Raw genomic sequence first — 57,671 nt, forward strand, 5'->3', positions numbered from 1 at the left:
ATGCAGGCTCAAAATGACCAATTGTTGCAAGTGTCGTTCCAAGTTTCAAACGATGCTCGAACGAAATCGGATATACTGAAACTAACTGCTCCGCTAACGCTTCCACTTGTTTATGCTCTCCAATTGAATATAGGAAAATAAGCGTATTACAAAGCGCATGTATATTACCAGGATTTTTCTCTAAAATCATTTCCGTTAACTTCAGAGCTTTATCTACATTACCAGATTGAAAATGTGCAATGGCTAAATTATTATGACCCGACCAAAATTCCGGATAATCTTTTGTAACAATTTCTAATGTAGCAATTGCTTCTTCCAATTGTCCATTACGAATATAACGATTCGCTTCTTCCTGCATAACAATTAGATCATCTTCATCCTCAATCTCTTCCGCACCCATCGCTTCTTCTTCCATAATTTCAAGTAATTCTAATGTATCTTCTACAAATTCCTTCTCTTCTGCAACTTCTAAATAGCGATCCGCATACTTTTTCGCCTGCTGAAATAGCCCCATATATGCATAATTATTTGCAATAAAATAATAGCACTGTTCCAGTTCTGGATTAGATCTAACAAGCTTAAAGAAGATTTGATTCGACTCTTGATATTCACCAGCCTCAGATAATACTGTTGCTAATTGGCATAAAATAAACGGCTCCTTCTCACTTTGTGCCGCTCTTCGAAAATATTTAATTGCATCTTGTAATTTTTGCCCTTTGTAAGCCCTCATCCCTTTTTTATAAAAGAAGTCCGCTAATTGATTAAAAGAGATAACTTGTCCGTTCTCCTTATATATTCCTTGATTTTTCCCCATATATCCTCCAGTTTTTTGTTTTCTTCGTTCACACATTCTTCTATCTATAAGTATAAACGATTCCGTAAAAAACAAAACAGTATATTATACTCAATTATTTCCTTTTTATTCATTAAAAAAGAAGAGAAATGTTACATTTTTGGCATCAGCCTTCTCTAGCATCCATTTCTTCTTTCGTATAAATAACACGCATTGGATTTCCACCCACGAAAGCACCACTTGGGACATCTCTATGAACAAGTGTGCCTGCTGAAACAATCGCGCCATCCCCGATTTTCACACCTGGTAATATAGTCGTATTTGCTCCAATCATCACTTCATTTCCTATGATGATCTCTCCAAGTCGATATTCCCGAATTAAATATTCATGTGCTAAAAGCGTTGTATTATAGCCGATAATCGAATTTCCTCCCACAGTTATCTTTTCTGGGAACATAATGTCCGGCATTACCATAAGCGCAAATGATGTTTTCTTTCCGACTTTCATCCGTAAAAATGTGCGGTACAACCAATTCTTGACGGATAAAAATGGCGTATAACGCGCAATTTGGATAATAATAAAGTTTTTCATTACCTTCCAAAAAGACACTGTTTTATACACATTCCATAATGAATTTTCTCCCGAAACAGGATAGCGCGTTGTCCGTCGCACTTAACTCGCTCCTCTACTAAAAAGTGAAACTGTAAGTTAATGGGGAAATCCCCCCCTACTAACTTACTTGGACCTTTATGAACGGTTCATATCAGACAAAATCGGTAGCAAATCACTCATTTTATCTAGCATAAAGTCCGGATTGTAAGCCTCTAAATACGCTCTACCTTTCAACGTCCATGAGACAGCAACTGTTTTCGTACCAGCATTTTGTCCGCCAACAATATCATGATGGTTATCCCCGACCATCACTGCTTCTTCCGGCTTCGCATCTAATAGCTCAAGTGCTTTTTGAAGTGGCTCTGGATGTGGTTTCACATGCTCTACATCATCAATTGTCACGACAACATCAAAAAATTCATCAAGCTTTGATAACCTTAATCCCATCTCAACTGTTTGTCTCGCTTTCGTTGTAACAATACCAACTTTATAGCCTTGCTTCTTCAACTCTTGAACTGTTTCATATACAGTTTCATATTCTTCCACTAATTCATCGTGATGATCATGGTTAAATTGACGATAACATGTAATCATCTCTTCAACCTTGTTTTCATCAATCTTGCTGAAAGTATCATGTAAAGAAGGGCCGATAAATGGCAATACATCTTCACGCTTATATTGATTTGGATAATATGTATGTAACGTATGTAAAAAAGAAGAAATAATAAGTTCGTTTGTATTAATTAAAGTCCCATCTAAATCAAATAACACTGTATTTATTCTCATTGCCTTAGTCCCTTCTCTTTCCTGAATATGAAAGAAGCAGCACCTTATAATAAGATGCTACTTTTCTCTAATTTTCCGAATATCTTTTATCAGCTTGCCCCATTTTTCGTCTCACAATAATGAAAATAATAGAAATAACAACAAGTCCAATTGACATTACTTGTGCGATACGAAGTGGTCCTAGCATTAAACTATCTGTACGTAAGCCTTCTACGAAGAAGCGCCCTACTGAATACCAAATTAAATATGTGAAGAATAATTCCCCGCGTCGTAAATTCACTTTTCGTAATGCAAGTAATAAAATGACACCTGCAAAATTCCATAATGATTCATATAAAAACGTCGGATGATAGTATACACCATCAATGTACATTTGATTAATAATGAAATCTGGTAAATGAAGGCCTTCTAAAAACTGTCTCGTTACTTCATCACCATGTGCCTCTTGGTTCATAAAGTTTCCCCATCGGCCAATTGCTTGTCCTAGTAAAATACTTGGCGCAGCAATATCAGCCAACTTCCAGAATGAAACCCCGCGGCGTTTCGCAAAAAGAATCCCTGTAATAACAGCCCCGATTAAACCACCATGAATCGCCAAGCCACCTTGACGAATATTAATAATTTGACTCGGATTTTGCGCGTAATATTCCCATTCAAAAATAACATAGTACATTCTCGCAAATAGAATAGCAATCGGTACTGCAATTAATACAAGGTCAACAAATGTATCTTTTGGAATACCTAGCCTTTCCCCCTCGCGAGTTGCTAGCCAAAGACCTAATAGCACACCTGTACCGATAATAATCCCGTACCAATAAACAGGAAACGGTCCAAGTTGGATCGCTACACGGTCAAGCTGTGGTACAGAACCTAACAGCATATGTATGACCTCCCTCTCCAAAGTTTACTCCTGATTTCCTAACTCAATCGCACTCATTAATCGTTCAGAGAACTGCTGTGCTGCATTGACTCCCATACGTTTTAAACGGAAGTTCATCGCTGCTACTTCAATAATAACAGCCAAGTTTCGACCAGGACGAACTGGAAGTGTAATCTTCGTAAGTTCTGTATCAATAATCTTCATCTTCTCTTCATCAAGACCTAAGCGATCATAATTTTTCTTTTGATCCCAAATTTCAAGATTAATAACAAGCGTAATACGCTTATAATTTCGCACTGCCCCTGCACCGAATAACGTCATAACGTTAATGATACCTAGACCACGAATTTCTAATAAATGCTCAATTAAATCTGGTGAGCTTCCTACTAATGTATCTTCATCTTCTTGGCGAATTTCTACACTATCATCCGCAACAAGGCGGTGGCCACGCTTCACAAGTTCAAGAGCTGTCTCACTTTTACCAACACCACTTTGACCTGTAATTAAAACACCAACACCGTAAATATCTACTAATACACCATGAACAGCAGTTGTTGGTGCTAACTTACCTTCTAAATAATTGGTTAAACGACTTGATAATCTCGTTGTCGTTTGAGAAGAACGTAATAAAGGCATGCCTGATTCACGTGATGCTTGTAATAACTCGTCTGGTACATCTTGATTACGAGTTATAATAATACATGGTGTCTCCTCGGTACAAAGCGCTTTCATTCTCTCTTGTTTTTGCTCTGTTGTTAACGTATCAAAGAACGTAAGCTCCGTCTTTCCAAGAAGCTGTACGCGATCAGCTGGATAATATGTAAAAAATCCGGCCATTTCAATTCCAGGTCGTGATAAATCACTTGTATCAATCGGACGATGAATTCCTTCTTCACCACTTATTAACTCCAATTGAAATTGTTCAATTAAATCTTTTGTCCTTACTTTCGGCATATGTATAAACCTCCACTCCGCTGCGGGTTCAGTCTCATTTGATGTAAAATTCCATTCTACCGGATATTGTACCATTTTTTTCTGGAAACAAGAAATACGGTTTCTACTAAATAGAAAAAAACATTTCATACACATCATGAAATGTTTTTCTTTTTGTCATTTTCTCTTTTTTTCATATAAAGGTTCCACAATTGCCTTTTCAATAATCATATTAAAAATTGAAATACAAATTGCCGCAACAATTGCTACACCAAACCCTGATATATTAAATGCATCTCCTAATAATGAATCTGCTATTTTTAGCGTAATCGCATTAATAACAATTAAGAAGAACCCGAAAGTTACAACCGTAATTGGTAGCGTAATTAAAATTAAAAACGGTTTTACGAACACATTTAAAACAGCCAAGATAATACTCGCAATAATTGCAGTTTGTATATTTGCTACGTAAAACGCGTCTGGTGCAATCCCTTTTAAAAGTCCCGATACAGCGATTAACACAACGCTATTTACAAGAAGTGATACAATCCATCTCATTTTCTTACACATCCTTTTGACATATATATTTCATCATACGCTAATAGATAATAAACGCAAGTAGCATGCAAATACTTCTATCAACTTATTCTACTCTTCACGCTTGTATACCTACTAACATCTCCCCGCAAAATAAGGGCCATACCATCCATGTTCATGCGTTTTCACAAAGGTCCAAGTGAAATCTTTGTCTACAAGATAGATATCGCCTTTATATGCATCATCTATTTCACGCAATATATCCTCCATACGTAATAAACTCGCATCCGTTATTAGCAGTACTTCCTCACAATGTTGATAGAATATATAACAATTCTTTTTCACTTCATTATGAAACGCATTCTCCGCTGCTTTACCCTCTAAACAATTCTTTTTCTCATAACTAAATACGTGCCAAAGATACCCACATGCATACTTATCTCCATAAAGGAAAATGTCTTCTTTTTCCTCATAACTTAAATGGTTTGCAAAGTGATCCTCCCAGCGCTTGCGAAAGTATACACCCCAATTTTGAAACTCTCTTACTTTCATATTTTTCTTTCTTAAAACATCTATAAACTCCATTTTCTCCCCCTATAAAGCGAATTTTTAATCAGTAGGGATTTTGTTCATCCCCACTGATTATTAGTTAAATCAATCGGATTGCCCACAAATAGCGGGATAAAATAAAAACCGAGCGTCATTTCCACTCGGTTTTTATGAATACACTTATTGTGATAACTCTACTTCTTTTATTTTTTCTTTCATTCTTGCTTTATCACGAACTAAAATCTCTTTTAAATACTTACCTGTATACGAGCGCTCTTCTTTCACTACTTGCTCTGGCGTTCCTGAAGCAACGATTTGTCCACCTTTGTCTCCGCCCTCTGGTCCAAGGTCAACAATGTAATCGGCTGTTTTAATAACATCCAAATTATGCTCAATTACAAGAACTGTCTCACCACTTTCAACAAGACGCTGCAATACCTCTAGAAGACGCGCGATATCATGTGCATGTAAACCAGTCGTTGGCTCATCTAGAATGTATAACGTACGACCTGTAGAGCGACGGTGTAATTCAGAAGCTAATTTCACGCGCTGTGCTTCTCCTCCAGATAACGTCGTAGCTGGTTGCCCTAATTTCATATAACCAAGCCCAACGTCTACAAGTGTTTGAAGTTTACGCTTAATTTTTGGGATATTAGCGAAGAATTCTACCCCGTCTTCAATTGTCATCCCTAACACTTCAGAAATGTTCTTATCTTTATACTTCACTTCTAACGTTTCGCGGTTATAACGTTTACCATGACAAACTTCACACGGAACGTATACGTCTGGTAAGAAGTGCATTTCGATTTTAATAATTCCATCACCACGGCACGCTTCACAACGTCCACCTTTTACATTAAAGCTGAAACGTCCTTTTTGATATCCACGCACTTTCGCTTCATTCGTTTGTGCAAACACATCACGAATATCATCGAATACACCTGTATACGTCGCTGGATTAGAACGTGGTGTACGCCCGATTGGCGATTGATCGATATCGATTACTTTATCTAAATGCTCAAGACCTTTAATTTCTTTATGGGTACCTGGCTTTGCTTTCGCTTTATATAACTTTTGCGCTAATGATTTATATAGTACTTCATTAATCATCGTACTTTTACCAGAACCAGATACACCTGTTATCGCTACAAACGTACCAAGTGGGAATGACATCTTTGCATTCTTTAAGTTATTCTCTTTTGCACCGACAATCTCTACTTTACGTCCATCACCTTTACGTCTTTCAAGCGGAACTGGGATAAACTCTTTACCACTTAAATACTTCCCTGTTAATGAATTCTCATCTTGCATCACTTCAGCCGGCGTCCCCGCTGAAACGACCTGTCCACCGTGAATACCTGCACCAGGTCCGATATCAAGTAAATAGTCAGCAGCCATCATCGTATCTTCATCATGTTCAACGACAATTAACGTATTACCTAAATCGCGCATTTCTTGCAACGTACGAATAAGACGGTCATTATCGCGCTGATGCAAACCGATAGAAGGCTCATCAAGAATGTAAAGTACGCCAGTCAGACGAGAACCTATTTGCGTCGCTAAACGAATACGTTGCGCCTCACCACCTGATAAAGTTCCTGCGGCACGACTTAACGTTAAATAGTCTAAACCGACGTTTACTAAGAATCCAACGCGCTCCTGAATTTCTCTTAAAATTAAATGAGCAATTTTTTGTTGTTTCTCTGTTAGCTCCACACTTGAGAAGAATTCCTGTACTTCTTGAACAGAATACTTCGTTACATCAGCAATCGTTTTATCACCAACAAAAACAGCTAAACTCTCAGGTTTTAAACGTCCACCTTTACACTTCGGACAAGCTTGTTCTGCCATATACTTTTCCATTTGCTCACGGACATAATCAGAACTCGTCTCACGATAACGACGTTCAATATTTGGAATAACACCTTCAAATAAAATCTCATTTTCCTTTACTTGACCAAATTCATTTACATAGCGGAAATAAACTTTCTCTTCTCCGCTTCCGTACAACACTTTATCAAATAAATCTTTCGGTATATCTTTCACAGGCATATCCATATCAACGCCGTAATGATTACATACAGATTGTAAAAGCTGTGGGTAATATTGTGAACTTGTCGGTTCCCACGGAGCAATCGCATGTTCATTTAATGATAAATCCCAGTTCGGAATAACAAGCTCTAAATCTACCTCTAGCTTTGAACCAAGTCCATCACAAGAAGGACATGCTCCGAATGGACTGTTGAATGAGAACATGCGCGGCTCTAATTCCCCGATTGAAAAACCACAATGCGGACAAGCATGATGTTCACTAAATAGAAGTTCCTCTTCTCCCATTACATCAATTAACACTCGTCCTCCGCCAAGCTTTAATGCACTTTCAAGTGAATCAGCAAGACGGCTTGCGATTCCTTCTTTTACAACAATACGGTCAATTACAACTTCAATGGAATGCTTCTTATTTTTATCTAACGCAATATCTTCAGATACATCAAGCATTTCACCGTTAACACGTACACGAACATACCCTTGCTTCTTAATATCTTCAAGCACTTTTACATGTGCACCTTTACGTCCAGAAACGATAGGAGCTAAAACTTGTAATTTCGTACGTTCAGGATATTCAAGTACACGGTCTACCATCTGCTCTACTGTTTGTGACGTAATTTCAATACCATGATTCGGACAAATCGGCGTACCAATTCGCGCAAATAATAAACGTAAATAATCATAAATCTCCGTTACCGTTCCGACAGTTGAACGTGGATTACGACTCGTCGTTTTTTGATCGATTGAAATCGCTGGTGACAATCCTTCAATCGTATCTACATCCGGCTTATCCATTTGTCCTAAAAACTGACGCGCATACGCAGATAACGATTCTACGTATCTGCGCTGCCCTTCTGCATAAATCGTATCAAATGCTAATGATGATTTCCCTGAACCAGACAATCCCGTTACAACGACAAGCTGATTTCTCGGAATGGTTACATCAATATTTTTTAAGTTATGTGCTCTAGCACCTTTTACAACAATAAAATCCTTGCTCATGCTCACTCTGTTCACCCTTCCGCTTTTAATTCTAATAGTAAATCTCTTAACTCAGCTGCACGCTCAAAGTCTAACGCTTTTGCTGCTTCTTTCATCTCTGCTTCCATCTTCGCAATTGTCTTTTCACGCTCTTTTTTCGTCATCTTCTTAGCCGGCGCTGCTTCATATGTTTCCGTCTCTTCAGCAGCTGTCGTTGCACGGATGACATCACGCACACCTTTTTGAATTGTTTTCGGTGTAATACCATGTTCTTCATTGTAAGCTTCTTGTATAGTACGACGACGCTGCGTTTCTTCAATTGCAATTCCCATTGATCTCGTTATGCGATCTGCGTACATAATAACGCGGCCGTTTTCATTACGTGCTGCACGACCGATTGTTTGAATTAATGAACGTTCTGAACGCAAGAACCCTTCTTTATCAGCATCTAAAATGGCTACAAGTGATACTTCCGGAATATCTAATCCTTCTCGTAATAAGTTAATACCAACAAGAACATCAAACTTACCAAGGCGAAGATCGCGAATAATTTCAATACGTTCTAACGTTTTAATTTCAGAGTGAAGATAGTTCACTTTAATTCCTACATCTTTTAGATAGTCTGTTAGATCCTCTGACATCTTCTTCGTTAAAGTCGTAATTAATACACGTTCATTTTTCGCAATGCGATCTTGAATCTCTCCTAATAAATCGTCAATTTGTCCTTCGATTGGTCGTATATCAATTGGCGGATCTAAAAGCCCTGTTGGACGAATAATTTGTTCTATTACTTCTGGCGACTGTTCTAACTCATACGGCCCTGGCGTTGCCGAGACGTAAATAACTTGATTCGTTTTCTCTTCAAACTCATCAAATGTGAGCGGCCTATTATCTAAAGCTGATGGCAGACGAAATCCATGATCCACAAGCACTTGCTTACGTGCTTGGTCCCCGTTATACATCGCTCTTACTTGCGGCACGGATACGTGTGACTCATCCATAACGATTAAGAAATCTTCCGGGAAATAGTCTAATAACGTATATGGCGTTGCACCCGCTGGGCGAAGTGTTAAATGACGGGAATAGTTTTCAATACCTGAACAAAAACCCATCTCGCGCATCATTTCTAAATCATAACGTGTTCGCTGCTCGATACGCTGCGCTTCTAACAATTTACCGTTATCATTTAATTCTTTTAAACGCACTTCTAATTCTTTTTCAATATTTTCAATAGCGACCTTCATCTTTTCTTCACGTGTAACGAAGTGAGATGCTGGGAAGATTGCTACATGATCACGTTCTGCTAATACTTCACCCGTTAATGCATTTACTTCGCGAATACGATCGATTTCATCGCCGAAAAATTCAATTCGAATACAATGCTCGTCAAGTGATGCTGGGAAAATTTCAACTACATCTCCGCGCACACGGAATGTACCACGTTTGAAATCAATGTCATTACGTCCATATTGCACATCAACAAGTTCACGAAGCAATTGATTGCGGTCCTTCTCCATACCAACTCGAAGTGAAACAACTAACTCGCGGTATTCTTCTGGAGAACCTAAACCATATATACACGAAACACTTGCAACAATAATCACATCATCCCGTTCAAATAATGAAGACGTTGCTGAGTGACGCAATTTATCAATTTCATCATTAATCTGCGCGTCTTTTTCAATAAACGTATCTGTTTGCGGCACATACGCTTCTGGCTGATAATAATCGTAATAACTAACAAAATATTCAACTGCATTATTCGGGAAAAAGTCTTTTAACTCACTATATAACTGTCCCGCTAACGTTTTATTATGAGCCATGACAAGTGTTGGCTTCTGCACTTCTTTAATGACATTTGAAATCGTAAATGTCTTACCCGTTCCTGTCGCTCCAAGCAACACTTGCTTTTTCTTTCCACTATTAATCCCCTCTACAAGCTTCTCTATAGCCGCTGGCTGGTCACCTTGTGGGGAATACGCTGAAATAATTTCAAATTGATGTTCCAAGTAAAATCCGACCTCCTCATAAAAAATCTGTATTATTATTTTACCACGAATGCCCATAAAAAACCTAAAAAAAACGAACAGATATTCGGTAAAATTTTCGACAATATATACATAGAAAAAGGAAGGAGTCAAAACTTCCTTCCTCTACTAACTCTATTTTTCAGGTACATATAATAAATCATATCCATTGCGCCCATTTTCATTCACACAGTCTATTAACCTATAAGCCGTTTGTGATTCACGCTGCTCTTTAACAATCCTTTTACAGCTATCTTTATGTAACCCTTTATCCTCACCAGCAAATTGGTCTTTTCTATTATCTGACACATAAAGTATATCGTTCTCACTATGCTCTAACTTTTGAAAAATCGGATCCCCTTCATGTGTGTAATGTACAATTCTTACTTTATCAACTTTCCCTTGTTCCACATTCAAAACGAACTGTTCGAATTTATCTAGATTAGAAATTTCTGCCCCCTTTGCAATGACATCATTCTTCTTATCAATTGCATTGTTAGGTTGTGAACATGCTACTAAATTAAAGAGAAATAGACATATAAAACTGCTTCTTTTTCCTATTGTCATCCTCTCCTATAAGAATTATTTGTATACTGCAAAAGCTACTTTCCTCTATGAAAGTAGCTTTTCTTTTCCTTTCTCCTTCTTCGGAAAAATCACATATGAAAATGAAATCGCTGTATCAACTAAAAATATAATTGCCCACACTTGGCTCACGCGACTTGCAGCTTTATTTAAAACGATTCCCGATTCTAACCAATTACCCCATTGTTCAAATGGAATAAATCCATACGCGAAGAAAAAGAATATGTGCACACCAACGAATAAAACAAGATGTAATACCCAATTTTTTATTTCCTGCTTCGCATAGGCCATACCTGTTAATTCTATATGTTCTTCAATAATAGGCGCTGGTTCATTCCGCCATTTCGCAACTAGCTTTTGCACAAATATATCAAGCTTCTTCAAATCCTTTTTCCCGTAGAAAACTGCATACAATAAAATAATGACAGTAATGATTTGAAAATTAGAGAACTTTCCTGTTTGATAATAGTCCACTGCCCCTAATGTTAAAATAAACACTTCATTTACGAGGAGTACAATCCCCATAATAAAGCTCGCCTTCTTCAAACGGAATCCGTAACGGAGTAAAAAGAAACCGATAGCCGATAACCAAAATACAATCTCTGCTCCAATTAAAAAATACCAACGATATTCTGCGAGTATACTCATTTATCCCTCTCCTTTTCATCATATATACGAAAAGCTTCATCCATATATAATAAAAGTTCTTCTTCAATTGGATACATGCTCATTTTCTGTGAATCTTCCTTTGATTTTCTAACCTCCCATAACTTATCTAAAAACGCTTCGTCACCATTAGCCATTTCTAAACACTTCTGCATTAATCTCTTCATTGCCCTTTGTACCTCATCACTAGCGGCTTCTTTACCCTCTTTCATAAAAATACGTAATTGCTTTAATAAATCTACCCATTCTAAAACATTCGGATCTTCTTCACTCATATTCGGCAAATTATGAAGCAACTTTTGTTCTTCCTTTGAAAATACTTCATTTTGAAATATTTCACGTATACGAGGAGACTGTTTTGAAAGCTGAATAAGTTCAAACATAACTTTCCAATCAAGTTCTCCCTCTACATCTACCGAATAAACAACCGCTTGTAAAACACGCTCCATTCGATTGAACTTCTTTTGCTCCTCTTGTACAAATCGAAGTTGGTTTTCAAGTGATTTTTTCAAATCCAGCTCACCTTTTACTAACATATTCGCAACTTCTTTTAATGAAAATCCCATTTCTTTTAAAAATAAAATTTGTTGCAAACGAATAACGTCAGCTTCACTATATAACCGATGCCCACCCTCTGTTTTTCCGCTCGGCTTTAATAAATCTATTTGATCATAATAACGTAGTGTACGTACTGTAACCCCTGTTTCTCTCGTCAATTCTTGTATTGAAATCACTACCATCACCTCTTCCATTTCATTATAAAAGATGACGTTACGTAACTTTCAAGTGTTTTGTAAAAAAAATACAAAAAGCTGTTTATACAAAATGTATAAACAGCTTTTATGGAAATAGTCCCTTTTGTACAGCACGCCCGCAAAATAAAATAAGTGCTCCAGCAACAACAGTCGTTGCTGTTTTATGATAATGGGCTGATAGTAATAAATAATACGATAAACCTACAGTACCAATCATAATACAAATACTTGGCACTGGATTACGAGAGAAGTTTTGCATTCCCCAAAACAAAGCAAAAATAGCCGTAGCGACACATAATACCGGTAATCCCATCCCAGTTCCCCTTTTTCTATCTATTCCTTGTTGCTAACACACTCGTCGATGCCATACTTATTAATAAACCAAAAATAGCAATATATAATAACTCATTTACATGTACTGCTTGCCTATCTAAATACTTATTTACACAAAGATACATAATGAACAAGAAAATGAAGCTTGTAATACAAATCGTAAAATACGACTTCATCTTATTCACAACTCGCTCATCAATCGACGGTACTCCCTCTTCTTTCAAACACTTTTGTTCTCTATATTCCGAAATACCATATAAAATAACTAGTACTACATTCGATATGAAGATCGTTCCCCACGACATACTTAAAATCATTAAACTCACATTTAAAACAAGACCCGCTAAAAATAAACTTCCTATGAACCGTATAATATCTTGTTTACTCATACATGATCAGCCTCTTTTTGATTTCTATATTTCCACTTCGGCCAATAGTTCACAAGAAAATACACCCACTGCCCTAGTACAAATAAAACAAACGGCATACCAGCATTTCCATCAACAATTAAATTATATAAACTCCATATCGCTAAACTAATCGTAAAAAATAACCCTACATATTTAAACGCTTTATCTGACTGGAATCTCTCAAACTCATCTTGCATTTTTCATTCCTCCTATCTCTATGCTCGTTTCCCTATCATGACTCCTATGATGAGACTACCCGCAAATAAGGAACTACATATTATAAATATTTCTTGCACTGGTATAACAGCTCTGCCTATTACTTTACTCGCAACAATATAAACAATAAGCAACAGAAATGCGAATATAAATGAGACGTTTACATACTTTTTTATATTTTCATTTATTCGCTCATCTATATCGGGAAGTTCCTCTTTTCTGTACTTACGCTTTTTGTAATACACATACACCATCAAAAATGCAATTGCTAAAACGTTACTCACTACGAGCGGTAAAATTGGTATAGCCGGGTTCATAATATGAACTATAATATCACCCAAAAACAATCCAAAAGTCGCACCGATAAATAACTTTTTAGTATCATCCATTTTTTCTCCCCTTACTCTAGCGTAAATATTTCTTCTACCTTCAACCCAAAATATTTGGCGATTTTTAGGGATAACTCTAGACTCGGGTTATAATGATGGTTTTCAATCGCCACAATCGTCTGCCGCGTCACCTGCATCGCCTTTGCCATTTCAACTTGCGTTATATGATTTTGCTTTCTTAACTCTTTTATTTTATTTTTCACACCCATAGGCTCCACCTTCGAAAGTAAAGATATCTTTACTTTAATTATAAATATTTTCCAGTTGCAAGTAAAGATATCTTTACAAATTTTAGAAAAACGTTTCACTGCATATCTTCTCTAACAAAGTACAAGAGTAATTCAATTTATATCAGCGATTTCCCAAATATATCAGCGCAACTTCATTTATATCAGCGATTCCCCAAATATATCAGTGCAACTCCATTTATATCGGTGATTTTCCAAATATATCGACATCTGTAGCCCTATAAGCATAATAAAAAGCTGTCCCAAAAATACCTTTTGGAACAGCTTTTTCATCCGACTACATAAATCCTAATACATATACAAGAACATACCCAAGAACCGATAGGCAAACCGAGCCGATCAACCCCGCGACGAATGCTTTACTTCCTAACTTACGGAATGTTTTAAATTCTACATTTAAACCAAGCCCCGCCATCGCCATTGCGATAAGCATGTAAGCAAGAATAACGATGTATCCGGCAACAACTTCTGGGATAATCCCAAGCGAATGCACTGCACTCATCGCTAAAAACCCGAAGATGAACCATGGAATTGGAAGATCGCGCCATGATTTTTTTTCCTTGCTTCCTTCACTCTTACCAAACCATAATCCAATTAAAATCGCTACTGGCACAAGCATTGCAACGCGCGTTAGTTTCACGATAACTGCGATATCTACAGCCGTGCTTCCCCCTGGCGCCGCAGCTGCGATGACATGAGCGATTTCATGCAGCGTCGCCCCTGAGAACACTCCGTATCCATATGGAGATAAGCCAAGAACCGGATATAATAACGTATAAATAAGTGTAAATATTGTACCTAAAATAGCAATAATTGCGGCACCAACTGCCGTTTCATCATCCTTCGCTTTCACTTGCGGCGCAATTGCCACGACCGCAGCCGCCCCACAAATTGCTGTCCCGCATGCTGTTAAAATCCCAAGTTTCTTTTCTACTTTAAATACTTTCGTTAGTCCGTATACAACAAAAATAGTAAATGTAATAACAACCGCCGCGATGACCAATACTTTCGGCCCCGCCTTCGCAATATCAACAAGATTTAATCGCATTCCAAGTAAGATGATCCCAAAGCGAAGTAACTTCTTACTCGCGAAATTCGTTCCAGCTATCGCTTCTTGCGGAACTCCGATAGCTGCTCGCCAAACCATCCCAATTAGAATAGCAATTACTAATTGTCCCATAATATTTAAAAATGGAAGCTCTGCTAAATATTTCGCGGCAATCGCGATTAATAACGTAATCCCAATACCTTGCGAAAATCCAAAGCCCTTCTTCTTTTGTATAACAAGTGTTTGTTCCACTTTGTACCACTCCAATAATCGTATTGGAACATGCATGTTCTTTCTACTTACATTATAAGAGAGTTTCTATAATAAGTTTAATATCAATATTGAATCTCTATCATCAGAAATACTTATGATAAGATGATAGAAAAAGAAAGGATCCCATTACATGAACGTAGACATTTTAAAAATTTTTGTTACTGTCGTTGAACAGAAACACTTCTCCCGTGCAGCAGAATTATTAAACCTTTCACAGCCTGGCGTAAGTATGCATATACGCAACTTAGAAAACGAATTTGGCACTACTCTTATTCAGCGCTCCCCAAAGCACGTCCAGGTAACGGAGGCTGGAAACATACTATATATACACGCAAAACAAATGCTCTCTCTTTACGAAGATGCTAAGCAAGAAATTAATGAGCTACATAACGTTGTAACAGGAACTCTTCGCATCGGTGCTAGTTTCACAATTGGCGAATACTTACTTCCAAAAATACTGGCTAACTATGCGAATGAAAATCCACACGTCGAAGTTCATACCTTTATCTCAAATACAGAAGACGTTTTACAAAGCCTTCGCTCTAATCAAATCGATATCGGCTTAGTGGAAGGGCAAGTCGTATACGCCGACGTTGACGTTGAAACGTTTATGCAAGATGAAATGAAGCTCGTTGTTCCGCCAAACCATCCATTGCTCCGTACAAATGAAATAAATGAAAACACACTCCAAGATCAAGTATGGGTATTAAGAGAAAGTGGTTCTGGAACACGCGCTTATAGTGATCGTTTTATTCATCAACACCATTTAAAAATGAAAAGATTCTTTACATTCAGTAGTATTCAAAGCGTGAAGGAAGCAGTTAGTGCCGGGCTTGGCATTGCTATACTTTCTGATTGGACTGTACGGAAAGAGCTACTGGCAAAAGAACTATTCCACGTCGAAGTTCCAAATGAACAACTCATCCGTCCATTCTCCATCGTGCGTGGCAAATACTTTATTCCGTCTAAAGCTATTCAAGTGTTTTTAAATCATGTAGATTCTTTTGTGAAAAAACAGAGTTGACCTTCACATTAGTGTGAAGGTTTACAATACATGTAAAAGGAGTGAAACGCATTGCGAATTGGAGAGTTATCAAAAGAAACCGGGGTTAGCGAAAGGGCATTAAGACATTATGAAGAAAAGGGATTACTCCCTTCTAAGCGCCTCGCAAATGGCTACCGTGATTTTGATGAAAGTGCCATCGAAAAAGTGGAGCTTATTCAAATGTACTTACAAATCGGCTTAAATTTAGAAGAGACGGCAAGGATGCTGCGTTGCCTCGAAATAGAGCCGCACCTGTACGAAAATCCTTGCAGCAGTATCCTTACGCTTTATGAAGATAAACTTAATGAAGTAACAAAGCAAATCTCATTACTTTCTAGCATTCAAACGAATTTGCAAAAACACGTTTCACTCCTAAAACAAGCAAAAGAAAAGGGATGATTACATGTTTGTTATACACGGCAGTTCAAGACAAAACGGAAATACAGAAGCTTTAACACATATGGTGATTGATGGAATTGAAACAGAACAAATTTACTTGCGTGATCATATCGTCCACCCAATCATAGATCAGCGCCATGATGCAGAAGGATTCCAACCTGTAAATGATGACTACGAGCAGTTAATCGAGCGTATGTTAGAGCACAACACAATTATCTTTGCTACACCGCTATACTGGTACGGAATGAGCGGTCATATGAAAAACTTCGTCGATCGCTGGTCACAAAGCTTGCGTGATACATCTCTTCATTTCAAAGAAAAAATGAAAGGTAAAAAAATGTACGTTGTCATCGTTGGCGGAGACAATCCAAAGCTGAAAGCATTACCGCTTATCGCTCAGTTCCAATACATCTTTGATTTTGTTGGTTCATCATTTGAAGGGTATGTTATTGGGGATGCGAATGGATTGGATGAAATCAAAAATGATGCTGAGGCGCTAGCAAAAGCACAAATTTATAATAACGAATTCAAAAATCACAAACAGAAATAAGTTTGACAAACCATTTTGTATACGCATACAATGAAAGTAATATTATGAAAGGAAGGTACTTTGACCAATGAAGTTCTAATTCTCTTATTTATTTCATCCATCACAAATAGTGAACAAAAATGATGAAAACTAGCAGAGGATTAGTCTGTCCATTTGTCGATACTTTCTTTCGAGACGATCATGTAAAAAATCGTTTATTTATGTACGGTTTTTTACATGCAAGGGCGACGTTTATCCTCTCTAGTGAAACTAGGGAGGTTTTTTTATGACTATTTTATTCGCACGTAATATTGAAAAGAGCTTTGGTGATCGCACACTATTTACATTACCATCACTGGAAATTCAAGCACAGGACCGCATAGGAATTGTCGGAGTCAACGGAGCTGGTAAATCTACGCTATTACAAATATTAAGTAAAGAAATAGAAGCTGACAAAGGCATAGTAACTCATCATAGCTCTATCGCCACCATTCCTCAAATTAGCGAGGAATTACCAGAGATCGCTTCTTCTCCTGCAAAAGGAAAATGGAATATTTCAAACGTCTCAAATTCAATGAGCGGCGGTGAACGAATGCGTCTAAAGATTGCCCATGCTCTCGAACAAGATGCAGGCATTTTATTCGCTGATGAACCAACAAGCCACTTAGATATGGTCGGCACAGAGCAATTAGAAAAGGCACTTTTATCTTATAAAGGGGCACTTGTTTTAATATCGCATGATCGTGACTTTTTAGATAATATATGTACCAAAATTATTGAAATTGAAGACGGAATGATTCAAGAATATAAAGGAAACTATTCCAACTATCGAAAGCAAAAAGAGCGTGAGCAAATACAAAAACAAGCAGAATATGAGCAATATGTACAAGAAAAAAATCGGTTAGAGCAGTCCATTTCACAAAAAAAGCAACGTGCTTCTAGCATGACAAAAATCCCAACACGGTTCAGTTCATCTGAATCTAAACTTTACAAGTTAAGTGGCGCTCATGGCCAAGAACAGGTTAGCAAAGCCGCGAAAGCATTAGAGACACGTCTCGAAAAATTAGAAAAGAAAGATAAGCCAAGGGAGCTTTCTCAAGCTCAGTTTGACGTGCAATACCATACTCCTATTCATAGTAAAGTGGCAATACAGTTCAATAAAGCAACAAAGAAAATAGGTAATCGCACACTATTTAAAAATATGAATGGAACTATTGCCCCTGGTGCAAAGCTCGCCGTTTTAGGAACAAACGGAAGCGGCAAAACAACTTTGTTCAACATGCTTCTCGCAAACGAGCGTGGCATTCAGCTTTCGAAAAGTTGTAAAATCGGATATTTCGAACAAACTCTATCTATTTTAAAAACAGATAAAACCATTTTAGAAAACGTTCTAGAAGAAACAAACTATACGGAGGCATTCGTTCGAACAATACTTGCACGGCTCCTATTCCGCCGTGAGGATGTCCATAAAACTGTGCACGTTTTAAGTGGTGGTGAACGAATGAAAGTCGCACTCGCTAAAGTATTTTTAGGAAACTATAATATGCTTCTGCTCGATGAACCGACAAACTATTTGGACTTAGCAACGCAAGAAGAATTAGAAAGCATGTTACAAGAGTATCCTGGTACAATACTTTTCATTAGCCATGACCGTGCCTTTATTCGCTCTGTTGCAGACCATATTCTACAAGTAGATGAGAGTGAACCAAGAATCTTCCATGGTAATTACGAACAATACACAAAAAGAACAACCGGGGATTCTGTAAACGTTACTGAACAAGAATTATTACGATTACAAACAAAATTAACAGAAATCATCGGCCGAATTTCCATACCAAATCATCACGATGACATCACATCTCTCGAACAAGAATACGAAACATTATTAGTTCAAATCCAAGAATGTAAAGAAGCGCTCTAATTTCTTCCCTATATATCGACAGGACCTTCCGCATTTCCCAAGAAATATTGAAACTTCGACATAGAATAGCATCAATAAAAGTGAAAAAGCCGTGCATCAGCACGGCTTTTTCACTTTATATACGGACAGCAGTCCCGCTCACTGCAACCATTAGCATTCCTTCGCGAACTACTTCGTAATCCACGTCGATACCAACAATTGCATTCGCATTTTTTTGTCTTGCGAAAGTTTTCATCTCTTCCATTGCGATGTCGCGTGCTTCTTTTAATTTACTTTCATAAGCGCCCGCACGACCGCCAACAACGTCACGGACAGAAGCGAAAAGATCACGAACGATATTCGCGCCCATAATCGCTTCTCCATTCACGATATCGATATACTCAATAATTTCTTTTCCTTGAATTGTAGAAGTTGTTGTTACAATCATACTTTATAGCCTCCCATATGAGATTTCCACCTACTTATAGTGCACTAATTCAGTACAAATTATATTTACGAACTAAACTGAGCTTCGTATAACCTACTGTATCCTCCGCCTTGCCCAATTAACTCATCATGTGAACCTTGTTCCGCAATACCATCTTTATTTACAACGACGATGCGATCTGCATTTTTAATCGTTGCTAGTCTGTGAGCGATAACTAACGTTGTACGGCCAACAGATAGTTCAGCAAGTGATTTTTGAATCGCTAGTTCCGTCTCTGTATCCAGTGCGGAAGTCGCTTCATCTAATATTAAAATTGGCGGGTTTTTCAAGAACATACGAGCAATTGCTAGACGCTGCTTCTGTCCACCAGAAAGTTTCACACCACGCTCACCGATAACAGTATCTAAACCGTCTGGTTGTGAGTAAATTAAGTCTTCTAACTGCGCACGTTTTACCGCCTGCCAAATTTCAGCTTCTGACGCCTTTAAGTTTCCGTAAGCAATATTTTCACGAATCGTTCCTGAGAATAAGAACACATCTTGCTGCACAATTCCGATTTGCTTACGAAGTGAAGATAACGTCATATCTTTCGTATCAATACCATCAATTTGAATTGATCCAGATGATTGTTCATAGAAACGTGGTAATAGGCTACATAACGTCGTTTTCCCAGCTCCTGATGGTCCAACGAACGCAACAGTTTCACCAGCATGTATTTTCAAACTAATATCATTTAAAATCGGTTCTTTATTTTCATATCCGAATGTAATGTTGTTATATTGAATATCGCCATGTACATGCTTCACTTCCATCGCATCTTTAGAGTCTACAATATCTGGCTCTGTTTCAAGAAGCTCTACATATCTCTTAAAACCAGCAATCCCTTTCGGATAGCTTTCGATTACCGCATTAATTTTTTCAATTGGGCGGAAGAAAATATTCGTTAATAGAACAAATCCGATAAATCCACCGTACGTTAATTCACCTTGCAGAACAAACCATGTACCGCATATTAAGACGAAAAGCGTTACGAGACGCATGAGCATATAACTAACCGATGAATTTAACGCCATAATTTTATACGCCATTAATTTCGTTGTACGGAAACGAGCATTATTTACAGCAAATTGCTCTTTCTCAAACTTTTCATTTCCGAATGCTTGTACCACGCGGATACCACCAACGTTGTTCTCAATACATGCATTAAAATCAGCAACGTCTGAGAATAAACGTCTAAACGTACCTGTCATTTTTTTATTGAAGTAAAGTGCCAACCATAATAGGAATGGAATAACGAAGAACGTTAATAGCGCTAACTTCCAGTTGATCATCATCATAAATGAGAATGCCCCAACTAAAGTCATAACAGCGATAAATAAATCTTCTGGCCCGTGGTGAGCAATTTCCCCAATTTCCATTAAGTCGTTTGTAAGACGTGAAATTAAATGACCTGTTTTATTATTGTCAAAAAATCTGAATGATAGCTTTTGAATGTGATCAAATAACTTCTGCCTCATATCCGTTTCAATGTTAATACCAAGCATATGTCCCCAATATGTAACGACATATTGTAAGCCTGCATTTAATATATACACTGCAAGTAAACCGAAACAAGCCCATAAAATAAGCGTCCAGTTTTGTCCTGGCAATAACTTATCAATAAATTGATTTACGATAAGTGGGAAGCCAAGTTCTAGTAATCCTGCGACAACCGCGCAAGAAAAGTCGAGTATAAATAAACCTTTATACGGTTTATAGTAAGAAAAAAATTTACGTAGCATACCTTCCCTCCATTTTCCAAAATTAAAAACACTCCCTAAATGATAACCATTATCAAATAATTATTCAAGTTATCCGTCTATGAAACTAAAAAGAATGTTTGCGATAGGTGTCGTTTTTTTGCCGGAAAGTCGATATATTTGAATACTCGCCGATATAAACCCCATTTACTACCAATCCCGCCTCCCCCCACAACCAAAAAGGGTATCACCACAAGGTGATACCCTTTCTTCTATTACATCGCTTCTGAATCCCACTCATGCTCCTGCTGAACAAACACAATTCCTAATTCGTGATGTCCTCCGGCGTATAATGCCGTTTGAGCAAGACGAAGCTCTCCATTTGTATCTAATACTTCTAACTTACAAAATGCTCCTGTCGTCTTCGTTTGAAGCGCATCATAAAATTCCTCAGCGCTTCCTGGAATGACTCCATTTACTTTCGTAATTACTTCTCCAGGCAGTAAATTCAGCTCTGCCCCAATTGTATTCGGGATTGTATCTAATACAACAAGTCCATCATTACGTGCAGCGAAGTACGCCGGTCTTGTCTCATCCGCAATTTTTTCTTGCATGGAAATTGTGAAACGCCCAAGCATTGCGACTCCCATTGCGATAATGGCAAGTACGTGCCACCAATAACTTGCGATTCCTAAAACAAGTACAATTCCTGCTAATCCGTAGACACGTCTTCCTGTAAATAATAAAGCTTCCGTTGGCTCATAGCTTCTAATCTTTCTCATAAATCCAATTAAAAATGGAACGAGGAATAGAGAATAGGTATCTGAACCGATTGAAACGACAGGCCACCATGAAATAAACTGCGTTACTGCATCACCTGGTACAAGAATAAAAATAGGCACGATCCACAAACGCTTTGATTCGTGTAAACCAATCTTTAACCCGCGCTTACCCTTCCTAATCTTCGGCGTAGAATATCCTACTGCATTTTTAGAAATCAACAAGCCCTCTACAACAAGCATGACGCCTAGTAAAATAGCAAGAGACACAATCGTACTCTCTTCACCTTCTCCAAGCTGTAAGAAGGAAACTGGTAGCTTAGAAGATAATAGAACGCATACAATTGCGATACTAAATGTATAAGCTGCTGATAAATATCGATACATAGCAGTTAATCCAAATAATAACGTCCAAAATAAGATGATCCATAAGCTCGCTTTGGAAACGACAAGGCCAAGTCCAATTGTAATAATAGATACGATTAATCCGTATCCAACTCCCGCAAATAGAGATGTTCGCAGTTCAAACCAAATATCATAAACTTTAAAGGAAAAATCCTTTCGTTCTCGTAACATACGTAAGTATCCAACGAAGATACTACTTATTAAAAATACATAGACAGCAGGGTGTAAGAAAAAACGTCCAACTGCCCGCATTATTTCAAAAATCCATGCCTCCACGAACCCATTCACCACCATTTATATCATTCTTTCTTTTTATATTATCATAACTGGACAAGCGTTTGTTTAACACAAAAAAATACAGGCAGCAAACTGCCTGTATTTTTTTATTTCGCTATTAATTTTAATGCAGACTGTAATTGTAGATCATTTTCTCCAGAACGGATTTTTTCAATAATTTTAGTTTGAATCGCCTCAGCTGTCTTTTTATCCAGCTGTCCCGTCGCTTCCATCTCATTCGCATTTTGGAATGCTTTCAGCGCTGATTCTGTCTCTTTACTAAAGTATCCATCTTCACGCCCCGGTACATATCCTAAGCTCTTAAGCATTTCTTGCGCATGTTTTACTTGCACATCATTTGAATTGTATGAAAGTGTTTTTTCAATTTGAATTGGTGTCGCATGATAATAATCTGGTTGCTTAACTTCTACTGTTGGCGCGATTCCTTTTTTATGAATCCAGTTTCCATCCGGTGTTAACCATTTAAACATCGTTAATTTAATGTTGCTGCCATCTTTAAATGGAACGGCTTGCTGAACAGTACCTTTACCAAACGTTTTTTCACCAATTAAATCGTATCCTTCTCCCTCTTTTAGCGCACCCGCTAAAATCTCTGAAGCAGAAGCACTTCCGTTATCAATTAATACTGAAATTGGATATGGCTTTTTCTCTTTCAGTTCCGTAGAGAATTTCTTTTTCTCACCATTTCGTTGCTCTACTTGTAGCATCGGCTTTTTATCCGTCATAATTTCCCCTAGTATCTCTTCTACACTATTTAAGTAGCCACCAGGATTACCACGCACATCAATAACTAAGCCTTTGATATTTTTCTTCTCTAACTCTTTTAACTGATCCTTAAATTCTTTCGCCGTATTTTCAGCAAAAGAAGTGATTTGCATATAACCGATATCTTTTCCACTCTCTTGTTTCACAGAACTAAACACTGTGAAGATTGGAATTTTTTCACGCTTAATTTTAAATACAATCGGATCAGCTACTCCTGTACGCTTAATTTCAATCGCGACAGTCGTTCCTTTTTTACCACGAATCTTTAATACTGCTTCTTCACGTGATAAATCTTTCACACTATTTCCATCTACAGATAAAATTTGGTCATTCGGTTTAATTCCAATCTTTTCTGCCGGTGAGCCTTTAATTGGAGATACGATAATAAGCTTACCGTCCGTTTTGTTCACCTCAGCCCCGATCCCCTCTAGCTCAGGATCAAGTGATTCACTAAACTGTTTAGCCGTTTCTTTATCCATATACGTGGAATAAGGGTCCTTCAGCGTAGACAACATGCCTTGTATTGCACCTTCGACTAACTTGTCATCCTTCACGTCTTCCACATAACGTGAATCAATTAGTGCATACGCCTCATTAATTTTTGCCAAATTCCCTTGCGCGGTGCTAGCGTTTCCACTCGAAATTGTTTGCGTTACTTCTGCTGGGTTAACCCCAAATAAAGACATACCTGCAAACATTCCGCCAGCACCAATTAAAAATGCAACAACCATTCCAATAATTGCAACTCTACGTTTCAATGCGGAATTCCCCTTTCCAAAACACACAGGTGGTGTAGCAAAAGGCATCACACAGTGTGTGATGCCTTTACCTATTTCTACTATATGATAAGCTTGTACGAATTATGTTTGCAACTTTTTATACTTTTAAGAAGCGACGAATTGACATTACACTTCCCCACATACCGATTAAAGCCCCGATTAACACTAGTAAACCAGCTAATTGGAATACGAAAGGACTGTATGGTAGAAGTTCGAAAATTGTTCCGCCAAGTTTTTCGTTAAACACACTTTGTAGTGAATTATACGTAACTAGAATTAAGCCAATTGGAATAATTGATCCTAATACTCCTAGGAATAACCCCTCTAATAAGAACGGCCAACGAATAAACCAGTTTGTCGCACCTACCAGTTTCATAATTTCGATTTCTGTACTACGAGCATAAATTGTAATTTTAATTGTATTAGAGATTAAGAACATCGCTGTGAATAAAAGACCTGCAATTAACGCAATCCCGATATTACGTCCTGTTTTTACAGTATCAAATAATTTTTCAACTTGGCCTTTACCATATTGAACATTACTTACAAACTGCATTTTTTCAATCTTTTTCGCGATTGTCGCTGTATCTGTTGGTTCTTTTGCTTTTACAATGAATACGTTTTTAAGTGGGTTATCTTGTTCAAATAACTCAAACGTTTTTCCGCTATCACCTAAGCTTTTAATTAAGCGTTTTAGCTCTTCTTCTTTAGAAGAATATTTAATAGATTCTACTTTCGCAATCTTACTCATATCATCTTCTAATTTCTTTTGATCAGCTTCTTTTGCTGCTGGATCAATGTGTACACGAATTTCTACATCTTGCTCTACTTTCGTCGCAAAATGGTTCATATTCATTATCGCTGTTAAAAAGACACCTACAAGTAATAATGTAACTGTTACTGCACTAACAGAAGCAAATGTCATCCATCCGTTACGTGATAGATTCTTTACACCTTCTCGCAAATGTCGACTAAGGGTCTTAGCCTTCATATCCGTATCCTCCCTCAATCTCATCTCGAACAATTTTTCCGCCTTCAATCGCGATTACACGATGACGAATTGTATTTACGATATCTGAGTTATGTGTCGCCATAACAATCGTTGTACCACGCTCGTTAATACGCGTAAAAATCTTCATAATATCAAGAGCTGTTTCAATATCTAAGTTACCTGTTGGCTCATCGGCAATTACAACCTTTGGTCTATTAACAATTGCTCTCGCAATCGCAACACGTTGTTGCTCTCCGCCCGAAAGTTCACTTGGTAGTGCGTCTGCACGATCCTCAAGACCTACAAGACCTAAAACTTCTGTTACACGCTCACGAATGGCTTCTTTTTCTTCTTCAATTACTTCTAAGGCAAACGCAACATTCTCATATACCGTTAACTTAGGTAGTAATTTAAAATCTTGGAAAATTACGCCTAATTGACGACGGAAATATGGAACATCTCTTTCTGCTAATGTTTCAATAACAAGTCCATTTACATTAATTGATCCTGTAGATGGCTTCTCTTCACGATACATCATTTTAATAAATGTAGATTTCCCGGCTCCACTCGGTCCAACTACGTATACAAACTCACCTTGTTTAATGTTAACTGTGAGACCAGCAATGGCTTTCATACCATTCGGGTACTCCTTATAAACATTCGTCATTTTTATCATTATTTATCACCCAATACTTAATGATTTTTTTCGAAATACTTTTCTGTACATCTGAAAATAAAAACTTTATTCTCACTTAACCACTCTTGTTGAAGGTAGCTTCCATTCATGCTTTTTATTAGCGGCGCTACTCTATGTAATATATTTCAGCAAAATTCTACAAACCCCATTGTAACATCAAACGGTTTCCAGTTCGGATACATTTTTGTTACAGTTATGTTACACTCCAAAAAAAGGAAACGAGTCGTCATAGTTCTTACCCAAAATCATTTTGGGATAAGATTATATAACCAACTCGTCCACTTTACCTTTTTTATTTATGTTCAGCTAACCACTCAGCTACTTTTTTCGCATCCTCACCTTGAATGATTCCTGGTGACATGGAACCGCGACCTTTTTCAATAATCTTTTCAATCTCTGCTGCATCATATTTCTGTCCCACTTTTCGTAAATCCGGTCCAGTTGCTCCCGATAAATCTTTCGCGTGACAGCCTATACAACTTTTTTGGTAAATTTGCTCTGCGCTATCTGTGCTTGCAGATTGTTTCGAAGGCTTACTCTCTTCTTTATTTCCACATGCTCCTAAAGCAAAAACGACTGATGTTCCTAACGCAATAGCCAACAATTTCTTTTTCATTTCTATCGCTCCCCATTGTTGATATTCTTTTCATTCCTAACACACTCATTTTCATTATAAGCATTATCTTTATATAGAAAAACTAAGGTATATTTCATATTTTTCAAAAATACAGTAAGAACCCTGATAATATAAAGCTTTCATAAGTTGTTTCAATTCTGTGAACAACATAAAAACTTCTATAAAGAATTCTTGTTGAACAGAAAATCAGAAAATTTCTGTTCAAGTCTTACTCTATTGCCGCTCTGTTTTACTATTCTCTACTTTTTACAAAACAATATACAACATTGTATGCTACATATAATCTCATCAAAAAGAGAAGTTGTCGTTTCCAACTTCTCTTCCTCTTTACTTCATCTATAGAAATAAAATCAAATTCTTTATCTCCTCGACTATCCTCAGCATACGCCGACAACTTTGTTGGCTTTTTTTCGCTTATTAGATGCGAGAACGTAAGTAAGCATCAATAAATGGATCAATTTCTCCATCCATAACCGCTTGTACGTTACCAACCTCTGTATTTGTACGGTGGTCTTTCACAAGAGAATACGGGTGGAATACGTAAGAACGAATTTGGCTACCCCATCCGATTTCTTTTTGTTCACCGCGAATTTCATCTAACTCCGCTTGTTGCTCTTCTAGTTTCTTTTGATACAATTTCGCTTTTAACATTTTCATCGCGTGCTCACGGTTTTTAATTTGTGAACGCTCTGACTGACATGTTACAACTGTGTTTGTTGGTGTATGTGTAATACGAACTGCTGAGTCTGTCGTATTAATATGCTGTCCACCTGCACCACTTGCACGGTACGTATCAACTTTTAAGTCTTCTGAACGTATTTCGATTTCAACTTCATCATTGAACTCAGGTACAACTTCACAAGATACGAACGATGTATGACGACGGCCTGAAGAATCGAATGGCGAAATACGTACAAGACGATGTACACCTTTCTCTGCCTTTAAATAACCGTAAGCATTATGACCTTTAATTAATAAAGTAACACTCTTAATACCAGCTTCATCACCTGGTAAGTAGTCAACCGTTTCTACTTTAAACCCACGTTTTTCAGCCCAACGTGTGTACATACGTAATAACATAGAACCCCAGTCTTGTGACTCTGTTCCACCAGCACCTGGATGTAATTCTAAAATAGCGTTATTTTTATCATAAGGATCGCTTAGTAGTAACTGAAGCTCATACTCATTCATTTCTTGAATTAAGCCTTTCACTTCAGATTCAAGTTCCTCATGTAAATCTTCATCATACTCTTCTTTTAAAAGCTCATGCGTGATTTCTAAATTTTCGAATGTCTCATCTAACTGACGGAACTTTCCAACCATCTCTTTCAGTGCATTAGCTTCGTTAATTACAGCTTGTGCGCCTTGTTGGTCATCCCAAAATCCTGCACCCATCATTGTCTCTTCTAACTCTGCAATTTGTTTCTCCTTAGTAGGAAGGTCAAAGAGACCCCCTAAAAGCCGCTAATCTCTTAGCCATTTTCTCTAATTCTTGTCTAATTTCTACTAATTCCATTTCCTTCACCTCTATGTAATTGCTGTTACTTTCTTATCAAAACAAGGGAAACTCTCTCCACTTATGACGGAGAGAGTTTAATCTTTCTTAATTATACATTTTTGATGTAAAATTTTGCAAAGCAATCTGGGCTACCGCCCTGTATTACTTCCCGATACCACAGCAGTTTTTATATTTTTTACCGCTACCACATTTACATACATCGTTGCGGCCTACTTGGTCTCCTTTTACAACTGGTTTTTTCTTCGCTTCTTCGCCATCACTAGATGGATGAACAGCTTCACCTTGAACAACTTCTTGACGCTCTAAGTTTTGTTCAATTTCAGCCTTCATAATGTAACGAGAGATTTCCTCTTCAATAGAAGCAATCATCGACTCGAACATTGCGAATCCTTCCATTTGATACTCACGAAGTGGATCAATTTGACCGTAAGCACGTAAATGAATACCTTCACGAAGGTGATCCATCGCATCAATATGCTCTGTCCATTTCGTATCTACTACACGGAATACAACAACTTTTTCAAACTCACGCATTTGCTCTTCTGGCAGAAGCTTTTCTTTGTCGTTGTAACGCTCTATTAATTTCGCGATAATTGGCTCGCTCATTTCCTCTGGAGCAAGACGACGTAACTCTTCTTCTTTTATATCGTCTTCTTGCAGAAGGTTTGTATTTAAGTAGTCAACAAGACCTTTAATATTCCAATCTTCTTCAATTTCCTCTTGTGTATGAAGCGCAACAGCACGTTCTACTGTAGATTTCATCATACCTTCAATAATACTGCGTAAATTCTCAGAATCCATTACTTCTTGACGCTGTTTGTAAATAACTTCACGTTGCTGACGAAGTACATCATCGTACTGCAGTAACTGCTTACGTGCGTCATAGTTATTTCCTTCTACACGTTTTTGTGCAGATTCTACCGCACGAGAAACCATTTTACTTTCAATCGGCTGTGAATCATCCATACCAAGACGATCCATCATCGCTTTCATATTGTCAGAACCGAAGCGGCGCATTAGTTCATCTTCCATAGACAAGTAGAACTGCGTTACACCAGGGTCCCCTTGACGACCAGCACGACCACGTAACTGATTATCAATACGACGGCTTTCGTGACGCTCTGTACCGATAACTGCTAGACCAACGTTTTTAATATCGTCTCCAAGCTTAATATCCGTACCACGACCAGCCATGTTCGTCGCAATCGTTACAGCACCTTTCATACCAGCTTCTGCAATGATATCTGCTTCACGCGCATGGTTTTTCGCGTTTAAAATGTTATGGCGTACACCTTTACGTGTTAACATTTTTGAAATAAGCTCTGACGTTTCAATTGCAACTGTACCAACAAGAATAGGTTGCCCTTGTTTATGACGATTTACAATATCCTCAACAACTGCATTGAATTTGCCTTCCATTGATTTGAAGATTAAATCAGCACGGTCATCACGAATAATATCTTTGTTCGTTGGAATTACGATAACATTCATATTGTAAATACTACGGAACTCTTCTTCTTCCGTTTTCGCTGTACCAGTCATACCAGATAACTTTTCATACATACGGAAATAGTTCTGGAACGTAATTGTTGCGAGTGTCATACTTTCATTTTGAATTTCTACGCCTTCTTTTGCTTCAATAGCTTGGTGTAAACCTTCGCTATAACGACGACCTTTCATAAGACGACCAGTGAATTGGTCTACAATTACGATTTCGCCTTCTTGTACAACATAATCTGTATCAAGATGCATAACAACGTGTGCACGAAGCGCCTGATTAATATGGTGAAGAAGTGCTACATGTTTTAAATCGAATAAGTTTTCAATATGGAAAGCTTTCTCAGCTTTCGTAATACCATCTTCTGTTAACATTACATTTTTCGTTTTCACATCAAATGAATATTCTTTTTCATTTTCTAATGTACGAACGAATGCATTTGCAAACATGTATAACTCTGTTGATTTTTGTGCTTGTCCTGAAATAATAAGCGGCGTACGCGCTTCATCGACTAAGATAGAATCGACTTCATCGATAATAGCAAAATGAAGTGGACGTTGAACGCACTGCTCTCTATATAAAACCATGTTGTCACGTAAGTAATCGAATCCAAGCTCATTATTTGTGCTATACGTAATATCAGCAGCATAAGCCTCTTGTTTCTCTTCGCGTGACATGCTGTTTAAGTTAATTCCTACTGTTAAGCCTAGGAACTCATGAAGTTGTCCCATTTCGCTCGCATCACGTTGTGCTAAGTATTCATTGACTGTAACAACGTGAACACCTTTTCCTGTTAAAGCATTTAAATATACAGGTAATGTAGATGTTAACGTTTTACCTTCACCCGTTTTCATCTCAGAGATATTCCCTTCATGTAAGGCAATACCACCCATTAACTGCACGCCATACGGACGCATTCCAAGAACACGAGTCGCAGCTTCGCGAACAACCGCAAAAGCTTCAGGAAGTAGATCATCTACTGTCTCACCTTTTGTTAGACGTTCTTTAAATTCAAGCGTCTTTCCTTTTAATTGTTCATCTGTTAGTGGCTTAATAGATGATTCTAATGCATCAATTTGCTCAACTGTCTTCTGCATACGTTTAATTTGGCGTTGATTTACATCAAATACCTTTTTTAAAATACCGATCATAGGAAATACGCTCCTCTTTTTTATTAAAATAAAACTTCCGATTGTCTTTTCTTTTTCTATTACAATCAGTCGTTATAAAAATCAAATGTATGTTATGCCAATTTTTCTCCTAATTAAAAAAACTAAAATGTATATACCTAATGATAATTGTAACACTTGTCTTATAACTATGACAACAATCGGCGAAATGTCTCGTTCTAAATTAAGAAAACTTTTTTTCAAAATCTATTTTCAGCAAAAAAAGCGCAGCCATTTCGGCTGCGCTTTTGAATTATTATTTAGTTTCGATTAAACCATATTTCCCATCTTTACGGCCATATACAACATTAGTTTCATTTGTATCAGCATTTGTGAAGACGAAGAAATTATGTCCTAGCATATCCATTTGTAGGATCGCTTCTTCAACGTCCATCGGTTTTAAATCAAATCGTTTTGTACGTACAAGTTCTAATTCATCCTCTTCTACCGCATCCAAAACAGCTACTGCTTCTGGAAGGATAAAGTTCGTTTTCACAGAACCTTTCTCACGTAACTTACGATTTACCTTTGTTTTATGTTTACGAATTTGTCGCTCAAGTTTATCAACTACTAAATCGATAGCAGCGTACATATCGCTATTAGTTTCTTCTGCACGAAGTAATAAATCAGTAAATGGAATTGTTACCTCGACACGTTGCTTGTCAGAGTATACTTTTAAATTAACTTTAATCTCTGGGAATGTATCAAAATAACGCTCTAACTTACTTAGTTTTTTCTCTACATATTCCTTTAATGCTGGAGTTACTTCAATATTTTCACCACGAATGTTGAATTTCATAGATGAATTCCTCCTTTCAAGCCTATGTACTATAATTTCGACACTGGCTTAAAAACTCCTTCTAACTTTTTTAAAAAAATTAGTGGAATTGCGATTTTTTTATCGTTTTTTGTTGAAATGAAAAGATGCATCGTTTCTATCTTTATTTTATCCTATTAACATCGTGAATAACGAATATAACTGTGGACAATTCGTTACAGAAAAGAAACAACTTTTTGACAACTTGATTCATAACAAAAACCCCTTGCAAAAAACAAGAGGTTCTACCACATATATATAACGTTGCCACAAACGCAGCTTTCTCTTCCCAAAAACAATATCCCTACAGTTTTACAACATTAGCTGCTTGTGGTCCACGTGCTCCATCTACAATGTCAAACTTAACTTGTTGCCCTTCTTCTAATGACTTATATCCATCTTGTTGAATAGCAGAAAAATGCACAAATACATCATCACCATCTTCACGCTCAATAAACCCAAATCCCTTTTCTGCATTGAACCATTTCACTCTTCCTTGCATGTTCATTCCATTCCCTTCACTCTAAAAATCAGGGCATTCGCCCTATAATTTGACTATAACGAATGACAACTTACGAAGTCAAAGAAGACTTATCGTCTTTTTATTATCCCTTTCGACAGTTACAGATCAACTTCTACAGAGCGTCAAACTAGAAACTTCTCTTGCTCCTCTATCGTATAAAAGACTTCCAATTTGTCTAACTGTAATTCCTGTCGTATATACATCATCAATGAGTAAAATGTGTTGACCATGAAACATCTCTTCTCCCTGAAAATAAAAAGGATTACTTCCCGAAAGCCTTTCTTTACGTGTCTTCTTACTTTGTTTTTCTGTTTCCTTTCTTCTTAATGATGAATAGAAAGTTTTGACAGGCAAACAAGCTGCTAATAACTCTGCCTGATTAAAACCACGTTCATATTCCCGTTCCCTACTAAGTGGAACAGCAATAACACTTGAAACGTTCGTAAAATGTTTTTGAAATAGCTCCCGAAAGGATCGATGAAAAATATGAACTAACTCTGCATCCCCCCGAAACTTAAACTGCGCTAATATTTTTTTCATCTCATCATCGTACACGTGCAAAGAACGATTTTTAAAAGGACAATACTTCTCCTCATTTATCCACCTTACGCAATCCATACAAATATCATTTTCTTTATATTCGGAAGGAAAGTCCTCTAAAGGTCGCCCACACTCAATGCAAATCTCTCCTATAATATAGGAAAGTTTCCGCTCACATCTGTCACATATATATTTTTTATGAGGCTTTATAAAAAAGGTGTACCAACTAACTGTTTCCAACATATACTCATCACAAAGTAGACAATGCATTAATCGATTAACCCTTGTTCTTTTGCCTTTTTGTTCATACTTTGAATATGTTTTTTCGCGCGTACCATCGCCTCTGTCTTACCGTAATGAAAATAAATAACCTCACCATAAGGTTCTTCAAAACTACGACCTGCTCGACCTGCAATTTGTACGAGCGCGCTTTCTGAAAATATTTCTTCTTCTGCTCCTAACACCGCAACTTGTAAATTCTTCACCGTTACTCCTCTCTCTAAAATTGTCGTTGTAACTAATAACGGAATTTCTCCCTTTCTGAAAGCTGCTACTTTTTCTTTTCTCATCGGATCTTCTGCATGTACACCATCGATTCTATGATCCAACGTTTTCAATATCAGGCTCAATTCTTCTATATATCGCACATGAGGAACAAATAAAAAAATGGGATGTTTTTTGTTTACGTACATTTCTAACCATTGTAGTAAAACTCGAGGGATTTTTTTATGATGAAGGCTTTTCTTCCAATTTCCGCACCAGCAAAATAGAGGAACTGGTAACGGGTGACGATGGTATCGCCCTGAGACAATAATACCTTTTTGTTTCCCGCTTCTGAAATTACGCTTCCACTTTTCATCGGGAGTTGCCGTTAAATAAATACGTGCCGCTTTCTCTTTCATTGCTTGTTGCACTGCATACTGTAACATTTGATCCGCATGATACGGGAAGGCATCTATCTCATCTACAATCATGACATGAAATGCTCTATAGTAACGTAACAATTGATGAGTCGTTGCAACTACTAACGCTGCATCTTTGTCCCTATCTTCACTTCCTCCGTATAAGGAAGCTACATTTACATTTGGAAACACTTTTTGTAATCTCGGCGCTAATTCCAGTACAACGTCTGTTCTGGGCGTTGCGATACAAACTCTTTCTCCTTTTCGCAATGCCTCTTCCATACCGTAAAATAACATTTCTGTCTTTCCAGCCCCGCACACAGCCCAAATAAAAAAAGAGTCTTTCTGCTTAATAGCTTCTATAACACCTTGCGCCGCCAACTCCTGACCGGTAGACAAAGTCCCATTCCACTGTAATGGATTTAAACTTTTTTCTCCTTTTCTTTCAGCAATCCAACGAACGAGTACAGCACATTCACTTACCCTCCCCATCGTTATACACTTCCGGCAATACGTACATACTTTACTGCACCTTTTACATAAAAATGACGCAAATAGCCGCTGCTCTATATTACCGCAGCGCTGACATATATATTTAGAAGCCTTCTTTATTACACCTTGTACACATACGACCTCCCTCTTCTTTTTCAACTCTTGTAATGTATCCCGTAAATCTGAAGAGAGTTCCTCTAATAGTAACTGTTTCCCTGCTAACATCAGCAACCACCTCCAGCACTACTATAAACCCTTCTCATAATCTCGTAAAAACTCAAAAAAGCCGATAACCTACTTATAAAATAGTAAGCTATCGACTTTATACACATGTTTTATTCGTTTATAAATCCTAGAATCGACCGTATCCTAAGAAATGTTTTTGGTTGTAGCTACTGCTTAAGCTAGCGTAAGCAATCCCTTTATCACCAGCATGAATCATTTGGCCATTCCCAACGTAAATACCGATGTGAGATGGACCTGGTTTATAAGTACCTTGGAAGAATACTAAATCTCCAGGTTGTGGGCTACTTACTTTAGAAACTGAATTCCAGTAACCTGCAACGTCTTGACGTCCTACACCGAAGATGTAAGAAATGAATCCACTACAGTCAAAACCACCGTTTGATGGAGATGCACTTCCCCAAACATATGGTAAACCTAAGTAGCTCTGCGCTTTACCAATTACACCACCCGCATTTGAAGCTGGTGCTGGCTCTGCTTGTTTCTTTTCTTGCTTAGGTGCTTCTGTTTTAGGTTCCTCTTTTTGAGCTTGTCCACCGTTGTTTGCTGGCGCAGCTTGCTGAGCAGGTGCAGCTTGTGCTGTAGGCGCTTGCGCATCTTTAGCAGCTTGTTCTGCTTGTTTTTGAGCAGCAGCTTCTTGTGCAGCTTTTTCTTGTGCTTCTTGTTCAGCAATACGTTGTAATTGCAATGCTTGTTTTTCAAGATCTTTCAATTGACTTTCCGTACTTGTCATTGAAGTTACAACTGTATCCATTTTGCCGCTTAAATCATTTACTGCTGTTGATTTTTTCGCTTTTTCAGCGTCAAGTTCTTTCTTAGCAGTTTCAATTTGAGCTTGTGCTTCTTTTAATTCTTTTTGCTTTGTTTTTACCGTTTCAACATCTTTTTTCACGTTCGCTTGATCTTCTTGTTGTGTTTTCATGATATCTTCGTCAGACTCAAGAATTTTAGAAACAGAAGCTAAACGATCAACTAGATCTGCAACGTTTTTAGAGTTTACAAGAACTTCTGTTACAACATTTGTATTTGGTTGTTCTTGAAGTGCAACTAAACGTTTTCTTAATAATTCTTCACGTTTTGCAATTTTCGTTTGTAGTTCTGCAATATCTTTATTTTTATTTTCAATTAATTGCTCAGTATCAGCAACTTTTTTAGTTGTTTCATCAAGCTTTGAAGCATTCTCTTGAACAGACTTATCCAAACCTTGAATTGTTTTGTTTAAGTCATTCATTTGTTTTTGTAATTCATCACGTTCTTGTTGTTGTTTATGTAAAGTGTCATTTTGTGTATTAATTTGTGATTTCACGTCAGAAATCTTATCTTCTGCAAATACATTTGGTGTTAGTCCTGAAAACATTAACCCTGCAACTAATGCGCAAGATGCCATTTTTAGCTTTTTCATTTTATTTTTTACACCGCTTTCTTTTGTCTTTTTTCCGTATATAACCTATAAAATTTATACCATAATTCGGGATTTTTTTTGCTAATGTTACGCTATTGTAAAACAAATGTAATATTATATGTAACTCTATCGCAAAATATGCATATTTTTGTATGTATGTGTAGAATTTCAAAAGATTTTTATAAGCAAAGAAAAAACGCAAGGTTTCCCTTACGTTTTGTTAAATACACTAATCCAAATGAAATCAAAACGTTATTTCATCCATTTCTCAGCCCAATTTTGGACTTCATCCATAACACTTTCTAATGCTTTCCCTTTGTCAGTTAAGCCGTACTCGATTCGAACTGGTACTTCTGGGTAAACATTACGAACTACAATGCCTTCGCTTTCCAATTCCTTTAAACGCTCTGACAACATACGATCGCTCATATTTGGTATAATATCTGCGATTTCTCTAAAACGTTTTGACTCTTCAAGCAAAGATTTAATAATTAAGCCAGTCCATTTTTTACTAAGCAAAGTAAAAGCTGACTCAAACTTTGGACATAAACAAGAATTATGCTCCATATCTTTCACCTCTCTTCCATTATAATATAGTTTCTTGTAAAAAGTAAGTTATAAAACTTTCCTCATTATTTTATTTTACGTACATTTTACCATTTCCAAATATTAACTTGTCAACTACAGGCAAAATACCCGTAAAAAAACCCTCTTCAAAAAGAGAGCTTTTGATATCTTTATTACTTCGTATACCATCCAAGACCTAATGCACCTTCACCCAAATGCGTACCAATTACAGCACCAAAATAACCTGTTCGGATTGTGACATGAGGATATTTTGCTTCTAATTCTGCCTTCCATTCATTCGCTTCCTCTTCACGTTGTGCATGAATGATAACTGCTTCCATAGGTAAACCTTGACTTGCTTGCTCATCAAAAATTTCAACAATTCGTTTTAACGCTTTTTTACGTGTACGAATCTTTTCAAATGGAATAATGATTTTATCTCTAAAATATAAAACGGGCTTCACTTGTAACAAACTACCAATGAAGGCTTGTGCACTATTTAATCGTCCGCCACGTTGTAAATGATGTAAATCATCCACTACAAAATAAGCGTCCATCGTTTGCTTCATTTCATCAAAACGGGCAACGATCTCTTTCGGATCTTTTCCTTCGCTTGCTAATTTTGCCCCTTCACGTACATAGAATCCTTGTACTTCACAACTAATTTCAGAGTCGTACGTATATACATCAATACCCTCTACCATTTGCCCGGCTGTCGTGGCCGTTTGATATGTACCACTAATTCCACTTGAAAGATGAATGCTAATAACCGCATCGTAATCCTTAGATAGTTCTTCAAATAACTCAACAAACTTTCCGATTGCTGGCTGAGAAGTTTTCGGAAGTTCTTCTTGCTCACGTACTTTTACATAGAAATCATCTACTGAAATTTCAGCTTCTTCTTGATAAGATTCCGTTCCAAACACAACGTTTAATGGAATCATATATATATTGAGTTCATCACGAATATGCTTCGGTATATATGCTGTACTATCAGTAACAATAGCTGTTTTCATTTGCGTACCTGCCTTATAAAAAAGTTTTTATTCCCTAAGTTTACACGAAAACTAAAAATGGTGCATCCATACATGAAAATGCCGATTTGGAATTATACTCACCATCTCGACAAATTACAACAAAAAGGGGAAATACTCACCAAAAATTTCAACTTATTTATAAAAAATGTTTGAATATAAAAACGCTCGCTTTTAAAATGTAAAGTACTAGTCATTTTGGTAGATAGGGGCGTATACGAGTGTTATTACAATATTTAACAATCAAAGACTACGGTGAGCATGAAATTGTCATTCAAAAATCAAGATTTATTTGTTATGTTAGCAGAGCTACAACCGAAGAAGAAGCTCAAGAGTTTATACAAAAAATAAAAAAACAAAATTGGAATGCCACACATAATTGTTCTGCGTATTTGATTGGCGAACAAGATCAAATCCAAAAAGCAAATGATGATGGAGAACCTAGCGGTACAGCTGGCGTACCTATGTTAGAGGTACTAAAAAAACGCGGTTTAAAAGATACCGTCGTTGTCGTTACACGCTATTTTGGTGGCATTAAACTTGGCGCAGGTGGATTAATTCGCGCATATGGAAAATGTACAAGTGAGGGTATTAATCATGTTGGTGTCGTTCAGCGAAAACTAATGCGTGTTATGCAGACCGAAATTGATTACACATTACTTGGCAAAATTGAAAATGAATTACGTAATTCGAAATATGCCATTAAAGATATACATTATCTCGAAAATGTCACATTTGATACGTATGTAGAAGAAGACGGAAAACAAGCATTCACAGATTGGATGATTGAGTTAACAAATGGGAAATGTACAATTACAGAAGGAGATATGTTGTACTTAGAACAAGATGTTATCTAAGAATAGCTATATTATCACCTTTAAAGATTAATGTAGTGAATTACTTTCCTACAAATGAACTAAGGAGATTATATATGGAAGAACGTTATTATCATCTCCAAAATAGCAGAATAAAAAAGAAACGAAGAAGAAAGTTTTTCTACTTCCTTATTTTCGTATTTTTATTTGGTGGTGTAGGACTTTATATATTAAATTCCTACTCTTCTCTCATGGGGATGTATAGTGGTTTTACTCGTCAAAAATCGGACTTGAGAACCGAAGATGTAGAAATTACAAAGGAGCCTTTTACACTCCTCATTATGGGTATAGAAGATTATGCAACGGACGGTCAAAACGGTCGTACAGATTCATTAATGTTTGCGACCGTCAATCCGAAAACTAAAAAGATTTCGCTTATGAGTATCCCTCGTGATAGTCGCGTTCCAATTGTTGGTAAGAACAAAGAGGACAAAATTAACGCTGCGCACGCTTACGGCGGAGAAGAAATGGCAATCAAAACGGTCGAAGGTTTTCTAAAAGTTCCTGTAGACCATTATATTAAAATTGATTTCCAAGGCTTTAAAGGTATTGTTGATGCTGTTGGCGGTGTTACTGTTGATGTCCCATTCGATTTTTGGGAGCGTTCGGACGTGGATTACTACAAAAAAATCAAATTTAAGCAAGGACAACAAGACTTAAATGGGGAAGAAGCACTCGCATACGTACGTATGCGAAAGCAGGATCCAAACGGCGATTATGGTCGGGCTGCTAGACAAAGACAATTACTAGCCGCTGTTGCTCAAAAACTAAATTCAGCCTCTACCGTATTTAAAATTAAAGATTTAACAGCAGTCGTTGGAAAATATATAAAAACTGACATTCCTATTTCTGACGGACTTGCACTTTACAATAAACTATCTGGGTTTGATCCTTCTACAATACAAACGCTCAAACTTGAAGGAGAAGACAAAAAAATAGGTGGTATTTATTACTTCCTTCCAGATCCAATCGGTGTAGAGACAGTACGTAACGAAATTAAAAAAGAATTAGGAGAAACGGCAAACACTCAAGAAAATCCAACTAAAAAAACCGAATCAAATCCTTCTTCCAATTCTAACTCTGACGAAAAAGCAAAGAAAGAAACGAATCAGAATCAGAACAAAACACCAACTGAGCCACCTCCTTCTACGAATGCTCATGCAGAGTGGATTATGAGAAATCAGCAATAACAAAAAGAGCCAAATCACATATGATTTGGCTCTTTTTTATTTACTTATTAAAGTGTTGTAAAATTGCTTCTACAATACGCTCTGATGCACGGCCATCACCGTAAGGATTAGATGCTTTTGACATCTTATCATGAGCTTCTTTATTTGATAACAACTCATCCGCAAGACCAAAGATTGTCTCTTCGTCTGTTCCTGCTAATTTCAATGTACCTGCTTCAATACCTTCTGGGCGCTCTGTTGTATCACGAAGAACAAGAACCGGTACACCTAGTGACGGCGCTTCCTCTTGTACACCACCAGAATCAGTTAACATTAAGTATGAACGAGCTGCAACATTGTGGAAATCAATTACATCTAGCGGCTCAATTAAATGAATGCGGCTATGATCGCCTAAAATATCATTCGCTGTTTCACGAACAACAGGGTTCATATGAACAGGATACACAACTTGTACGTCCTCATGCTTATCAACAAGACGTTTAATTGCTCGGAACATATTACGCATTGGCTCTCCTAAGTTTTCACGACGGTGAGCTGTCATAAGTACAAGACGATCATTTCCAAGTTTCTCTAGTACAGGATGACTATATGTTTCTTTTACAGTCGTTTTTAGTGCGTCAATCGCTGTATTTCCTGTTATGAAAATGCGTGACTCATCTTTATTTTCTTTTTGTAAGTTCGTTGCTGATTTTGCTGTAGGCGAGAAATGAAGATCTGCCATTACGCCTGTTAATTGGCGATTCATCTCTTCTGGGTATGGAGAATATTTATCCCATGTACGAAGTCCTGCTTCGACATGACCTACTGGAATTTGATTATAGAAAGCAGCTAAACTTGCAATAAATGTTGTCGTTGTATCACCATGTACAAGTACAATATCCGGCTTTGCTTCTTTCATTACTTTATCCAAACCTTCTAAACCACGCGTTGTAATATCAATTAAAGTTTGGCGATCTTTCATAATATTCAAATCGAAATCTGGTGTAATTCCAAAGATACTTAATACTTGGTCTAACATTTGACGATGTTGCGCTGTTACAGTCACAATTGATTCAATTTTGTCTGTATGCTTCTGCAACTCTAACACAAGAGGTGCCATTTTAATTGCTTCTGGACGTGTCCCGAAAATTGTCATTACTTTTAAACGTTCAGTCATTTCATTGCCTCTTTTCTTTCACTAGTTACAAATTCTATTATGACATATAAGAATATTCATGAATACATGCCTTTTTAACGAATAACGGAAAATTCCCTCTTACAAATACTTTCTCTTCCAACAGAATAATAATCTATCCCTTGCTTCTTGACATCCTCAATAGTATAACAATTTCTTCCATCGAATAAAATAGGCTCTCTCATAAGTTGTGCGTACTTTTCTAACGGATAAGTTCGAATAGATTCCCATTCTGTCATGATAAAAGCCGCACTCGCTCCTCTAATCGATTCATCTATACATTCGCTATATTGTATAGTCTCTCCAAAGATATTTTTCATATTTTGAATTGCCTTCGGGTCATATAGAACTACATCCGCACCTATATGAATTAATTCTTGTATCATAATAAGAGACGGTGCGTCTCTTATATCATCAGTATTCGGTTTAAATGCCGCTCCCAGCACCGCAATCCGCTTCTTGTTCATATTTAATACTTTCTTCGCTTTCTCAATCAATAACAACTGTTGTTTATTATTCACTTCAATGACTGCTTTTAACAAGCGAAAATCATGCGCCACATTCCCTGCAATTTGCACAAGGGCTTTCGTATCTTTTGGAAAACACGATCCTCCATAACCAATGCCCGCATTTAAAAAAGACGCCCCGATTCTCTTATCCATTCCCATCCCTTGTGCAACGTCTAATACATTGGCTCCTACCTTCTCACATATATTTGAAATTTCATTGATAAAACTAATTTTTGTCGCTAAAAAAGCATTCGATGCATATTTAATCATCTCTGCACTTTTTATATCTGTAACATACGTTTTTAAGCGTAATTCACTATACAAATTTCCTACTTTTCGTGCCGCTTCCTCATTATCTGCTCCAATTACAATACGATCTCCCTGAAAAAAATCGTAAATCCCTGAACCTTCCCGTAAAAACTCTGGATTCGATACGATATGTAATTCATATCTATTTTGTAATTTCTTCTCAATCCATCCCCTCATAACATCATTTGTACCTACAGGAACCGTACTTTTCGTAACGACAATAATATCGTTCGTCGCATATGTCCCGATATCGTCACAAGCACTTCGAATATATGTTAAATCCGCTGTCCCATCTAATAAAGATGGCGTTCCAACTGCAATAAATATAAATTCTGCATCGTAAAATGCTTTTACTCTACTTGTTGTAAAAGTTAAACGATCATTCTCATATGCATCATTTATTAATTCATATAAACCCGCTTCATAAATAGGTAGATCCCCTTGCTTTATCCGTTCAATTTTCTCATTATTTATATCAAAACATGTGACTGAATGGCCTAACATTGCCAGCCCTACTCCTGTAATCAATCCAACGTATCCGGTACCTATTATCGTAATTTTCATTTCCTTTTCGCACAGGAATATACAATAGAAAATATACGAATACATAGAATTCTCCCTGTGCTTCCCCCTCTCACATTAAAAATGAGAAAACTCTTTTACTTCTTTATTATATGAATTACTTTTTCCATTCTTTTTTAAGTTTTTGTAAAATTACATGCAAGAATATAAAATGAAACTTTATTCAGTGAGGGGCATCCATCCTCCACTAATTATTAATTAAACCAATCGAGATTTTACAGGAACTAAGGTTCCCACATAACTTCTTTTCTCCAACTGAATTTTGAGGTGGAAACCTTACTGCCCGTTCCTACGGATAAATTCCCACATTTTAACACGGAACTTACTCATTTCTACGTGTAACACTTATAATACTGAAATAAAAGTATTCACTATCGAAGAAAAAGAGAAAATGTCATATTCCAAAGTCCAATACGATTAACCTTCTCAAATGATTCAACATTCTGTATACAATTGTCATATATTCTATCTGCTTCCATTTACCGTAAACAGAAAAAAAGATTGAATTCTAATCTTTTTGTGATACCATATGTTATGAGCCTGTAAATAAACATCATAATTTTCAGATAAATACATTTTTAAAAAATTACGTTAGACTATAAAAGGGTGGGGTATTAATGGACTCACAAGTGATTTATGCCATTTTGGCATCTTTCATCACTGTACTCGTCGTTACTCCTTTAGTTATTAAGTTAGCTTTTAAAATAGGAGCAACAGATAAGCCAAACGCGCGTAAAGTACACCAAAAGATCATGCCTCGTCTTGGCGGATTAGCGATATTTATTGGTGTAGCTGTAGGATTTGTTGTTGGCGGCTTATATGAACAAAGAATGTTATCGATAACGCTAGGTGCGATTATCATTGTAATCATCGGTATTTTAGATGATATGTACGAGTTATCTGCGAAGGTAAAATTCGGTGGACAACTATTAGTTGCCATGATGATTGTAAAAAGTGGATTATTAGTGCAAGTATTATATATTCCAATCCTCGGGGATACTGAACTCGGATGGCTTGCTTATCCAATTACAGTATTTTGGATTGTAGGTATTACAAATGCAATCAACTTAATTGATGGCTTAGATGGGTTATCTGCTGGTATTTCATCTATCGTACTTGCAACGCTAGCATATATGGCCTTCACTAGCCCATGGGGCACTGGAGCTGCTATTATTTTACCACTAGCATTAATTACATTAGCAAGTACAATTGGATTTTTATTCTACAACTTCCATCCAGCAAAAATTTTCATGGGAGATACAGGCGCACTATTTTTAGGATACTGTATTTCTGTTATATCGTTACTTGGATTATACAAAAGCGTAACGTTATTCAGCTTTATCGTTCCAGTTATCATTTTAGGCGTACCCGTATTTGATACGACATTTGCAATTATCCGCCGTATCGTAAATAAAAAACCTATTTCAGCACCAGATAAATCGCATTTACATCACCGTTTACTTGCAATGGGCTTCTCTCATCGTAAAACGGTACTAATTATATACGCATTCGGTATTTTCTTTAGTGTAAATGCAATCATTTTCTCTAGTGCGACATTATGGTTATCCATTATTCTTCTTTTCGTTTTAATCTTCTTTACAGAAATCATTGCTGAAGTAATTGGGCTTGTACATGAACGTTACAAACCACTTATTTCCTTTTATAAAAAAGTGAAAAAACGCGAAGACTAATTGTAGTATAGCCTTTACAATTATGAAATATTCAAATAGCATCCTCTTTCTTATAAGAGGATGCTATTTTTTATTTTTTACTCCTCATTTCATATTTCCAAAATATAGTTTGTTTGAGAGTCCCACTATTGGAGAAAGATATACATAATAAGAAAAGGATTATATTTTCTTTTTTACATCTTGATTGTCAAACTGAGGGTGAATGTTATGATCAAGCGAGTATTTCAATACATTATTTTATTTTTAACGATTACTATGTACGCGTCATCTCATGCAGGAGCGACTACAATGATCCCTGCTGAACATCATCCAAATACTGAAACTACCTCTCCTATCCAAAAAATCGCGTACTTAACATTTGATGACGGACCAAACAAATATACTACGCAAATTTTAAACATCTTAAAAGAAAAGAACGGAAAAGCAACTTTCTTTGTTATTGGTGGAAAAGTGCCTCATTATAAAAAAACAATGCAACGATTAATTAAAGAGGGGCATTATATCGGACTTCACAGTATGTCACACGATGTAAAACGCCTTTACACTGGTGATCCATCCACTTTAATTACAGAAATGGAACAAACACAAAATATTGTTCAGCAAGTTACAAAATTAAATACACATCTCGTTCGTGTCCCGTATGGTAGCATGCCTTACTTAAAAAAGAATTACCGTGATGCACTTGTATCCGCCCAGTATAAAATGTGGGATTGGACAATCGATACATATGACTGGAAAAGCTATGACAATCCTTCTGCCATACTAGAAAGAGTACGTAATCAGAGCGATGAACAAGTCGAAGTGATTCTAATGCATGATTCGAGTGTAACCGTACAAATATTGCCCAAAGTAATTGATTACTTACAGTCACAAGGATACAAACTTCTTCCCTATAATCCATCTTCTCACCTCGAAGTGAACTTTTGGAAAGACACAAGATTGTAACAGCTTTAGTGCCTATGTGCTAAAGCTGTTTTATTTTTCTCTTCCCACCCTTCCCATTTTTGTGTAAAATTTTAAATAGTGATGAAGTTTCGAGGTGAATAGAAATGAAACGAATAGATCTCATTTTTAACGCAATACAAGAAGGCAATTATATAGAAGGTGTAACCGCATCAGAACTTGCTACCCTGTTGCAACTAGATCGCGCCAATGTAAGTAGCGACTTAAACAAACTTGTAAAAGATAAACGTTTATTAAAAACAAATACGCGTCCTGTTCGTTTTTATATAGAAACGAACGCTTCGTTGGAAACGCATTCAAAGGAAATGACTTCATTAGATACATTTGCAATTGAAAATACAAGCCTTAAAATCGCAATCGAAAAAGCGAAAGCTTCGATTCTCTACCCTCCAAACGGCATGCATACTTTACTGCTAGGAGAAACAGGAGTCGGAAAATCTATGTTCGCTTCTTTAATGCACGAATATGCAATTGAAGTTGAACAGCTTCCTAAAAATGCACCATTTATCGTCTTTAACTGTGCTGATTACGCAAATAATCCACAGCTACTACTGGGGCAATTATTTGGGATTAAAAAAGGAGCTTATACAGGGGCAAGTGATCAAAAAGGGTTAATTGAAAAAGCACATGAAGGAATCCTTTTCTTAGATGAAGTACATCGCCTTCCTCCAGAGGGACAAGAAATGCTTTTCACCTTTATTGACCGCGGGGTATACCGCCGCCTTGGAGAAACAGAAAACGAGCGTAAAGCACACGTATTGATCATTACTGCAACAACAGAAGAACCAAATTCATTTTTATTAAAAACATTTACAAGACGTATACCGATGACTGTCACGCTGCCACCACTTCGTGAACGTACACATAAAGAACGATTTGCTTTACTACAACTATTTTTCACAAATGAAGCAATCCGCCTGCGAAAAGAAATTCACGTTAGTCCGAATACAATGCGTGCTTTCGTCTTTTACAATTGTCCCAATAACATCGGTCAATTAAAAACGGATGTACAAATTGCCTGTGCGAAAGCCTATTCTGACTTCGTGACAAAGAAACGTGACTCTGTCTATGTTTCAAGTACAGATTTACCTTGGTATATGAAGGAAGGGTTATTCATTGAAAGAAAGAGCCGTCATCTATACCAAATACCAAATGAAACATTTGTATTTACAGGTGATGACGGTTGGAGTAATCATAAAACAGAAAATGAAAAACAGTCTTCTATTTACGATTATATTGATTATAAATATGAAGAACTTCAAGCTCGCGGTATTGAAGAGGACGAATTAGAATTACTAATAGAAAATGATCTTCAAAGCTTTTTCGTACAATATTTTAACCAAATATCAAAAAAGACAAGTCATGAAAATGTTTTTAAAATTGTGGATCGTAATATCGTTTCCGTTTGTGAAAAAATTGCGGAACTTGCTGAAAAGCATTTATCCAAGACGTTTGATGAAAAAGTATTTCTCGCTTTAAGTTTACATGTACAGACAACTCTACAACGTTTGCAAGCAGGAAAACAAATTCATCACCCACAATTAAATCAAATTCGTACGAAATATAAAGACGCTTTTTCCGTAGCTATGCAATGCATTCAACTACTGGAAGACGAATTACAAATAACAATGCCTATCGATGAAGCAGGCTTTTTAACAATGTTCTTCGTTGTTGATCCAATTCCTGCCTCACAAACAGAAGTAAAAGTATTAATATTAGCACATGGCAACGGCATCGCAACAGAAATGGCAAACGTCGCAAACGAGTTGCTCGGCATTGAGGAAGTAACCGGTATCGATATGCCGTTACATGAATCGCCGAAAGATTTCTTAGAACGTGTGAAAGTGTATATGAAAACACTCCAAAATGTAAATGGACTTCTCTTACTCGTTGATATGGGCTCGCTCGCTTATATTGGTGATATATTAGAAACTGAGTTCAAAATTCCGGTACGTGTTCTTTCCATGACAAGCACTCCACATGCACTAGAAGCAGCTCGAAAAGCTCAGCTTGGCTACTCATTAGATGCATTATATGAAACAGTGAAGAACTTAACACCGTTTTACTTAAACGTACAAGAAGAAAAGAAAAAGCCACTATCACCAATGAAATCTGTTATTTTAACAGCTTGTTTAACTGGGGAAGGCAGTGCTTTAGCTATTCAAAAAATGTTAGAAAACTATTTGCGATTTGACAAAGACTTAATTGAAATTATTCCGATTAGTATCGTCCATGAAAAAGATTTAACGAAAATGATTGAGAACATAAAAAAAGAGCGAAATATCATTTGTATCGTCACGAATTTCGATGTGCAAGTGCCCTGCTTAACATATCATTTCCAAGACATTGTAAACTACACAGCGATTCAGCCAATTCAAGAATTAATTACGTATGAAGAAACATATGCAAAAATGGCTGATATTCTTGAACAACAGATGCAGCGGAACGACGGAGCATTACTTATTAAAACAATTCGTTACGCATTAAATACAATTCAAGAATTAATTTCCTTACAGCTAGCTCCTGACAGCTTAATGGGTGTGATTCTGCATATGAGCTGTATGGTTGACCGTCTTCAAAAAGGAGAAAGCCTCCTCCCTCATCCAGATAAAGAAAAACGAAGACAAGATGAATACTGGATGTATATGAAAGTGAAAAAAGCATTACAACCGATTGAAAATACATTTGAAATACAAATACCTGATGACGAAGTGTTTTATGTCATGGACTTCTTCATTAAAAATCAGCCTGTAAAAAATTAATCGAGGCAGTTTTTTAATATATCGACCGTAACCCAGATTATATCAGCAATTTTCAAATATATCGGCGTAACCTGGATTATATCAGCGAATTTCAAAATATATCGATTTACCGACAATAATCGCTAAAATTTGCATCTTATAGCAGAAAAGGCTGTTCCAAAATATGGACAGCCTTTTTTCTACTTCTTTACTTTTCTGATTTTCCCCCTAATTTCGCCCTTCTTATTGGACTTCGTATAAACATTTACATATACATTCGCCTGAATGATTTCTTGAAGTAAGTTATCAAACGCTCGCCCCTGTAAAGGCCCTTCAAAATCCTCCACATTGACTACACCGGTCACGACTCCTTCACTTACACTAATACCTTGCCTTAGCGGACCAAACAAATTTAAAACAACTGGACCAATTTGATCCGCTTTCCCTAAATGAATTTGGCATGATGTAACTTTTTCGATATTTTTCAATATGACCCGATATTGTAATTTCTTTAAATCATCACTAAATATAAACTCTGTTACACCATAAGCTTCTGTATTTACAGGAGGTATTTCCCTCTTACCTGTTAACCTCGCAAAGAAATGTGTTGTCATACGGGCATTCTCCTTATATAAATTTCCCAGCACTACTTCTACTACTTTATGGTTTATACATAATCATTTATGACTTTTTCAAGTTTTAATTACGAAGAAAAGATTCACACAATCTTTACATTAGAATCGTTCCTTTTGCTTTACTACCTCTTGTATAATGCACATAGAAAAACATTCTAGGAGGTACTTTTGAAAAATAACAAATACACTTTTCACACATTATTAGAGATTTTTCTCGTCTCATTTAAATTAGGACTTACTTCATTTGGTGGCCCTGTCGCTCATCTCAGCTATTTCCACCATGAATACATACAAAAAAGAAAATGGATGGATGAACGAAGCTATGGAGATTTAGTAGCACTATGCCAATTCCTTCCTGGCCCTGCTAGCAGTCAAGTCGGTATGGGGATTGGATTGCTAAGAGGTGGTTTATTAGGAGCTATTGTTTCATGGATTGGATTCACGCTACCGTCTGTGCTTGTTTTGGTTTTCTTCGCCTCGTTCCTTAATCAGTTCGACCTTGGAAGTGCTGGCTGGATTCATGGACTAAAACTTGTAGCAGTCGCTATTGTCGCTCATGCCATATGGGGAATGGCACAAAAATTAACGCCAGACCGAAATCGTGCGACCATCGCGATTGTAACTGCCGCAATCGCTTTACTATGGCCAAACAGCTGGACACAAGTCATTCTCATTATAATATCTGGCTTTATCGGCTGGTTTTTATATCGTAATCAACCAATTAACCAATCTCAACATATAAAAGTACCTATTTCAAAAAAGATAGCAGTTTCTTGTCTCATCTTATTCTTCGGGCTATTACTGCTGCTACCAATATTAAGACCCTTCTCTTATTACATCGCTTTATTTGATAGTTTTTATCGCTCTGGCGCACTTGTATTTGGAGGCGGGCACGTCGTACTCCCCCTTCTTGAAGGTGAGTTCGTACAAAACAGCATGATGACAAAAGAACAGTTCCTAGCTGGATATGGATTAACACAAGCCGTACCAGGACCACTATTTACATTTGCCTCTTATATAGGAGCAGTGTTAAACGGGACGCTTGGGGCCATACTTGCAACAATTGCAATCTTCCTCCCTGCCTTCCTGCTCGTTATTGGTGTTTTACCGTTTTGGAACAGTGTGAGAAAAATATCTTACATACAAGGCGCACTACTTGGAGTCAATGCAGCCGTTGTCGGTATTTTACTAGCAGCTTTTTATGATCCTATTTGGACAAGCACAATTATGAGCGCTGTAGACTTTGTTTTTGCTTCTCTTCTATTTTGTTTGCTCGCTTTTTGGAAAACACCACCTTGGGTTATCGTTATAATCGGAGCCTTTGGCGGATATATTCTATCCATTTTGTAAATAAAAAACGACGGCATTATATAGCCGTCGTTTTTCTATGAAAACTTCACAAGCTCTATTCCTTCAGGCAACTCGCTTTCTGTTAAAATACGCAATTCTTTCACACGATCCATTACGTAAGAAGAACGCTTCACAAGCTCTGGATCAATATAAGCTGGATGAACCATAATTTCTACCGTTTGTTCATCTTGTACTCTTTCTTGTAACTTCGCAAAGTAATCTTCCGTCACACCATCCGCATAAAAGTCACTGTAAAATACGTCAGAAAACGGACGCACTGCTCGCTCTTTCTCACAACGACGAATCGGAACATTATATGTAGCCGCTAATCTCTCCAGAACATCGTGCAAAATCGGTAAGCCGTGCACGTGATGGTGACTATCTAAATGAGTTGGTGTTAATCCGTAAGATAGGAATTTCTCAATTTGAGCAGTCCACTCTCTCTCAACTTCTTCTGGATTTACATTCCCTTTCCATACGACGCTTTGTTTATGAAACGATCCGTCGCTACCTACAAGTGATGGTACGTCTCCAAGAAGTGGTTCCCCTGCTGTTAATACGAGATGTACGCCTACTCCGAGTAGGTTATACTCTTTCGCTAAGCGTACCGCATGCTCTGTTCCTGGCATATTCATCATCATCGTCGTTGAATTTACAAGTCCATTTATATGCCCATCAATAATGCCGTAATTTGTACCTTCCGTAAGACCGAAATCATCTGCATTTACAATTAACTTAATCATCATAATACCTCCTAATAGAATAAAAAAAGCGGGCTAAATAGCGCCGCTTTTACTTCTCTACCTTTTTAAAGAACTGCGGAAGATACTCTTTATGTGCTTCCAACATTTCATCTAAAATTTGTTTTGCAACTTTATCTGATGGTACAAGTGGATTGATTGTCATAGCAAGCAGCGCCTTATGATAATCCCCTGTAACAGCAGCTTCAATTGTTGTGCGCTCAAATGATTTAATTTGCTGTACTAAACCGCGAACTGGTACGGGAAGATCTCCAACTGCAATTGGTTTTGGACCTTCTTTCGTAATAATACAGTTCACTTCAACAGCCGAATCATGTGGTAAGCTTGCAATTGTTCCGTTGTTTCGTGTATTAACAGGCTGGATATCACCTTTATTGTTGTAAATAGACGTAATTAAGCTACACGCTGCGTCACTATAATAAGCGCCGCCACGTTTTTCTAATTGTGGTGGTTTAATATCTAAGTTCGGGTCTTTATATAACTCGAATAAATCATCTTCTAATTGTTTTACTACTTCTGCACGTGTACCTTTTTCAACCGAAGCTTCTTTTTCTTCTTCTAACATTTCACGTGTTTTGTAGTAGTAACGATGGTATGGACATGGAATTGCACGAAGTCCGCGAATAAAGTCTGGTTCCCAGTTAAGCGCTGCGATATTTTCCATCGTAATTTGCTTTTCTGGATCTGTCACAAGCTCTAACACACGGTCCATTACACTTACGCCATCTAAATATACGTCTAGTCCGTATACCATATGATTTAAACCTGCGAAATCAACGTGGACACGACTTGCATCTACTTCAAGTAATCTCGCAAGACCCATGCGGATTCCGATTGGAACGTTACATAGACCAACTACTCTTTGAATATTTGTATAACGAAGAACTGCCTCTGTTACCATACCAGCTGGATTTGCAAAGTTAATTAACCATGCATTTGGACAGAGCTCCTCCATATCTTTACAAATATCTAAAATAACAGGAATCGTTCTCAACGCTTTGAATAAACCACCAGGACCATTTGTTTCCTGACCGATTACATCATATTTTAATGGGATTGCTTCATCTTTTGCACGAGCTTCTAATAAACCTACGCGAAGCTGCGTTGTTACGAAGTCAGCATCCTTTAATGCCTCGCGGCGATCAAGTGTTAAATGTACCTCGATTGGTAAACCAGATTTTTTCACCATACGTTTCGCTAAGTTACCAACGATTTCTAACTTTTCTTTTCCTGCCTCAATATCTACTAACCAAATTTCACGAACAGGAAGCTCATCATAACGCTTAATAAATCCTTCAATTAACTCTGGTGTATAACTAGATCCACCGCCGATTGTAGCAATTTTAATTCCAGTCATGCTTTATTCCCCTTTCGCTTCTAACTTTTTATAAAGGTCAATAAATTCTGCTGCTAATTCTTTTACTGTAATCGCATTCATTAAATGATCTTGTGCATGAATTAAAAGAACGCTAATCTCTGTTTTTTCTCCTCTTGCTTCTGATTGTATGAGCTCTGTTTGGAAATGATGCGCTTCATTAATCGCTTCTTTCGCCTTTACCATCGCTTCATCAGCTTCTGCCATTTTCCCCTGTTTGGCAAATTGAAGTGCCTCCATTGCAAAGCTTCGTGCATTACCACTATTTAAAATTAATTGGAATGGAATTTGTTCTGCTGTAGTCATCATAATTACCGCCCTCTCTATTATGGTTCAACCGATTGAAATACCCCTTCAGTTTGAACATTTCTATTAAAATATTAATTTATGAATGATAGTTTGGTGTTCTTCTAGATGGGTCTCATCTTTTTGAACATGATATAAAGGTAATTGTTCTCACAGATAATGTTATCTGTGAGAACAATTACTGTGTTACATAGGTACAGAGTTATTATTTCCTTGCGTTGCTGCTTTTTCAGTACGAACAACTGAACGGTCACATAACACAACGAATGGATAGTAGATTACCATCGCAATTACAAAGTTGAATAACTGTAGAATTGCACCTGAAATATGCCCACCTGTTACAAGATAACCACTAATAATTGGTGGTGTTGCCCATGGAATCATCACAACTGTTTTTGGTACCCAACCAATAGATATAGCTGTATAAGAAGTAATTACTAATACAATTGGTGTTACGATAAACGGTAAGAATAAAATCGGGTTTAAAATAATTGGTGTACCAAAGATTACGGGTTCATTAATGTTGAATGCACCTGGACCAATTGATAAACGAGATACACCGCGTAATTGTGCACTTTTTGCTACAAGTAATACCACTACTAAGAACGCTAATGTTGCACCAGAACCACCAAGATATACAAAAGTATCAAAGAATGGTTTTGTAATAATATTTGGAACATCAAATGCAGATGTACCACCTTGGAATAACTTCATGTTTTTCTCTAATGCCGGTAAGTATAATGGCTCAATAATACCACCAACGATATTTGGACCATGTAAACCGAAGAACCAAAGAAGATGAACAAGGATTACAATGACAATTGCACTTGGTAATGTCCCCGCTAAACTTTGCAGTGGTGATTGAATCGTATTAAAGATAAATTCATGAACACTTGTACCAGCTAATTTCACTGCTAATTGAATACCTGCAACTACTGTTAAGATAACAAATGCTGGAACTATAGCTGCGAAAGATCTTAAAACTGCTGGTGGTACTCCATCAGGCATTTTAAAAGTAATGTTTCTTTGTACAAAGAAACGGAATACCTCAGTAACAAGGAGTGCCACAATAATTGCTACGAATAACCCTTGTGCACCTGTCCAAGCTAAGTTCAATCCGCCTTCTTTCGGTGTTGTTGGCGTAAGAATAATTAACGCACCAAATGAAATAATACCTGCTGACAAACCATCAACGCCGTAAGATTTTGCTAAGTTATAACTTGTTGTAAATGCTATGATTAGTGCTAGAATTGCGAAAGAACCAGTCCACATTCCACCGCCAACTTGTTTCCATGTTTCACCAAACAAACCTTTCATGAAATCTTGGAAAGCTTCAGATGGAAAACCATTAATTAGTGATGCCAGTGCACCAACTAAAATAAGTGGCATAACTGCAATAAATCCATCACGGATCGCAGCTAAGTGACGTTGCGATCCGATTTTACCAGCGACAGGAACAATATATTTCTCCATGAATGCAATAAATTTTTGCATTTCGCTTCCCCCCTAATTATTTTTTAAGTGTCAATGCGTGATCTAAAACTGCTTCTCCATTCATCATGCCGTAGTGCATTGGATTAATAACATCGATTCCAACGTTTCTCTCATCAGCAAGCGTTTTCATTGAAGAAAGCATGTAACGAACTTGTGGTCCTAATAATAATACATCTGCTTGATCGATATTCGTTTTTACTGCATCCCCAGATACAGCCCAAATCTTTCCTTCTAGACCGCGAGCTTTTGCAGCCGCTTCCATTTTTGTAACTAGTAAACTTGTAGACATCCCTGCTGAGCAACATAATAAAATATTCATTTGAAAATCCCCCTTGTGTAGTATAAAAAATTTATGTTTATTTATTTTTCTTTACGCTATTTATTAATGCAATTAGCGTGCCAACTTTTTAAAACCACTAAAATCAGCACTTTTTCGACTGTTTTCTTTGTGTGTTAACGCTTTCAATTAGTGTGTCACTCAAAAAACACATAGTGTGTTATAAAACAACACGCTTTTAACACATAACTGTATGAAAATAGATTAGTGTTTAGTTGTCTAGTTGTGTTTAAAACAAAAAATACACTAAAAAATTTTTTTAGCGAAAAATAATTTACTATTTTTACCCACTATTTAATGAAATAAAAAAACCTTGCATACGCAAGGTTCATTCCGATACTGACATCTTCCTATATAATTCTACAAATTCACTCGCTAATTCCTTCACCGTAATCGCATTCATTAAATGATCTTGCGCGTGCACCATCAGAAGAGTAACTTCGGTCTTTTCACCACCAGCTTCTTTCTGTATGAGCTCCGTTTGTACACGGTGCGCCTCCTTTAATTCCTCTAACGCTTCTTGTAACTTCGCTTCTGCTTCTGTAAATTCTCCACGCTTTGCGCAATCAATTGCTTCCATTGAGCAACTTCTCGCATTTCCTCCATGCAAAATTAAATGAAAAGCCTTCGTTTCTATCGTATCCATTTTAGTTCTTTACTCCCCCTTTTCTTCCGCTACTTTTTGTTTATCCCATATTTTTAAGAACGGTAAATAAATGACGAACGCCAGTGCAAAGTTAATGAGTTGCAAAATAACACCTGAAATTTTGCCACCCGATCCTAAATATCCACTAAATAGAATTGGTGTCGTCCAAGGTACAGCAGCTCCACTCGGGCGAGCAACTAATCCCCATTCCATCGCAAAGTAAGAAACAATCGTTAACACAACCGGAACCAATATAAATGGAATTAATAAAATTGGGTTCATTACAATCGGCATACCAAAGGTTACCATCTCATTAATATTAAATATGCCAGGCGCAATTGACAATCTCCCTAAACTTTTTAATTGCTGACTTCGCGCAAATAGTAACATTCCTACAACTAAAGCAAGTGTTGCACCGGAACCGCCCATATAAATCCATAAATCAAAAAACTGTGCAGTAATCGTATTTGGTATATCTTGCCCTGCTTGGTAAGCAACTCGGTTTTGATCCATTAACGACAACCAAACCGGACTCATTACACCACCAACAATAGTAGCTCCATGAATTCCACATGACCAAAGAACATGAACGAGAATAACAGCTATTATTGCGCCCCAAAAACTAGCACCAAGTACACTAAGTGGTTCCTGTAAAATTTGCCCCACAATATTATGGATACTGCCAAAAGAAGTATTTTCTATAATTAAGCGTAAAATCCAAATAACCGTTACAACAATAAATCCTGGAACAAGCGCGGCAAATGAACGTGTGACAGCTGGTGGAACTGTCTCTGGCATCTTTATAATTATCTTTTTTTGTACAATAAACCGATAAAGTTCAGTAGATATAAGTGCAATAATCATTGCTACAAATAACCCTTGGCTTCCCATTAATGCAGCTGGTATAGCACCTTCTACAAGTACACTCTCTTTTGTACTTGGTATAATGTATGCAACTTGAAATGGCGTCGCAAGTAAAAACGTCACAAGCGACAATGCCCCGGATGCTAAAGCGTCCACTTTATAATATCCCCCAAGTCTGTAAGCGATTCCAAAAACAGCTATTAAAGCCATTATATTAAAAGTTGCACTAACTGGATACCCCAAAGCCCTCTGCCAATTCTCCCCAAACAAACCTGCCATAAAATCATTATAACCTGGTATTGGTAAAGCACTAATGATGAGGAAAAATGATCCTATAATTAAGAACGGCATCGTCAATACAAGTCCATCACGAATTGCTAGCAAATGCCTCTGCTCTGCAACCTTTCCTGCTACGGGCATTACATATTTCTCTAAAAACCGTATCATCTATCCCACTCTCCTCATGGTTTCATTGACAAAGCTGCTTGCAAGATAGCTTCTCCATTACAAAGTCCGTAATGGACGGATTGAATGACATCAACAGGTACTCCTTTCTCCTTACATAATTCTTTCATTTTCGGTAATAAATAACGTACTTGCGGTCCAAGTAAGAGTACATCGGCTTTATCAATATGGCTATTTACTTCAGAACCTGATACTGCCCAAATCTTTACCTCTATCCCTCTTGCCTCTGCTGCTTTCTCCATTTTTGTAACAATCAAACTGGAAGACATTCCCGCTGCACAGCAAAGTAAAATATTCATCCCTTTTCCCTCCCCCTTTTCCAAACCTAAGTTACGGTGCATCCTTTGCCACCACTAGGTTACAAATATATATGTCTAGATTTCCTGCTGTATGCCGAGCTTAAAAACAAAAATTTCTTGGTTTTCACGCTATTCCATCTATCATTATTCTCCTAGTAAAGAGGACTCTAACTCGCTATAATAATTCAGTATAATTTTTTAAATTGATAGGAGGATATATTTATGAAGGCATATCGCTTTCCACTTATTTTATTATCTTCTATCCTAATTGGTGGTTTCATTGGTTATTTCATGGGTGCCGATGCAATTGCTTTAAAGCCGCTTGGTGACATTTTCTTAAACTTAATGTTTACGATTGTTGTACCTCTAGTGTTCTTTAGCATCGCGTCATCTATTGCTAATATGGATGGATTAAAACGTTTCGGTAAAATTATGTCTAGTATGGCTGGGACTTTCTTATTTACGAGTATTTTAGCTGCTATTTTTATGATTATTGTCGTGAAAGTATTCCCGCCAGCACAAGGTGTTGTATTAGAACTAACGCAACCTGATAAAGCTGAAAAAGCAGTTAGTGTTGCAGATCAAATCGTTGGTATTCTAACAGTATCTGACTTCTCAAAGTTACTATCTCGTGAAAATATGTTAGCTCTTATTTTCTTCTCTATCTTAATGGGGGTTGCAACTTCAGCAGTTGGTGAAAAAGGAAAACCATTCGCTACATTCTTACAAGCTGGTGCAGAAATTTCAATGAAAGTTGTATCTTTCATTATGTACTACGCTCCAATCGGACTTGCTGCTTACTTCGCAGCATTAGTTGGTGAATTCGGACCACAACTTCTTGGAACTTACTTCCGAGCAGCAATGGTATACTACCCAGCGTCTCTAATTTACTTCTTTGTATTCTTCACGTTCTATGCATACCTTGCAGGTCGCAAACAAGGTGTACAAGTATTTTGGAAGAACATGGTCTCTCCTACAGTTACATCACTTGCAACTTGTAGTAGTGCTGCTAGTATTCCTGCAAACTTGGAAGCAACGAAGAAGATGGGTATCTCTTCTGACGTTCGCGAAACAGTTGTCCTGCTTGGATCTACACTTCATAAAGACGGCTCTGTTTTAGGCGGCGTCTTAAAAATTGCTTTCTTATTCGGTATTTTCAACATGGAATTCGAAGGACCGAAAACATTAGCAATCGCACTTGTTGTTTCTCTATTAGTAGGAACAGTAATGGGCGCTATTCCAGGTGGCGGTATGATTGGTGAAATGTTAATCGTTTCTCTATACGGCTTCCCGCCAGAAGCATTACCAATTATCGCAGCAATTAGTACAATCATTGATCCTCCTGCAACAGTGTTAAACGTAACAGCAGATAACGCTTGTGCCGTAATGACAGCTCGCCTTGTAGAAGGTAAGAACTGGATCAAAAACAAATTTGCTTAATAAATAGAAAGAGGATGCTCCAACCGAGCATCCTCTTTCTATTTATTGTTAATCCATTCTGCCACAAATTTGTTATAATCTTCACAAATATTCCACATCCATTATCCATTCTCCGTACTATAATCATGTATGGAAAAGGAGATGGACATTATGACTCAAAGCGCACCAGAATTCAAAATTTTGCAAAGCATTGCATTCCTTGCTGTCGTTTTGCAAAGTTCCTTATTATATACAATGAATCAAGGAAATGTCTTACTTGAACAATCCCTCATTATGGGCATGCTATTCAACCTTGCAAAATTTTCAGCACCTGCATTCATATTTATCGTTGGCTTTCACTTAATTCTGCAATATACGAAGCAACTAGCCTACACAGAATATATTTATGAAAAAGCCGCACATTTACTCATTCCTTATTTCTTCTGGTCTATTCTTTACTTATTAACAACAAACGATATGATTACACTACAAAGTGGAA

The 57,671-nt window shown here is 37.1% G+C and carries 57 protein-coding genes (2 of these 57 cut by a window edge); 12 read left to right on the forward strand and 45 right to left on the reverse strand.

Annotation, left to right across the window (positions count from 1 at the left end; all coding sequences use genetic code 11):
* From KZZ19_RS25255 to KZZ19_RS25340, 18 genes are all read right to left on the reverse strand, one after another.
* Window positions 1-814, reverse strand: partial view of a tetratricopeptide repeat protein gene (locus tag KZZ19_RS25255; RefSeq protein WP_237981279.1) — the 5' portion only. 698 nt of this gene lie to the left of the window's left edge; the window shows 814 of its 1,512 coding nt (coding positions 1-814); it begins with the start codon at window positions 812-814; the stop codon falls past the left edge of the window.
* Between the two features lie 145 nt (window positions 815-959).
* Window positions 960-1,466 carry an acyltransferase gene (locus KZZ19_RS25260; RefSeq protein WP_237981278.1) on the reverse strand — a complete coding sequence of 169 codons (507 nt, stop codon included), beginning with the start codon at window positions 1,464-1,466 and terminating at the stop codon, window positions 960-962.
* 75 nt (window positions 1,467-1,541) lie between these two features.
* A complete protein-coding gene (gene ppaX, locus KZZ19_RS25265) occupies window positions 1,542-2,192 on the reverse strand; it encodes a pyrophosphatase PpaX (RefSeq protein ID WP_237981277.1) in 651 nt (216 codons plus the stop codon).
* A 67-nt stretch (window positions 2,193-2,259) separates the two neighbouring features.
* Window positions 2,260-3,072, reverse strand: a complete 813-nt coding sequence (gene lgt, locus KZZ19_RS25270; protein WP_000924233.1) for a prolipoprotein diacylglyceryl transferase — start codon at window positions 3,070-3,072, stop codon at window positions 2,260-2,262.
* Between the two features lie 24 nt (window positions 3,073-3,096).
* A complete protein-coding gene (gene hprK / locus KZZ19_RS25275) occupies window positions 3,097-4,026 on the reverse strand; it encodes an HPr(Ser) kinase/phosphatase (RefSeq protein WP_001127251.1) in 930 nt (309 codons plus the stop codon).
* A 156-nt stretch (window positions 4,027-4,182) separates the two neighbouring features.
* Entirely contained in the window at window positions 4,183-4,563 is a 381-nt protein-coding gene (locus KZZ19_RS25280; protein ID WP_001267308.1) for a phage holin family protein, read from the reverse strand.
* Between the two features lie 114 nt (window positions 4,564-4,677).
* Window positions 4,678-5,127, reverse strand: coding sequence for a DUF4275 family protein (locus KZZ19_RS25285; protein WP_237981276.1), 450 nt, complete (start codon window positions 5,125-5,127; stop codon window positions 4,678-4,680).
* Window positions 5,128-5,271: 144 nt separating this feature from the next.
* The gene (uvrA, locus tag KZZ19_RS25290) at window positions 5,272-8,142 is read right to left on the reverse strand and encodes an excinuclease ABC subunit UvrA (RefSeq protein WP_140392605.1); all 2,871 of its coding nucleotides are present in this window, start codon (window positions 8,140-8,142) and stop codon (window positions 5,272-5,274) included.
* An 11-nt stretch (window positions 8,143-8,153) separates the two neighbouring features.
* Window positions 8,154-10,130: an excinuclease ABC subunit B gene (gene uvrB, locus KZZ19_RS25295; RefSeq protein WP_088098381.1), complete on the reverse strand. Its 1,977-nt coding sequence runs from the start codon at window positions 10,128-10,130 to the stop codon at window positions 8,154-8,156.
* A 153-nt stretch (window positions 10,131-10,283) separates the two neighbouring features.
* A complete protein-coding gene (locus KZZ19_RS25300) occupies window positions 10,284-10,715 on the reverse strand; it encodes a DUF4362 domain-containing protein (RefSeq protein ID WP_088098382.1) in 432 nt (143 codons plus the stop codon).
* Between the two features lie 45 nt (window positions 10,716-10,760).
* Window positions 10,761-11,381 (reverse strand): hypothetical protein, encoded by a 621-nt coding sequence (locus KZZ19_RS25305; protein WP_237981275.1) that lies wholly within the window; start codon window positions 11,379-11,381, stop codon window positions 10,761-10,763.
* Window positions 11,378-12,139 (reverse strand): MerR family transcriptional regulator, encoded by a 762-nt coding sequence (locus KZZ19_RS25310; protein ID WP_140392600.1) that lies wholly within the window; start codon window positions 12,137-12,139, stop codon window positions 11,378-11,380. The genes KZZ19_RS25305 and KZZ19_RS25310 overlap by 4 nt, the downstream gene beginning before the upstream one ends.
* 100 nt (window positions 12,140-12,239) lie before the next feature.
* Entirely contained in the window at window positions 12,240-12,467 is a 228-nt protein-coding gene (locus tag KZZ19_RS25315; RefSeq protein ID WP_237981274.1) for a hypothetical protein, read from the reverse strand.
* 16 nt (window positions 12,468-12,483) lie between these two features.
* Window positions 12,484-12,876: an ATPase gene (locus KZZ19_RS25320; RefSeq protein WP_088098386.1), complete on the reverse strand. Its 393-nt coding sequence runs from the start codon at window positions 12,874-12,876 to the stop codon at window positions 12,484-12,486.
* Entirely contained in the window at window positions 12,873-13,094 is a 222-nt protein-coding gene (locus KZZ19_RS25325; RefSeq protein WP_016118885.1) for a hypothetical protein, read from the reverse strand. The genes KZZ19_RS25320 and KZZ19_RS25325 overlap by 4 nt, the downstream gene beginning before the upstream one ends.
* An 18-nt stretch (window positions 13,095-13,112) precedes the next feature.
* Entirely contained in the window at window positions 13,113-13,502 is a 390-nt protein-coding gene (locus tag KZZ19_RS25330; RefSeq protein WP_237981273.1) for a hypothetical protein, read from the reverse strand.
* Window positions 13,503-13,513: 11 nt separating this feature from the next.
* The gene (locus KZZ19_RS25335; protein ID WP_000538362.1) at window positions 13,514-13,711 is read right to left on the reverse strand and encodes a helix-turn-helix transcriptional regulator; all 198 of its coding nucleotides are present in this window, start codon (window positions 13,709-13,711) and stop codon (window positions 13,514-13,516) included.
* 316 nt (window positions 13,712-14,027) lie between these two features.
* Window positions 14,028-15,050, reverse strand: a complete 1,023-nt coding sequence (locus KZZ19_RS25340) for a YeiH family protein (RefSeq protein ID WP_237981272.1) — start codon at window positions 15,048-15,050, stop codon at window positions 14,028-14,030.
* 151 nt (window positions 15,051-15,201) lie between these two features.
* Between KZZ19_RS25340 and KZZ19_RS25345 the strand changes: the two genes are divergently transcribed.
* From KZZ19_RS25345 to abc-f, 4 genes are all read left to right on the forward strand, one after another.
* Window positions 15,202-16,095, forward strand: coding sequence for a LysR family transcriptional regulator (locus tag KZZ19_RS25345; RefSeq protein WP_237981271.1), 894 nt, complete (start codon window positions 15,202-15,204; stop codon window positions 16,093-16,095).
* 51 nt (window positions 16,096-16,146) lie between these two features.
* Window positions 16,147-16,515 (forward strand): MerR family transcriptional regulator, encoded by a 369-nt coding sequence (locus KZZ19_RS25350; protein WP_237981270.1) that lies wholly within the window; start codon window positions 16,147-16,149, stop codon window positions 16,513-16,515.
* A gap of 4 nt (window positions 16,516-16,519) precedes the next feature.
* Window positions 16,520-17,065, forward strand: a complete 546-nt coding sequence (locus KZZ19_RS25355; RefSeq protein ID WP_237981269.1) for a flavodoxin family protein — start codon at window positions 16,520-16,522, stop codon at window positions 17,063-17,065.
* Window positions 17,066-17,330: 265 nt separating this feature from the next.
* Window positions 17,331-18,965 (forward strand): ribosomal protection-like ABC-F family protein, encoded by a 1,635-nt coding sequence (gene abc-f / locus KZZ19_RS25360; RefSeq protein ID WP_237981268.1) that lies wholly within the window; start codon window positions 17,331-17,333, stop codon window positions 18,963-18,965.
* Window positions 18,966-19,080: 115 nt separating this feature from the next.
* On the opposite strand, the gene KZZ19_RS25365 is transcribed toward abc-f, so the two are convergent.
* The 16 genes from KZZ19_RS25365 to KZZ19_RS25440 all read right to left on the reverse strand — a co-directional run bounded on the left by KZZ19_RS25365 (window position 19,081) and on the right by KZZ19_RS25440 (window position 37,169).
* Window positions 19,081-19,392: a heavy metal-binding domain-containing protein gene (locus KZZ19_RS25365; RefSeq protein WP_000637523.1), complete on the reverse strand. Its 312-nt coding sequence runs from the start codon at window positions 19,390-19,392 to the stop codon at window positions 19,081-19,083.
* 65 nt (window positions 19,393-19,457) lie between these two features.
* Window positions 19,458-21,173 (reverse strand): ABC transporter ATP-binding protein, encoded by a 1,716-nt coding sequence (locus tag KZZ19_RS25370; protein WP_237981267.1) that lies wholly within the window; start codon window positions 21,171-21,173, stop codon window positions 19,458-19,460.
* Between the two features lie 233 nt (window positions 21,174-21,406).
* Complete coding sequence (locus KZZ19_RS25375) at window positions 21,407-22,609, reverse strand: PDZ domain-containing protein (RefSeq protein ID WP_237981266.1); 1,203 nt, start codon at window positions 22,607-22,609, stop codon at window positions 21,407-21,409.
* A gap of 89 nt (window positions 22,610-22,698) precedes the next feature.
* Window positions 22,699-24,183 (reverse strand): S41 family peptidase, encoded by a 1,485-nt coding sequence (locus tag KZZ19_RS25380; RefSeq protein ID WP_237981331.1) that lies wholly within the window; start codon window positions 24,181-24,183, stop codon window positions 22,699-22,701.
* Window positions 24,184-24,253: 70 nt separating this feature from the next.
* Window positions 24,254-25,147 carry a permease-like cell division protein FtsX gene (gene ftsX, locus KZZ19_RS25385; RefSeq protein ID WP_000645020.1) on the reverse strand — a complete coding sequence of 298 codons (894 nt, stop codon included), beginning with the start codon at window positions 25,145-25,147 and terminating at the stop codon, window positions 24,254-24,256.
* On the reverse strand, window positions 25,137-25,823 hold the full coding sequence (gene ftsE / locus KZZ19_RS25390) for a cell division ATP-binding protein FtsE (protein WP_000594325.1): 687 nt from the start codon (window positions 25,821-25,823) through the stop codon (window positions 25,137-25,139). The genes ftsX and ftsE overlap by 11 nt, the downstream gene beginning before the upstream one ends.
* 313 nt (window positions 25,824-26,136) lie before the next feature.
* A complete protein-coding gene (gene cccB, locus KZZ19_RS25395; RefSeq protein ID WP_000727965.1) occupies window positions 26,137-26,460 on the reverse strand; it encodes a cytochrome c551 in 324 nt (107 codons plus the stop codon).
* A gap of 438 nt (window positions 26,461-26,898) precedes the next feature.
* A protein-coding gene (gene prfB, locus KZZ19_RS25400; protein ID WP_096001656.1) for a peptide chain release factor 2 occupies window positions 26,899-27,997 on the reverse strand; the annotation gives its coding sequence in 2 pieces (ribosomal slippage) (window positions 26,899-27,924 and window positions 27,926-27,997; 1,098 coding nt in all).
* Between the two features lie 144 nt (window positions 27,998-28,141).
* The gene (gene secA, locus KZZ19_RS25405) at window positions 28,142-30,649 is read right to left on the reverse strand and encodes a preprotein translocase subunit SecA (RefSeq protein WP_088098402.1); all 2,508 of its coding nucleotides are present in this window, start codon (window positions 30,647-30,649) and stop codon (window positions 28,142-28,144) included.
* Window positions 30,650-30,923: 274 nt separating this feature from the next.
* Complete coding sequence (hpf, locus tag KZZ19_RS25410) at window positions 30,924-31,466, reverse strand: ribosome hibernation-promoting factor, HPF/YfiA family (RefSeq protein WP_000671193.1); 543 nt, start codon at window positions 31,464-31,466, stop codon at window positions 30,924-30,926.
* Window positions 31,467-31,788: 322 nt separating this feature from the next.
* A complete protein-coding gene (cspC, locus tag KZZ19_RS25415; protein ID WP_044439520.1) occupies window positions 31,789-31,986 on the reverse strand; it encodes a cold shock protein CspC in 198 nt (65 codons plus the stop codon).
* 126 nt (window positions 31,987-32,112) lie between these two features.
* Window positions 32,113-32,817, reverse strand: coding sequence for a ComF family protein (locus KZZ19_RS25420; RefSeq protein WP_237981265.1), 705 nt, complete (start codon window positions 32,815-32,817; stop codon window positions 32,113-32,115).
* Window positions 32,817-34,166 carry an ATP-dependent helicase ComFA gene (gene comFA, locus KZZ19_RS25425; RefSeq protein ID WP_088098406.1) on the reverse strand — a complete coding sequence of 450 codons (1,350 nt, stop codon included), beginning with the start codon at window positions 34,164-34,166 and terminating at the stop codon, window positions 32,817-32,819. Before comFA ends, KZZ19_RS25420 begins: the two co-directional genes overlap by 1 nt.
* A 127-nt stretch (window positions 34,167-34,293) precedes the next feature.
* Window positions 34,294-35,586: an NlpC/P60 family protein gene (locus tag KZZ19_RS25430; RefSeq protein ID WP_088098407.1), complete on the reverse strand. Its 1,293-nt coding sequence runs from the start codon at window positions 35,584-35,586 to the stop codon at window positions 34,294-34,296.
* A gap of 252 nt (window positions 35,587-35,838) precedes the next feature.
* Entirely contained in the window at window positions 35,839-36,153 is a 315-nt protein-coding gene (locus KZZ19_RS25435; protein WP_000400857.1) for a winged helix-turn-helix transcriptional regulator, read from the reverse strand.
* Between the two features lie 173 nt (window positions 36,154-36,326).
* On the reverse strand, window positions 36,327-37,169 hold the full coding sequence (locus KZZ19_RS25440; RefSeq protein ID WP_088098409.1) for a DegV family protein: 843 nt from the start codon (window positions 37,167-37,169) through the stop codon (window positions 36,327-36,329).
* Between the two features lie 239 nt (window positions 37,170-37,408).
* Between KZZ19_RS25440 and KZZ19_RS25445 the strand changes: the two genes are divergently transcribed.
* Both KZZ19_RS25445 and KZZ19_RS25450 read left to right on the forward strand, forming a co-directional pair.
* Window positions 37,409-38,044, forward strand: coding sequence for a YigZ family protein (locus tag KZZ19_RS25445; RefSeq protein ID WP_061679333.1), 636 nt, complete (start codon window positions 37,409-37,411; stop codon window positions 38,042-38,044).
* 74 nt (window positions 38,045-38,118) lie between these two features.
* Window positions 38,119-39,252 carry an LCP family protein gene (locus KZZ19_RS25450; protein ID WP_237981264.1) on the forward strand — a complete coding sequence of 378 codons (1,134 nt, stop codon included), beginning with the start codon at window positions 38,119-38,121 and terminating at the stop codon, window positions 39,250-39,252.
* 40 nt (window positions 39,253-39,292) lie between these two features.
* On the opposite strand, the gene wecB is transcribed toward KZZ19_RS25450, so the two are convergent.
* Complete coding sequence (wecB, locus tag KZZ19_RS25455) at window positions 39,293-40,408, reverse strand: non-hydrolyzing UDP-N-acetylglucosamine 2-epimerase (protein WP_088098411.1); 1,116 nt, start codon at window positions 40,406-40,408, stop codon at window positions 39,293-39,295.
* 74 nt (window positions 40,409-40,482) lie between these two features.
* The gene (locus tag KZZ19_RS25460) at window positions 40,483-41,853 is read right to left on the reverse strand and encodes a UDP-glucose dehydrogenase family protein (RefSeq protein WP_237981263.1); all 1,371 of its coding nucleotides are present in this window, start codon (window positions 41,851-41,853) and stop codon (window positions 40,483-40,485) included.
* A 590-nt stretch (window positions 41,854-42,443) separates the two neighbouring features.
* Here KZZ19_RS25460 and KZZ19_RS25465 point away from each other — a divergent pair.
* From KZZ19_RS25465 to KZZ19_RS25475, 3 genes are all read left to right on the forward strand, one after another.
* Window positions 42,444-43,517 (forward strand): glycosyltransferase family 4 protein, encoded by a 1,074-nt coding sequence (locus KZZ19_RS25465; RefSeq protein ID WP_000378314.1) that lies wholly within the window; start codon window positions 42,444-42,446, stop codon window positions 43,515-43,517.
* A 207-nt stretch (window positions 43,518-43,724) separates the two neighbouring features.
* On the forward strand, window positions 43,725-44,462 hold the full coding sequence (locus KZZ19_RS25470; RefSeq protein WP_237981262.1) for a polysaccharide deacetylase family protein: 738 nt from the start codon (window positions 43,725-43,727) through the stop codon (window positions 44,460-44,462).
* A 104-nt stretch (window positions 44,463-44,566) separates the two neighbouring features.
* Window positions 44,567-47,242 (forward strand): sigma 54-interacting transcriptional regulator, encoded by a 2,676-nt coding sequence (locus tag KZZ19_RS25475; RefSeq protein ID WP_237981261.1) that lies wholly within the window; start codon window positions 44,567-44,569, stop codon window positions 47,240-47,242.
* 179 nt (window positions 47,243-47,421) lie between these two features.
* On the opposite strand, the gene exsM is transcribed toward KZZ19_RS25475, so the two are convergent.
* On the reverse strand, window positions 47,422-47,835 hold the full coding sequence (exsM, locus tag KZZ19_RS25480; protein ID WP_237981260.1) for an exosporium regulatory protein ExsM: 414 nt from the start codon (window positions 47,833-47,835) through the stop codon (window positions 47,422-47,424).
* Between the two features lie 189 nt (window positions 47,836-48,024).
* On the opposite strand from exsM, the gene KZZ19_RS25485 reads away from it, so the two are divergent.
* Window positions 48,025-49,206 (forward strand): chromate transporter, encoded by a 1,182-nt coding sequence (locus KZZ19_RS25485; RefSeq protein ID WP_237981259.1) that lies wholly within the window; start codon window positions 48,025-48,027, stop codon window positions 49,204-49,206.
* A gap of 35 nt (window positions 49,207-49,241) precedes the next feature.
* On the opposite strand, the gene chbG is transcribed toward KZZ19_RS25485, so the two are convergent.
* From chbG to KZZ19_RS25525, 8 genes are all read right to left on the reverse strand, one after another.
* Window positions 49,242-49,949 (reverse strand): chitin disaccharide deacetylase, encoded by a 708-nt coding sequence (gene chbG, locus KZZ19_RS25490; protein WP_237981258.1) that lies wholly within the window; start codon window positions 49,947-49,949, stop codon window positions 49,242-49,244.
* A gap of 49 nt (window positions 49,950-49,998) precedes the next feature.
* The gene (gene celF, locus KZZ19_RS25495; RefSeq protein WP_000145757.1) at window positions 49,999-51,324 is read right to left on the reverse strand and encodes a 6-phospho-beta-glucosidase; all 1,326 of its coding nucleotides are present in this window, start codon (window positions 51,322-51,324) and stop codon (window positions 49,999-50,001) included.
* A gap of 3 nt (window positions 51,325-51,327) precedes the next feature.
* Window positions 51,328-51,651, reverse strand: a complete 324-nt coding sequence (locus KZZ19_RS25500; RefSeq protein ID WP_000989050.1) for a PTS lactose/cellobiose transporter subunit IIA — start codon at window positions 51,649-51,651, stop codon at window positions 51,328-51,330.
* 183 nt (window positions 51,652-51,834) lie between these two features.
* Window positions 51,835-53,142, reverse strand: a complete 1,308-nt coding sequence (gene celB, locus KZZ19_RS25505) for a PTS cellobiose transporter subunit IIC (protein WP_098343397.1) — start codon at window positions 53,140-53,142, stop codon at window positions 51,835-51,837.
* 16 nt (window positions 53,143-53,158) lie between these two features.
* Window positions 53,159-53,461, reverse strand: coding sequence for a PTS sugar transporter subunit IIB (locus KZZ19_RS25510; RefSeq protein WP_001023569.1), 303 nt, complete (start codon window positions 53,459-53,461; stop codon window positions 53,159-53,161).
* A 346-nt stretch (window positions 53,462-53,807) separates the two neighbouring features.
* Window positions 53,808-54,125 carry a PTS lactose/cellobiose transporter subunit IIA gene (locus KZZ19_RS25515; RefSeq protein WP_000379646.1) on the reverse strand — a complete coding sequence of 106 codons (318 nt, stop codon included), beginning with the start codon at window positions 54,123-54,125 and terminating at the stop codon, window positions 53,808-53,810.
* Window positions 54,126-54,134: 9 nt separating this feature from the next.
* Window positions 54,135-55,436: a PTS cellobiose transporter subunit IIC gene (gene celB, locus KZZ19_RS25520; RefSeq protein ID WP_237981257.1), complete on the reverse strand. Its 1,302-nt coding sequence runs from the start codon at window positions 55,434-55,436 to the stop codon at window positions 54,135-54,137.
* 14 nt (window positions 55,437-55,450) lie between these two features.
* Window positions 55,451-55,753 (reverse strand): PTS sugar transporter subunit IIB, encoded by a 303-nt coding sequence (locus tag KZZ19_RS25525; RefSeq protein ID WP_001023546.1) that lies wholly within the window; start codon window positions 55,751-55,753, stop codon window positions 55,451-55,453.
* Between the two features lie 222 nt (window positions 55,754-55,975).
* Between KZZ19_RS25525 and KZZ19_RS25530 the strand changes: the two genes are divergently transcribed.
* Entirely contained in the window at window positions 55,976-57,193 is a 1,218-nt protein-coding gene (locus KZZ19_RS25530; RefSeq protein WP_237981256.1) for a dicarboxylate/amino acid:cation symporter, read from the forward strand.
* 150 nt (window positions 57,194-57,343) lie between these two features.
* A protein-coding gene (locus KZZ19_RS25535) for an acyltransferase (RefSeq protein WP_237981255.1) crosses the window boundary here: on the forward strand, window positions 57,344-57,671 show its beginning. 830 nt of this gene lie beyond the right edge of the window; only the first 328 of its 1,158 coding nucleotides appear in the window; it begins with the start codon at window positions 57,344-57,346; the stop codon falls past the right edge of the window.

This window comes from Bacillus thuringiensis (genome assembly GCF_022095615.2).
GTDB classification, from domain to species: domain Bacteria; phylum Bacillota; class Bacilli; order Bacillales; family Bacillaceae_G; genus Bacillus_A; species Bacillus_A cereus_AG.

Bases quoted from the DNA above. Each gene is read 5' to 3' on its own strand.
- ppaX (WP_237981277.1), bottom strand. From the start codon at position 2,192: ATGAGAATAAATACAGTGTTATTTGATTTAGATGGGACTTTAATTAAT.
- lgt (WP_000924233.1), bottom strand. From the start codon at position 3,072: ATGCTGTTAGGTTCTGTACCACAGCTTGACCGTGTAGCGATCCAACTT.
- hprK (WP_001127251.1), bottom strand. From the start codon at position 4,026: ATGCCGAAAGTAAGGACAAAAGATTTAATTGAACAATTTCAATTGGAG.
- KZZ19_RS25280 (WP_001267308.1), bottom strand. From the start codon at position 4,563: ATGAGATGGATTGTATCACTTCTTGTAAATAGCGTTGTGTTAATCGCT.
- KZZ19_RS25285 (WP_237981276.1), bottom strand. From the start codon at position 5,127: ATGGAGTTTATAGATGTTTTAAGAAAGAAAAATATGAAAGTAAGAGAG.
- uvrA (WP_140392605.1), bottom strand. From the start codon at position 8,142: ATGAGCAAGGATTTTATTGTTGTAAAAGGTGCTAGAGCACATAACTTA.
- KZZ19_RS25300 (WP_088098382.1), bottom strand. From the start codon at position 10,715: ATGACAATAGGAAAAAGAAGCAGTTTTATATGTCTATTTCTCTTTAAT.
- KZZ19_RS25305 (WP_237981275.1), bottom strand. From the start codon at position 11,381: ATGAGTATACTCGCAGAATATCGTTGGTATTTTTTAATTGGAGCAGAG.
- KZZ19_RS25310 (WP_140392600.1), bottom strand. From the start codon at position 12,139: ATGGTAGTGATTTCAATACAAGAATTGACGAGAGAAACAGGGGTTACA.
- KZZ19_RS25315 (WP_237981274.1), bottom strand. From the start codon at position 12,467: ATGGGATTACCGGTATTATGTGTCGCTACGGCTATTTTTGCTTTGTTT.
- KZZ19_RS25320 (WP_088098386.1), bottom strand. From the start codon at position 12,876: ATGAGTAAACAAGATATTATACGGTTCATAGGAAGTTTATTTTTAGCG.
- KZZ19_RS25325 (WP_016118885.1), bottom strand. From the start codon at position 13,094: ATGCAAGATGAGTTTGAGAGATTCCAGTCAGATAAAGCGTTTAAATAT.
- KZZ19_RS25330 (WP_237981273.1), bottom strand. From the start codon at position 13,502: ATGGATGATACTAAAAAGTTATTTATCGGTGCGACTTTTGGATTGTTT.
- KZZ19_RS25335 (WP_000538362.1), bottom strand. From the start codon at position 13,711: ATGGGTGTGAAAAATAAAATAAAAGAGTTAAGAAAGCAAAATCATATA.
- KZZ19_RS25345 (WP_237981271.1), top strand. From the start codon at position 15,202: ATGAACGTAGACATTTTAAAAATTTTTGTTACTGTCGTTGAACAGAAA.
- KZZ19_RS25355 (WP_237981269.1), top strand. From the start codon at position 16,520: ATGTTTGTTATACACGGCAGTTCAAGACAAAACGGAAATACAGAAGCT.
- abc-f (WP_237981268.1), top strand. From the start codon at position 17,331: ATGACTATTTTATTCGCACGTAATATTGAAAAGAGCTTTGGTGATCGC.
- KZZ19_RS25365 (WP_000637523.1), bottom strand. From the start codon at position 19,392: ATGATTGTAACAACAACTTCTACAATTCAAGGAAAAGAAATTATTGAG.
- KZZ19_RS25370 (WP_237981267.1), bottom strand. From the start codon at position 21,173: ATGCTACGTAAATTTTTTTCTTACTATAAACCGTATAAAGGTTTATTT.
- KZZ19_RS25375 (WP_237981266.1), bottom strand. From the start codon at position 22,609: ATGGTGGTGAATGGGTTCGTGGAGGCATGGATTTTTGAAATAATGCGG.
- KZZ19_RS25380 (WP_237981331.1), bottom strand. From the start codon at position 24,183: ATGCCTTTTGCTACACCACCTGTGTGTTTTGGAAAGGGGAATTCCGCA.
- ftsX (WP_000645020.1), bottom strand. From the start codon at position 25,147: ATGAAGGCTAAGACCCTTAGTCGACATTTGCGAGAAGGTGTAAAGAAT.
- ftsE (WP_000594325.1), bottom strand. From the start codon at position 25,823: ATGATAAAAATGACGAATGTTTATAAGGAGTACCCGAATGGTATGAAA.
- cccB (WP_000727965.1), bottom strand. From the start codon at position 26,460: ATGAAAAAGAAATTGTTGGCTATTGCGTTAGGAACATCAGTCGTTTTT.
- secA (WP_088098402.1), bottom strand. From the start codon at position 30,649: ATGATCGGTATTTTAAAAAAGGTATTTGATGTAAATCAACGCCAAATT.
- hpf (WP_000671193.1), bottom strand. From the start codon at position 31,466: ATGAAATTCAACATTCGTGGTGAAAATATTGAAGTAACTCCAGCATTA.
- cspC (WP_044439520.1), bottom strand. From the start codon at position 31,986: ATGCAAGGAAGAGTGAAATGGTTCAATGCAGAAAAGGGATTTGGGTTT.
- KZZ19_RS25420 (WP_237981265.1), bottom strand. From the start codon at position 32,817: ATGCATTGTCTACTTTGTGATGAGTATATGTTGGAAACAGTTAGTTGG.
- comFA (WP_088098406.1), bottom strand. From the start codon at position 34,166: ATGTTAGCAGGGAAACAGTTACTATTAGAGGAACTCTCTTCAGATTTA.
- KZZ19_RS25430 (WP_088098407.1), bottom strand. From the start codon at position 35,586: ATGAAAAAGCTAAAAATGGCATCTTGCGCATTAGTTGCAGGGTTAATG.
- KZZ19_RS25435 (WP_000400857.1), bottom strand. From the start codon at position 36,153: ATGGAGCATAATTCTTGTTTATGTCCAAAGTTTGAGTCAGCTTTTACT.
- KZZ19_RS25440 (WP_088098409.1), bottom strand. From the start codon at position 37,169: ATGAAAACAGCTATTGTTACTGATAGTACAGCATATATACCGAAGCAT.
- KZZ19_RS25450 (WP_237981264.1), top strand. From the start codon at position 38,119: ATGGAAGAACGTTATTATCATCTCCAAAATAGCAGAATAAAAAAGAAA.
- wecB (WP_088098411.1), bottom strand. From the start codon at position 40,408: ATGACTGAACGTTTAAAAGTAATGACAATTTTCGGGACACGTCCAGAA.
- KZZ19_RS25460 (WP_237981263.1), bottom strand. From the start codon at position 41,853: ATGTATTCGTATATTTTCTATTGTATATTCCTGTGCGAAAAGGAAATG.
- KZZ19_RS25465 (WP_000378314.1), top strand. From the start codon at position 42,444: ATGGACTCACAAGTGATTTATGCCATTTTGGCATCTTTCATCACTGTA.
- KZZ19_RS25470 (WP_237981262.1), top strand. From the start codon at position 43,725: ATGATCAAGCGAGTATTTCAATACATTATTTTATTTTTAACGATTACT.
- KZZ19_RS25475 (WP_237981261.1), top strand. From the start codon at position 44,567: ATGAAACGAATAGATCTCATTTTTAACGCAATACAAGAAGGCAATTAT.
- exsM (WP_237981260.1), bottom strand. From the start codon at position 47,835: ATGACAACACATTTCTTTGCGAGGTTAACAGGTAAGAGGGAAATACCT.
- chbG (WP_237981258.1), bottom strand. From the start codon at position 49,949: ATGATTAAGTTAATTGTAAATGCAGATGATTTCGGTCTTACGGAAGGT.
- celF (WP_000145757.1), bottom strand. From the start codon at position 51,324: ATGACTGGAATTAAAATTGCTACAATCGGCGGTGGATCTAGTTATACA.
- KZZ19_RS25500 (WP_000989050.1), bottom strand. From the start codon at position 51,651: ATGATGACTACAGCAGAACAAATTCCATTCCAATTAATTTTAAATAGT.
- celB (WP_098343397.1), bottom strand. From the start codon at position 53,142: ATGCAAAAATTTATTGCATTCATGGAGAAATATATTGTTCCTGTCGCT.
- KZZ19_RS25510 (WP_001023569.1), bottom strand. From the start codon at position 53,461: ATGAATATTTTATTATGTTGCTCAGCAGGGATGTCTACAAGTTTACTA.
- KZZ19_RS25515 (WP_000379646.1), bottom strand. From the start codon at position 54,125: ATGGATACGATAGAAACGAAGGCTTTTCATTTAATTTTGCATGGAGGA.
- celB (WP_237981257.1), bottom strand. From the start codon at position 55,436: ATGATACGGTTTTTAGAGAAATATGTAATGCCCGTAGCAGGAAAGGTT.
- KZZ19_RS25525 (WP_001023546.1), bottom strand. From the start codon at position 55,753: ATGAATATTTTACTTTGCTGTGCAGCGGGAATGTCTTCCAGTTTGATT.
- KZZ19_RS25530 (WP_237981256.1), top strand. From the start codon at position 55,976: ATGAAGGCATATCGCTTTCCACTTATTTTATTATCTTCTATCCTAATT.